Source organism: Streptomyces sp. NPDC055287 (assembly GCF_053646035.1).
Map to the genome: position 1 here is coordinate 1 of NZ_JBSHNE010000004.1, position 56445 is coordinate 56445.

The 56445-nt window shown below is 71.8% G+C and carries 53 protein-coding genes (1 of these 53 only partly in view); 38 read left to right on the forward strand and 15 right to left on the reverse strand.

Annotated features, from left to right (window positions below):
- The 14 genes from ACWIHY_RS08010 to ACWIHY_RS08075 form a co-directional block, all read left to right on the forward strand.
- On the forward strand, positions 1 to 666 hold a 666-nt coding region (locus tag ACWIHY_RS08010; RefSeq protein WP_454374787.1), incomplete at its 5' end, for a glutamine amidotransferase-related protein.
- 82 nt (positions 667 to 748) lie between these two features.
- Complete coding sequence (locus tag ACWIHY_RS08015; RefSeq protein WP_454374788.1) at positions 749 to 1375, forward strand: NUDIX domain-containing protein; 627 nt, start codon at positions 749 to 751, stop codon at positions 1373 to 1375.
- Between the two features lie 141 nt (positions 1376 to 1516).
- Positions 1517 to 3556: a tetratricopeptide repeat protein gene (locus ACWIHY_RS08020; RefSeq protein ID WP_454374789.1), complete on the forward strand. Its 2040-nt coding sequence runs from the start codon at positions 1517 to 1519 to the stop codon at positions 3554 to 3556.
- 146 nt (positions 3557 to 3702) lie between these two features.
- Positions 3703 to 4818, forward strand: a complete 1116-nt coding sequence (gene ald / locus ACWIHY_RS08025) for an alanine dehydrogenase (protein ID WP_454375115.1) — start codon at positions 3703 to 3705, stop codon at positions 4816 to 4818.
- Positions 4819 to 5199: 381 nt separating this feature from the next.
- Positions 5200 to 6321: a ParA family protein gene (locus tag ACWIHY_RS08030; RefSeq protein ID WP_454374790.1), complete on the forward strand. Its 1122-nt coding sequence runs from the start codon at positions 5200 to 5202 to the stop codon at positions 6319 to 6321.
- Positions 6318 to 6938: a hypothetical protein gene (locus ACWIHY_RS08035; RefSeq protein ID WP_454375116.1), complete on the forward strand. Its 621-nt coding sequence runs from the start codon at positions 6318 to 6320 to the stop codon at positions 6936 to 6938. Before ACWIHY_RS08030 ends, ACWIHY_RS08035 begins: the two co-directional genes overlap by 4 nt.
- A gap of 60 nt (positions 6939 to 6998) precedes the next feature.
- Positions 6999 to 8183, forward strand: coding sequence for a segregation and condensation protein A (locus ACWIHY_RS08040; RefSeq protein ID WP_454374791.1), 1185 nt, complete (start codon positions 6999 to 7001; stop codon positions 8181 to 8183).
- A complete protein-coding gene (gene scpB / locus ACWIHY_RS08045; RefSeq protein ID WP_454374792.1) occupies positions 8180 to 8806 on the forward strand; it encodes an SMC-Scp complex subunit ScpB in 627 nt (208 codons plus the stop codon). The genes ACWIHY_RS08040 and scpB overlap by 4 nt, the downstream gene beginning before the upstream one ends.
- Positions 8806 to 10068, forward strand: coding sequence for a pseudouridine synthase (locus tag ACWIHY_RS08050; RefSeq protein ID WP_454374793.1), 1263 nt, complete (start codon positions 8806 to 8808; stop codon positions 10066 to 10068). Before scpB ends, ACWIHY_RS08050 begins: the two co-directional genes overlap by 1 nt.
- A 127-nt stretch (positions 10069 to 10195) precedes the next feature.
- Complete coding sequence (gene pnuC / locus ACWIHY_RS08055; protein WP_454374794.1) at positions 10196 to 10849, forward strand: nicotinamide riboside transporter PnuC; 654 nt, start codon at positions 10196 to 10198, stop codon at positions 10847 to 10849.
- On the forward strand, positions 10846 to 11925 hold the full coding sequence (locus ACWIHY_RS08060; protein ID WP_454374795.1) for an AAA family ATPase: 1080 nt from the start codon (positions 10846 to 10848) through the stop codon (positions 11923 to 11925). The genes pnuC and ACWIHY_RS08060 overlap by 4 nt, the downstream gene beginning before the upstream one ends.
- Positions 11922 to 12725 carry an NUDIX hydrolase gene (locus ACWIHY_RS08065; RefSeq protein ID WP_454374796.1) on the forward strand — a complete coding sequence of 268 codons (804 nt, stop codon included), beginning with the start codon at positions 11922 to 11924 and terminating at the stop codon, positions 12723 to 12725. The genes ACWIHY_RS08060 and ACWIHY_RS08065 overlap by 4 nt, the downstream gene beginning before the upstream one ends.
- On the forward strand, positions 12722 to 13723 hold the full coding sequence (locus ACWIHY_RS08070; protein ID WP_454374797.1) for an ADP-ribosylglycohydrolase family protein: 1002 nt from the start codon (positions 12722 to 12724) through the stop codon (positions 13721 to 13723). Before ACWIHY_RS08065 ends, ACWIHY_RS08070 begins: the two co-directional genes overlap by 4 nt.
- Before the next feature lie 3 nt (positions 13724 to 13726).
- Entirely contained in the window at positions 13727 to 14539 is an 813-nt protein-coding gene (locus tag ACWIHY_RS08075) for a nucleotidyltransferase domain-containing protein (RefSeq protein WP_454374798.1), read from the forward strand.
- A 99-nt stretch (positions 14540 to 14638) separates the two neighbouring features.
- Here ACWIHY_RS08075 and ACWIHY_RS08080 read toward each other — a convergent pair whose 3' ends face one another.
- Genes ACWIHY_RS08080 through ACWIHY_RS08090 form a run of 3 tightly spaced genes read right to left on the reverse strand, consistent with a single transcriptional unit; the run spans position 14639 to position 16040 of the window.
- Positions 14639 to 15382, reverse strand: a complete 744-nt coding sequence (locus ACWIHY_RS08080; protein ID WP_454374799.1) for a nucleotidyltransferase domain-containing protein — start codon at positions 15380 to 15382, stop codon at positions 14639 to 14641.
- Positions 15383 to 15401: 19 nt separating this feature from the next.
- Positions 15402 to 15911, reverse strand: coding sequence for a Rieske (2Fe-2S) protein (locus ACWIHY_RS08085; RefSeq protein ID WP_454374800.1), 510 nt, complete (start codon positions 15909 to 15911; stop codon positions 15402 to 15404).
- A 6-nt stretch (positions 15912 to 15917) separates the two neighbouring features.
- Complete coding sequence (locus ACWIHY_RS08090; protein WP_454374801.1) at positions 15918 to 16040, reverse strand: hypothetical protein; 123 nt, start codon at positions 16038 to 16040, stop codon at positions 15918 to 15920.
- 190 nt (positions 16041 to 16230) lie between these two features.
- Here ACWIHY_RS08090 and aroH point away from each other — a divergent pair, with 190 nt between their 5' ends.
- The 5 genes from aroH to der all read left to right on the forward strand — a co-directional run bounded on the left by aroH (position 16231) and on the right by der (position 20685).
- Positions 16231 to 16593 (forward strand): chorismate mutase, encoded by a 363-nt coding sequence (gene aroH / locus ACWIHY_RS08095; RefSeq protein WP_454374802.1) that lies wholly within the window; start codon positions 16231 to 16233, stop codon positions 16591 to 16593.
- Positions 16590 to 17675, forward strand: a complete 1086-nt coding sequence (locus ACWIHY_RS08100) for a prephenate dehydrogenase (protein ID WP_454374803.1) — start codon at positions 16590 to 16592, stop codon at positions 17673 to 17675. Before aroH ends, ACWIHY_RS08100 begins: the two co-directional genes overlap by 4 nt.
- 131 nt (positions 17676 to 17806) lie before the next feature.
- Complete coding sequence (cmk, locus tag ACWIHY_RS08105; protein ID WP_454374804.1) at positions 17807 to 18514, forward strand: (d)CMP kinase; 708 nt, start codon at positions 17807 to 17809, stop codon at positions 18512 to 18514.
- 53 nt (positions 18515 to 18567) lie between these two features.
- Positions 18568 to 19155 carry a lysophospholipid acyltransferase family protein gene (locus tag ACWIHY_RS08110; RefSeq protein WP_454375117.1) on the forward strand — a complete coding sequence of 196 codons (588 nt, stop codon included), beginning with the start codon at positions 18568 to 18570 and terminating at the stop codon, positions 19153 to 19155.
- A 69-nt stretch (positions 19156 to 19224) separates the two neighbouring features.
- A complete protein-coding gene (der, locus tag ACWIHY_RS08115; RefSeq protein ID WP_454374805.1) occupies positions 19225 to 20685 on the forward strand; it encodes a ribosome biogenesis GTPase Der in 1461 nt (486 codons plus the stop codon).
- Positions 20686 to 20707: 22 nt separating this feature from the next.
- On the opposite strand, the gene ACWIHY_RS08120 is transcribed toward der, so the two are convergent.
- Both ACWIHY_RS08120 and ACWIHY_RS08125 read right to left on the reverse strand, forming a co-directional pair.
- On the reverse strand, positions 20708 to 21040 hold the full coding sequence (locus tag ACWIHY_RS08120) for a hypothetical protein (protein ID WP_454374806.1): 333 nt from the start codon (positions 21038 to 21040) through the stop codon (positions 20708 to 20710).
- A 161-nt stretch (positions 21041 to 21201) separates the two neighbouring features.
- Entirely contained in the window at positions 21202 to 21993 is a 792-nt protein-coding gene (locus ACWIHY_RS08125) for a hypothetical protein (RefSeq protein ID WP_454375118.1), read from the reverse strand.
- Between the two features lie 218 nt (positions 21994 to 22211).
- Between ACWIHY_RS08125 and ACWIHY_RS08130 the strand changes: the two genes are divergently transcribed.
- Positions 22212 to 22823: a transglycosylase family protein gene (locus tag ACWIHY_RS08130; protein ID WP_454374807.1), complete on the forward strand. Its 612-nt coding sequence runs from the start codon at positions 22212 to 22214 to the stop codon at positions 22821 to 22823.
- Here ACWIHY_RS08130 and ACWIHY_RS08135 read toward each other — a convergent pair.
- Genes ACWIHY_RS08135 through ACWIHY_RS08145 form a run of 3 tightly spaced genes read right to left on the reverse strand, consistent with a single transcriptional unit; the run spans position 22747 to position 26559 of the window.
- Complete coding sequence (locus ACWIHY_RS08135) at positions 22747 to 23460, reverse strand: ABC transporter ATP-binding protein (protein WP_454374808.1); 714 nt, start codon at positions 23458 to 23460, stop codon at positions 22747 to 22749. The two genes, ACWIHY_RS08130 and ACWIHY_RS08135, sit on opposite strands and share 77 nt — an antisense overlap.
- The gene (locus ACWIHY_RS08140; protein ID WP_454374809.1) at positions 23457 to 26102 is read right to left on the reverse strand and encodes an ABC transporter permease subunit; all 2646 of its coding nucleotides are present in this window, start codon (positions 26100 to 26102) and stop codon (positions 23457 to 23459) included. Before ACWIHY_RS08140 ends, ACWIHY_RS08135 begins: the two co-directional genes overlap by 4 nt.
- 4 nt (positions 26103 to 26106) lie before the next feature.
- On the reverse strand, positions 26107 to 26559 hold the full coding sequence (locus ACWIHY_RS08145) for a hypothetical protein (protein WP_454374810.1): 453 nt from the start codon (positions 26557 to 26559) through the stop codon (positions 26107 to 26109).
- Positions 26560 to 26695: 136 nt separating this feature from the next.
- Between ACWIHY_RS08145 and ACWIHY_RS08150 the strand changes: the two genes are divergently transcribed.
- The 5 genes from ACWIHY_RS08150 to ACWIHY_RS08170 all read left to right on the forward strand — a co-directional run bounded on the left by ACWIHY_RS08150 (position 26696) and on the right by ACWIHY_RS08170 (position 31819).
- Positions 26696 to 27217: a hypothetical protein gene (locus ACWIHY_RS08150; protein ID WP_454374811.1), complete on the forward strand. Its 522-nt coding sequence runs from the start codon at positions 26696 to 26698 to the stop codon at positions 27215 to 27217.
- Entirely contained in the window at positions 27195 to 28493 is a 1299-nt protein-coding gene (locus ACWIHY_RS08155; protein ID WP_454374812.1) for an ABC transporter substrate-binding protein, read from the forward strand. The genes ACWIHY_RS08150 and ACWIHY_RS08155 overlap by 23 nt, the downstream gene beginning before the upstream one ends.
- A 164-nt stretch (positions 28494 to 28657) precedes the next feature.
- Positions 28658 to 29941: a glycosyltransferase family 4 protein gene (locus ACWIHY_RS08160; RefSeq protein WP_454374813.1), complete on the forward strand. Its 1284-nt coding sequence runs from the start codon at positions 28658 to 28660 to the stop codon at positions 29939 to 29941.
- The gene (locus ACWIHY_RS08165) at positions 29938 to 30783 is read left to right on the forward strand and encodes a hypothetical protein (protein ID WP_454374814.1); all 846 of its coding nucleotides are present in this window, start codon (positions 29938 to 29940) and stop codon (positions 30781 to 30783) included. The genes ACWIHY_RS08160 and ACWIHY_RS08165 overlap by 4 nt, the downstream gene beginning before the upstream one ends.
- Before the next feature lie 61 nt (positions 30784 to 30844).
- A complete protein-coding gene (locus tag ACWIHY_RS08170) occupies positions 30845 to 31819 on the forward strand; it encodes a helix-turn-helix transcriptional regulator (RefSeq protein WP_454374815.1) in 975 nt (324 codons plus the stop codon).
- On the opposite strand, the gene ctaD is transcribed toward ACWIHY_RS08170, so the two are convergent.
- Positions 31752 to 33482, reverse strand: coding sequence for an aa3-type cytochrome oxidase subunit I (ctaD, locus tag ACWIHY_RS08175; RefSeq protein ID WP_454374816.1), 1731 nt, complete (start codon positions 33480 to 33482; stop codon positions 31752 to 31754). The genes ACWIHY_RS08170 and ctaD overlap by 68 nt on opposite strands.
- A gap of 442 nt (positions 33483 to 33924) precedes the next feature.
- Between ctaD and ACWIHY_RS08180 the strand changes: the two genes are divergently transcribed.
- Positions 33925 to 34140 carry an I78 family peptidase inhibitor gene (locus ACWIHY_RS08180; protein ID WP_454374817.1) on the forward strand — a complete coding sequence of 72 codons (216 nt, stop codon included), beginning with the start codon at positions 33925 to 33927 and terminating at the stop codon, positions 34138 to 34140.
- A gap of 115 nt (positions 34141 to 34255) precedes the next feature.
- Here ACWIHY_RS08180 and ACWIHY_RS08185 read toward each other — a convergent pair whose 3' ends face one another.
- The gene (locus ACWIHY_RS08185) at positions 34256 to 35287 is read right to left on the reverse strand and encodes a phosphatase PAP2 family protein (RefSeq protein ID WP_454374818.1); all 1032 of its coding nucleotides are present in this window, start codon (positions 35285 to 35287) and stop codon (positions 34256 to 34258) included.
- A gap of 456 nt (positions 35288 to 35743) precedes the next feature.
- On the opposite strand from ACWIHY_RS08185, the gene ACWIHY_RS08190 reads away from it, so the two are divergent.
- Together ACWIHY_RS08190 and ACWIHY_RS08195 are read left to right on the forward strand one after the other, a co-directional pair.
- On the forward strand, positions 35744 to 37432 hold the full coding sequence (locus ACWIHY_RS08190; protein ID WP_454374819.1) for an MFS transporter: 1689 nt from the start codon (positions 35744 to 35746) through the stop codon (positions 37430 to 37432).
- Between the two features lie 83 nt (positions 37433 to 37515).
- Positions 37516 to 38724: an acyl-CoA dehydrogenase family protein gene (locus ACWIHY_RS08195; protein WP_454374820.1), complete on the forward strand. Its 1209-nt coding sequence runs from the start codon at positions 37516 to 37518 to the stop codon at positions 38722 to 38724.
- Positions 38725 to 38737: 13 nt separating this feature from the next.
- Here the strand turns inward: ACWIHY_RS08195 and ACWIHY_RS08200 are convergent, their stop codons facing one another.
- On the reverse strand, positions 38738 to 39178 hold the full coding sequence (locus ACWIHY_RS08200; RefSeq protein ID WP_454374821.1) for a cell division protein SepF: 441 nt from the start codon (positions 39176 to 39178) through the stop codon (positions 38738 to 38740).
- A 291-nt stretch (positions 39179 to 39469) separates the two neighbouring features.
- Between ACWIHY_RS08200 and ACWIHY_RS08205 the strand changes: the two genes are divergently transcribed.
- The 4 genes from ACWIHY_RS08205 (at position 39470) to ACWIHY_RS08220 (ending at position 43593) form a co-directional block, all read left to right on the forward strand.
- Positions 39470 to 40729 carry a DUF5685 family protein gene (locus tag ACWIHY_RS08205; protein ID WP_454374822.1) on the forward strand — a complete coding sequence of 420 codons (1260 nt, stop codon included), beginning with the start codon at positions 39470 to 39472 and terminating at the stop codon, positions 40727 to 40729.
- Positions 40730 to 40787: 58 nt separating this feature from the next.
- A complete protein-coding gene (locus tag ACWIHY_RS08210) occupies positions 40788 to 41588 on the forward strand; it encodes a DUF1684 domain-containing protein (protein WP_454374823.1) in 801 nt (266 codons plus the stop codon).
- 224 nt (positions 41589 to 41812) lie between these two features.
- Positions 41813 to 42715, forward strand: a complete 903-nt coding sequence (locus ACWIHY_RS08215) for a S1 family peptidase (protein ID WP_454374824.1) — start codon at positions 41813 to 41815, stop codon at positions 42713 to 42715.
- A gap of 95 nt (positions 42716 to 42810) precedes the next feature.
- Positions 42811 to 43593 carry a hypothetical protein gene (locus tag ACWIHY_RS08220; protein ID WP_454374825.1) on the forward strand — a complete coding sequence of 261 codons (783 nt, stop codon included), beginning with the start codon at positions 42811 to 42813 and terminating at the stop codon, positions 43591 to 43593.
- 61 nt (positions 43594 to 43654) lie between these two features.
- Here ACWIHY_RS08220 and ACWIHY_RS08225 read toward each other — a convergent pair whose 3' ends face one another.
- Positions 43655 to 44512 carry an alpha/beta fold hydrolase gene (locus ACWIHY_RS08225; protein ID WP_454374826.1) on the reverse strand — a complete coding sequence of 286 codons (858 nt, stop codon included), beginning with the start codon at positions 44510 to 44512 and terminating at the stop codon, positions 43655 to 43657.
- 329 nt (positions 44513 to 44841) lie between these two features.
- On the opposite strand from ACWIHY_RS08225, the gene ACWIHY_RS08230 reads away from it, so the two are divergent.
- Positions 44842 to 45924, forward strand: coding sequence for a S1 family peptidase (locus ACWIHY_RS08230; protein WP_454374827.1), 1083 nt, complete (start codon positions 44842 to 44844; stop codon positions 45922 to 45924).
- A gap of 127 nt (positions 45925 to 46051) precedes the next feature.
- Here ACWIHY_RS08230 and ACWIHY_RS08235 read toward each other — a convergent pair whose 3' ends face one another.
- A complete protein-coding gene (locus ACWIHY_RS08235; RefSeq protein WP_454374828.1) occupies positions 46052 to 47098 on the reverse strand; it encodes a DUF3533 domain-containing protein in 1047 nt (348 codons plus the stop codon).
- A gap of 151 nt (positions 47099 to 47249) precedes the next feature.
- Here ACWIHY_RS08235 and ACWIHY_RS08240 point away from each other — a divergent pair, with 151 nt between their 5' ends.
- The 3 genes from ACWIHY_RS08240 (at position 47250) to ACWIHY_RS08250 (ending at position 52755) form a co-directional block, all read left to right on the forward strand.
- Complete coding sequence (locus tag ACWIHY_RS08240) at positions 47250 to 50732, forward strand: DNA polymerase III subunit alpha (protein ID WP_454374829.1); 3483 nt, start codon at positions 47250 to 47252, stop codon at positions 50730 to 50732.
- Positions 50729 to 51706 (forward strand): DNA polymerase Y family protein, encoded by a 978-nt coding sequence (locus ACWIHY_RS08245; RefSeq protein WP_454374830.1) that lies wholly within the window; start codon positions 50729 to 50731, stop codon positions 51704 to 51706. The genes ACWIHY_RS08240 and ACWIHY_RS08245 overlap by 4 nt, the downstream gene beginning before the upstream one ends.
- A 188-nt stretch (positions 51707 to 51894) precedes the next feature.
- Positions 51895 to 52755 carry an esterase/lipase family protein gene (locus ACWIHY_RS08250; RefSeq protein WP_454374831.1) on the forward strand — a complete coding sequence of 287 codons (861 nt, stop codon included), beginning with the start codon at positions 51895 to 51897 and terminating at the stop codon, positions 52753 to 52755.
- Between the two features lie 88 nt (positions 52756 to 52843).
- On the opposite strand, the gene ACWIHY_RS08255 is transcribed toward ACWIHY_RS08250, so the two are convergent.
- Together ACWIHY_RS08255 and ACWIHY_RS08260 are read right to left on the reverse strand one after the other, a co-directional pair.
- Positions 52844 to 53887: a lytic polysaccharide monooxygenase auxiliary activity family 9 protein gene (locus tag ACWIHY_RS08255; protein ID WP_454374832.1), complete on the reverse strand. Its 1044-nt coding sequence runs from the start codon at positions 53885 to 53887 to the stop codon at positions 52844 to 52846.
- Between the two features lie 387 nt (positions 53888 to 54274).
- A complete protein-coding gene (locus tag ACWIHY_RS08260) occupies positions 54275 to 54979 on the reverse strand; it encodes a response regulator (protein WP_454374833.1) in 705 nt (234 codons plus the stop codon).
- Positions 54980 to 55133: 154 nt separating this feature from the next.
- Between ACWIHY_RS08260 and ACWIHY_RS08265 the strand changes: the two genes are divergently transcribed.
- Positions 55134 to 56117 carry a Bug family tripartite tricarboxylate transporter substrate binding protein gene (locus ACWIHY_RS08265; RefSeq protein ID WP_454374834.1) on the forward strand — a complete coding sequence of 328 codons (984 nt, stop codon included), beginning with the start codon at positions 55134 to 55136 and terminating at the stop codon, positions 56115 to 56117.
- Positions 56114 to 56445: the 5' portion of a tripartite tricarboxylate transporter TctB family protein gene (locus ACWIHY_RS08270; protein ID WP_454374835.1), read on the forward strand. 196 nt of this gene lie beyond the right edge of the window; only the first 332 of its 528 coding nucleotides appear in the window; it begins with the start codon at positions 56114 to 56116; its stop codon lies off the right edge, out of view. The genes ACWIHY_RS08265 and ACWIHY_RS08270 overlap by 4 nt, the downstream gene beginning before the upstream one ends.

Below are 56445 nucleotides of genomic sequence, written 5' to 3' on the forward strand. Positions count from 1 at the left end.
GACGACTGCAAGACCCAGACGGGTGCCCAGCAGCAGCTCGGTGACGTCGACGCGATCGTGATCCCGGGCGGATTCGGCGAGCGTGGCGTCAACGGCAAGGTCGGCGCCATCCAGTACGCCCGCGAGAACAAGATCCCGCTGCTCGGCCTGTGCCTGGGCCTGCAGTGCATCGTCGTCGAGGCCGCCCGCAACCTCGCGGGCATCGAGGACGCCAACTCCACCGAGTTCGACGCGGCGACCGCCCACCCGGTGATCTCCACCATGGAGGAGCAGCTCGCCTACGTCGAGGGCGCCGGCGACCTGGGCGGCACCATGCGCCTCGGCCTCTACCCCGCGAAGCTCGCCGAGGGCTCGATCGTCCGTGAGGTCTACGACGACCAGCCCTACGTCGACGAGCGCCACCGCCACCGCTACGAGGTCAACAACGCCTACCGCGCGGAGCTGGAGAAGAAGGCGGGCATCGTCTTCTCCGGCACGTCCCCCGACAACAAGCTCGTCGAGTACGTCGAATACCCGCGCGAGGTCCACCCCTACCTGGTCGCCACCCAGGCACACCCCGAACTCCGCTCCCGCCCGACCCGCCCCCACCCGCTCTTCGCGGGCCTGGTCAAGGCCGCCGTCCAACGGCAGCAGGCCGCGGGCAAGACCGGCTCGGCCGCCAAGTAGTCGCAGGAGATACGGTTGCCGGGGTACGGGCCTTCTGGGCCGGTACCCCGGTTTTCTGCTTTCTGCTTTGGGAGGACGCTTCATGGCCATCAAGGACATCCCCGAGGAGTGGCAGGTCACCGCGACCGCGGTTCCCTTCACCGGCAACAAGACGAGCGTCCGCACCGACGACGTGGTCATGCCCGACGGCGGCGTGGTGCGCCGCGACTACCAGGTGCACCCCGGGTCCGTGGCGGTCCTGGCCCTCGACGAGAACGACCGTGTCCTGGTCATCCGCCAGTACCGGCACCCCGTGCGCCAGCGGCTGTGGGAGATCCCGGCCGGCCTGCTCGACGTACCCGGCGAGAATCCGCTGAGCGCCGCGCAGCGCGAGCTCTACGAAGAGGCACACGTCAAGGCCGAGGAGTGGCACGTCCTGGCCGACGTCTACCCGACGCCGGGAGGCTGCGACGAGGCCGTCCGCATCTTCTTCGCCCGCGATCTCTCCGACGTCGAGGGGGAGCGCTTCGAGGTCGAGGAGGAAGAGGCGGACATGGAACACGCGCGGGTTCCGCTCGGCGAACTCGTGCGCGGCGTGCTCGCCGGGGAGCTGCACAACACGTGCCTGGCCGTGGGCGTCCTGGCGCTGGCCGCCGCCCTTGCGGGAGAAGGGGTCGACGCACTGCGTCCGGCCGACGCCCCCTGGCCGGCGCGGCCCTTCGAGGCATGAGGGTGATCTGAAAATCCGCTGATCCGATTGGGTGATCCGCCCGCCGCGCTCCGCACGGTTCGTAGCAGAGCGTGAACTACGCTCGAAGTTCCCGACCGCAGACGCGGCGGGCTTGTGCGCAGGCGGACGGGAGCGTGGCCCGTGACGGATCAGGCGGTGGACACCAGCGGCGCGGCGGCGGGTTCCCCGGCAGGGCGGACGACGGGCGAGTTCTTCGGCAGAGCACGCGAGTTGAAGGAGCTGCGCGACGACATCGAGCGGGCCGGGCTCGACACCCTCGCCGGCCGCAAGGAGCCCAGGGCCCGCGTGCTGCTGATCGCGGGCCGCCCGGGCTCCGGCCGCACCGCCCTCGCCGCCGAACTCGCCGCGAGCCTCACTGCCGACTACCCCGACGGCACGCTGCGTGCCCGGCTGACCGATCCCGACGGCGTGCCCGTACCCACCGAGCGCACCGCCCGCGCGCTGCTCGACGACCTCGAGGTCGCGGTCCCGCCCGGGGCCGGTGACGACGAGCTGTCCGAGCTCGTCCGTGAGGCACTCGCCGCACGCCGCGTCCTGCTGGTCCTCGACGACGCCGCCGACGCCGAGCAGGTGGACCCGCTGCTGCCCGACAACCCGGACTGCCTGGTCGTGGCCACCGCCCGGGGCCCCCTCACCGGTATCCCCGGAGTCCGGCCCTGCACCATCGGAGGCCTGGACACCGGCTCCGCGGTCGAGCTGCTCGGCCGCTTCACCGGTGCGGTAAGGATCACGGTCGATCCCACGGCGGCCGACTCGCTCGCCGAGGAGTGCGGGGGACAGCCCGCCGCGCTGACCCTGATCGGCGGCTGGCTGGCCGCCAGCCCCAAGGCGTCCGTCGCCGATGTGACGAAGCGGCTGCACGACATGCCCGTCGAGCCCGGGCAGCCCACCGGCGGCCGGCCGCTCGCCCGCACGTTTCGTTTTGTGTACGAGTCGCTGCCGCAGCCCACGGCCCGGATGCTGCGCCTGCTCTCCCTCGCACCCGCCGGTGTCGTGGACGCGCACACCGCCTCCGCCCTGGCGGGCTGCTCGGTCTCCGGGGCCCAGACGGCACTGGACGACTTCGCCGCGCTCGGCCTGCTGCGCCGGGCGGGCGGGCGGCAGTACGAGGTGCCCGGCTGCCTCGCGCCCATGATGAAGGCGCTGATGGAGGACCGGGACCGGCCCGCCGAGGTGCAGCTGGCCCGGGCGAGGATGCTGGAGCGGACGGTGCGGCTGCTCCAGTCCTGCCGGGCGATCACCGAGCCCGACGGCTCCGCGGCCCGCAGGAATTTGGCGGGGCTGCCGCGCGCGCTGCGCTTCCCCAACGTCCCGGCCGCCGCCGAGTGGCTGCGGATCCGGCAGCCCGCGCTCCTCGCCTCGGCGCGGATCGCGGTCGAGGACGGTGAGCTCGACACCCTGGCGAGGCGGCTGGTGGCCGCACTGGTACGGGCGCTGGCGGCGCACCGGGGCACCGAAGCGGCGGCTCCCGAGCTGTACGGGCTGCACCGGCTCGTACTGGACGTGGCCGAGCGGTGCGGTCTGCACCGCGAGAAGGCCGCCGCGCTGCTCAATCTCGCGGATCTGGACGCGCGGACCGGTCGTACGGAGGAGGCGCTGACGCGTTACCGGGCCGCTCTGGACGCCGGCCGGGCAGCGGGTGACCCGTACGCGACAGGCCGTGCGATGGAATCCGTAGGCGGGACGCATCAGGAACTCGGTGACTGGCAGCGCGCCTCCGACTGGTACGGCCGGGCGCTGGAACAGCGGCTCACACGGGGCGAACAGGCGGATGCGGCACGGCTGTACGGGCGGCTCGGGGCCGTACACACCTACGCGGGGCGTTACGGCGAGGCGCTGCGCAACTGGCGCGCCGCGGCGGCGGGTCACCGCAGGACCGGCGATCTGCCGGGCCACGCAAGGGCGTTGAGCGAAGTGGCGAGGGTGCAGGAGTACGCCGGGCGGCCCGAGGAATCGCTGCGCACCTGCCGGGAGGCAGTCGAGTGGGCGCGGCGTGCCGAGGACGTACGGCTGCACGCTGCGCTGGAGTTGCGGCTCGCGGACACACTCGACCGGCTGGGGGACCCGGCGGCGGCGCGGCTGCACAGGAACGCTGCAGACAGTCTGCTGGTAGATGAGGGTTCTGCCTGCGAAATCCGCAGTGGTTCGCCGAGAGATTGATGCTTTGTAAGGCTAGACAGTAGGAAATCCTTCATTAGACTGGCTCTGCCGCGTCATGCTGCGGTGCTGCCCGGGTGTGCCGTGCGTACCTGGGTATGTATGGCAATGACCCATTTATTCCCCCTGAGCCAAGGACCGTGATCGACGTGAAGGTCGGCATCCCCCGCGAGGTCAAGAACAACGAGTTCCGGGTGGCCATCACCCCCGCAGGCGTGCACGAGCTGGTGCGCCACGGCCACCAGGTCTTCGTCGAGCAGAACGCCGGCGTCGGATCTTCGATCACGGACGGTGAGTACGTCGCCGCCGGAGCGCAGATCCTGGCGACCGCCGATGAGGTCTGGGCCACCGCTGACCTGCTGCTGAAGGTCAAGGAGCCCATCGCCGAGGAGTACCACCGCCTCCGCAAGGACCAGACGCTCTTCACCTACCTGCACCTCGCCGCTTCCCGTGAGTGCACGGACGCCCTGCTGGAGTCCGGCACCACCGCGATCGCCTACGAGACGGTGGAGACCGCGAACCGCGCCCTGCCGCTGCTCGCCCCGATGTCCGAGGTCGCGGGCCGGCTGGCCCCGCAGGTCGGCGCCTACCACCTGATGCGCTCGGTCGGTGGCCGCGGTGTGCTGCCGGGCGGTGTCCCGGGTACGGCGGCCGGCGAGGCCGTCGTCATCGGCGGCGGCGTCTCCGGCTGGAGCGCCACGCAGATCGCCGTCGGCATGGGCTTTCACGTGACCCTGCTCGACCGTGACATCAACAAGCTGCGCGAGGCCGACAAGGTCTTCGGCACCAAGGTGAAGACGATCGTCTCCAACGCCTTCGAGCTGGAGAAGGCCGTCGTCGAGGCCGACCTCGTCATCGGCGCGGTCCTGATCCCCGGCGCCAAGGCCCCGAAGCTCGTCACCAACGAGCTCGTCGCCAAGATGAAGCCCGGAAGTGTCCTTGTCGACATTGCGATCGACCAGGGCGGCTGCTTCGAGGACTCGCACGCTACGACGCACGCCGAGCCGACGTTCAACGTCCACAACTCGGTCTTCTACTGCGTCGCGAACATGCCGGGCGCCGTTCCGAACACCTCGACGTACGCACTGACGAACGCCACGCTGCCGTACATCGTGGAGCTCGCCAACCGCGGCTGGGTCGAGGCGCTGCGCCGCGACGCCGCCCTCGCCAAGGGCCTCAACACCCACGACGGCCAGGTTGTTTACCGCGAGGTCGCCGAGGCTCACGCGCTGCCGCACGTCGAACTGGGCACGCTCCTCGGCTGACGCGTCAACGAAAGTCGTCAACCTCACGCAACCGGCCGGACCTTGTCGAGCAAGGTCCGGTCGGACGTGTATCCGAGCACTTGCGCGGACACGTTCAACTCGCCGCGAACGTAACCCTTTAACCGTTTCGCGACCCTGTGAAACGCGCGGTCAGTGCCTCTCTTTTGCGCCCGCGCACCCTTGACACAGGGGTGTTCCGTTGCCGACACATCGGGCCGGGTCCGGCGGATTGTGTTGCTGCGGACCGGTGACACGCCATAGAGTCGCCAACCGTCGGCATGGTGCCACGCTGACCTATCGATAAGTTTCCTGGTCACGTCCAAGGAGGTAAGACGACTTGTGAATGAGTCGACATTTACTCCCGGGGGTGGTCAACCAGGAATGCCTGCACGGGGCCAGGGCCCATCGGGGCTCGAGGCTGTCGGCTCCGTCGCTGTCCGCACCTTCGCCACCCATCAGCACATGACGACAGCCCACCAGAGCATGGACGGCCTACACGTGAACGCCATGGCCGGCGACCAGAGTGGGGACAAGTCCACCACCCGCCTCGCCGACTTCGACGAGGTGCCCGAGGGGCACTTCTACGATCCCGATGCCGAGTACGAGCCCGACCCCGAGTACGCGGCCACCCTCGCCCCCGACGCTGCCCGCCAGCGCCGCGAGCGGATCGGCCCGACCGGACGGCCACTGCCGTACTTCCCGATCCCGGGCCCGCTGACCGATCACGGCCCCGCGAAGATCATCGCCATGTGCAACCAGAAGGGCGGCGTCGGCAAGACGACGTCGACCATCAATCTGGGTGCGGCTCTCGCGGAGTACGGACGACGGGTCCTGCTCGTCGACTTCGACCCGCAGGGAGCCCTGTCGGTCGGTCTCGGCGTGAACCCGATGGAGCTCGACCTGACGGTCTACAACCTGCTCATGGAGCGGGGCATGTCGGCCGACGAGGTCCTCCTGAAGACCGCGGTACCCAACATGGACCTGCTGCCGAGCAATATCGACTTGTCGGCGGCGGAAGTGCAGTTGGTCAGCGAGGTCGCCCGCGAGTCGACACTTCAGCGGGCGCTCAAGCCCCTGATGGCCGACTACGACTACATCGTGATCGACTGTCAGCCTTCGCTCGGTCTGCTCACCGTGAACGCCCTGACGGCGGCTCACAAGGTGATCGTGCCGCTGGAGTGCGAGTTCTTCGCGCTGCGCGGTGTGGCCCTGCTGACCGAGACGATCGAGAAGGTCCAGGAGCGGCTCAACCCCGACCTGGAGCTCGACGGCATCCTCGCGACGATGTACGACTCCCGTACGGTGCACAGCCGTGAGGTGCTGGCGAGGGTCGTCGAGGCCTTCGACGAGCACGTCTACCACACGGTGATCGGACGTACCGTCCGCTTCCCGGAGACCACGGTCGCCGGTGAGCCCATCACGACGTACGCCTCCAACTCGGTCGGTGCGGCCGCTTATCGCCAGCTCGCCAGGGAGGTGCTCGCCCGGTGTCACGCCGAGTGAGTCTGCCGGGGGCCGACGAACTGTTCCGCACGACCGGGGGAATGGCACTGCAGTCGTCGTCCCCGCGGCGCCCGCCCGTCAATGGCGAGGCACGCGTGCCGGGGCCGGCGGGGGAGAGCGACCCCGGGGCGGCGGGCGAGCAGTCCGAGGGCACGTCGGCCGCCGGTTCCGCCGGTGGCCGTGAGGGCACGGAGCACGCCGCCGCCGACGCCGAGGCCGGCGGACATCGCAGCCGGACCGTGGAGGGCGACCAGGCGGCCGCTGCCGCCACGAAGGCCCGGCGGGCACCCGAGGGGCAGCCGGCATCCCAGTCGGGCGCCCAGCAGCGTCCTGCGGCCTCCGGTGGTCCCGCCGCGGGCGGCCAGCCACGGCGCCGGGGCGGGCGCGGGGCGAACCGTCGCCCCAGTGGCCGCGAGCGCCACGACGAGAAGATCACGGTCTACGTCTCGGCCGAGGAACTGATGGACCTCGAGCACGCACGGCTGGTGCTGCGCGGGGAGCACGGGCTCGCTGTCGACCGCGGCCGGATCGTGCGGGAGGCGGTTGCCGTCGTCCTCGCGGATCTGGAGTCGCGGGGCGACGCGAGCATTCTCGTGCGGCGCCTGCGCGGGCGCTGACCGGACGGGCGGTAGCCTGCGCTGCCCCTGCTCTTGTTCCCCGCCCCCTGGACCACAGCCATGCCGCCGCGCCCCGACGATCCCGCTCCCGCCCCCCGCCGTCGCCTGGGGCGCGGGCCGGGGGCGCCGCAGCCGCCCGGCGGTGCCGGTGCGCGGGGTGCCGCAAAGTCGGCGGCGCCGGAAGGTGCGCCCGACGTACGGGCGGGTGAGGATCCCCCCGCTCCGGCCCCTCCCGCAGCCGGGGGTGCGGCGAGCGGCCCCCCGGATCCCGAACACGCGGGGCCGTCCGGAGGGGTATCCGCGAGCGACCCGGGCTCCCGCGACACCGGCCCTGCCGGAGCGGCGCCGGACGCAGCGGCTCCCGTCGAGGCCGTGCCCGTCGAGGCGGCTCCTGCCGAGGGCGTGCCCGTCGAGGCCGCTCCCGCCGAAGCGGCGCCTGCCGAGGCCGCGACGGACGGGCGGTTCACCGTCCGGCTGGTGAACTTCGAGGGGCCGTTCGACCTGCTGCTTCAGCTCATCTCGAAGCACAAGCTCGACGTCACCGAGGTCGCCCTCTCGAAGGTCACCGACGAGTTCATGGCCCACATCCGGGCCATGGGGCCCGACTGGGACCTCGACCAGACCACCGAGTTCCTCGTGGTCGCCGCGACGCTCCTCGACCTCAAGGCCGCCCGGCTGCTGCCCGCCGCCGAGGTGGAGGACGAGGGGGACCTCGCGCTGCTGGAGGCACGGGACCTGCTCTTCGCGCGGCTGCTGCAGTACCGCGCGTACAAGCGGATCGCCGACATCTTCAGCGAGCGGCTGGACGCGGAGGCCCGACGGTATCCGCGTACGGTCGGTCTGGAGCCGCACCACGCGGCGCTGCTGCCCGAGGTCGTCATCAGCATCGGCCCGGACGGCTTCGCCGCGCTCGCCGTGAAGGCCATGCAGCCCCGCGCCGAGCCACAGGTGTACGTCGATCACATCCACGCGCCTCTCGTCTCCGTACGGGAACAGGCGGAGGTGGTCGTCGCGCGGCTGAAGGAGTCGGGGGAGGCGACTTTCCAGTCGCTGACCGAGGACGCCTCCGACACCCTCACTGTCGTCGCCCGCTTTCTCGCGCTGCTGGAGCTCTACCGGGAGAAGGCCGTCGTACTGGACCAGGAGGAGGCACTCGGGGAGCTCATGGTGAGGTGGACCGGCGGAGAGGCGGCGCAGCCCGTCGTCACGGACGAATTCGATCAAGTGGTGGAGGAGACAACGTGAGCGAGCCCGTCGCGGTGGCGGACCTCGGCCTCAAGCCCGCCCTGGAGGCGGTCCTCATGGTCGTCGACGAGCCCGCCACCGAGGAACACCTGGCGAAGGTGCTCGAGCGGCCCCGCAGAGCCGTCGCGGACGCGTTGCGGGAGCTGGCCGACGAGTACGCCGTACAGGGGCGCGGATTCGAGCTCAGGCTGGTCGCCGGGGGGTGGCGCTTCTACACGCGGCCCGAGTACGCGGCGGCGGTCGAGAGCTTCGTGCTGGACGGCCAGCAGGCCCGTCTCACCCAGGCCGCCCTGGAGACGCTGGCGGTCGTCGCGTACCGGCAGCCGGTGAGCCGGTCACGGGTCTCGGCCGTACGGGGCGTGAACTGTGACGGCGTGATGCGGACCCTCCTCCAGCGCGGGCTGGTGGGGGAGGCGGGCACGGAACCCGAAACAGGTGCGATCCTGTACAGGACGACGAACTACTTTCTGGAGCGGATGGGCCTGCGTGGCCTGGACGAGCTCCCGGAGCTCGCGCCATTCCTCCCGGAGGCGGACGCGATCGAGGCTGAGACGCTAGAGGGTGTGCCGTCGTTCGATCCGGACGCCCCGGACACCGACGCAGACGACAAGACGGAATTTTGATGCGAAGCAGCAGCGGCAGGAACAGCGGAAGCGGCAACGACCGGAATCAGCGGGGCGCGGGCAAGGGGCGCGACGACAAGCAGAAGCGCACCGACCGTCCGGACCGTCCCCGTCCGGAGGAGCGCCGTTACGACGTCGGCCGTGACGCCCCCGGCGCCCGCGAGGGCGGCGGCGCGGGTCGCGGTGGCGCACCGGCCGGCCGCGGCGGCAGTGGTGCGGGTGCCGGTCGCGGTGGTGCGAGTGCCGGACGTGGAGGCAGCGGCGCGGGTCGCGGCGGTGCGGGTGCGGGACGTGGTGGCAGTGGCGCCGGAGGCGCCGCAGGTGGCTCGGGCACCGGCAGCCGTGGCGCGGCCGCGCGCGGTGGCGCCAAGGGCGGCCCCAAGGCCCCGCAGGGCGGTTTCCGGACCCCCGGACTGCGCCGTGGCCCGCAGAGCGCCCCGTCCCGGCCGCGCGAGCTCGACGCCAAGCTCGAGGAGCGCGTACGCGAGCGGCACAGCAAGCCCCAGGTGAAGACGCCCAAGACGTTCCCGGGAGCCGAGCAGGAGGGTGAGCGCCTGCAGAAGGTCCTCGCCCGTGCGGGCATGGGTTCGCGGCGCGCCTGCGAGGAGCTGATCGAGCAGGCCCGGGTCGAGGTCAACGGCGAGATCGTGACCGAGCAGGGCCGCCGCGTCGACGTGCACAAGGACGAGGTCAAGGTCGACGGTCTGACGGTCGCCACCCAGTCCCACCTCTTCTTCGCGCTGAACAAGCCGGCCGGAGTCGTCGCCACGATGGGCGACCCCGACGGCCGCCAGAACCTCAACGACTACGTCAACAACCGTGAGACGCGTCTCTTCCACGTCGGCCGACTGGACACCGAGACCGAGGGCATCATCCTGCTCACCAACCACGGCGAGCTGGCCCACCGTCTCACCCACCCGAAGTACGGCGTGAAGAAGACGTACCTCGCCGCCATCCAGGGACCGCTCCCGCGCGACCTCGGCAAGCGGCTCAAGGACGGCATCGCGCTGGAGGACGGGTACGCCCGCGCCGACCACTTCCGCGTCGTCGAGAACACCGGCAAGAACTACCTGGTCGAGGTGACCCTCCACGAGGGCCGCAAGCACATCGTCCGCCGCATGCTGGCCGAGGCCGGCTTCCCCGTCGAGCGGCTCGTGCGGACGTCCTTCGGGCCTATCCCGCTGGGCGACCAGAAGTCCGGCTGGCTGCGCCGCCTCACCAACACCGAGGTCGGCATGCTGATGAAGGAAGTCGGTCTGTAAACCGACGCCCTTTCGCCCCGAGCCCCGGCCGGTTCCTGTACGCACAGGAACCGGCCGGGGCTTTTTTGGCGCTTGTGGAACGGCCTGCCCTCCCTTTATAGTCACCTTGACTATTAAGGAGGCGGGCGTGAGTCTCGCGGACATACTCGAACCCCTGCAGCAGCCACTGGTGACCGTCCTGGACACCCCGGTGAGCTGGACCGAGGTCCTCGGGTTCGGCAGTGGCGCGCTCTGCGTCTGGCTCGTCGCCCGGCAGCACATCGCCAACTGGCCGATCGGCATCGCCAACAACCTCTTCTTCGTCCTCCTGTTCACCCAGGCGGGCCTGTACGCCGACGCCGGCCTGCAGGTCGTCTTCATCACCCTCGCCGCCTACGGCTGGTGGACCTGGACCCACGGGGGTGGACCAGGCTCCTCGTCCCTCCCGGTACGGCGCACGAGCCGCACCGAGTGGACCTGGCTGCTGGCGGCGGGGGCGGTGGGGACACTCGCCCTCACGCTCCTCCTCGACCGCGCCACCGATTCGACCGTTCCCTTCTGGGACGCCCTGACGACCGCGCTGTCCCTCATGGCGACGTACGGGCAGTGCAGGAAGCGTCTCGAGTCGTGGTGGCTGTGGATCGCGGCCGACGTCGTGTACGTCCCGCTGTACGCGTACAAGGAGCTGTATCTGACGTCCCTGCTGTACGTCGGTTTCATGGCCCTGTGCGTTCTCGGGCTGCTCAACTGGCGGCGCAGTCCCGCTTCCCGGGAACAGCCCGTCGCGCAGGCCGCGGTATGACGGCGTACAAGCACGGGCTCGTGCTCGGGAAGTTCTACCCGCCGCACGCGGGACACCATCACCTCGTGCGCACCGCACAGGAACGCTGCGAACGGCTCACCGTTCTCGTGTGCGCCTCGTCCGTCGAGTCCGTACCGCTCGCCGACAGGGTGGCGTGGATGCGGGCCGTGCACCCGGACGCCGACGTCGTGGGCGCCGTGGACGACATCCCCGTGGACATCACCGACCCGGCCGTGTGGGACGCGCACATGGCGGTCTTCCTGGCCGCTGTCCCCGCGCCCGTCGACGCCGTCTTCACCTCGGAGGCGTACGGCGACGAGCTCGGCCGGCGCTTCGGTGCGGACGCGGTGTGCGTCGACCCGGCACGTACGGCATTTCCCGTCTCGGGAACGGCCGTACGAGCCGATCCTGTCCGCCACTGGGACCACCTGGAGGCGCCCGTACGGGCCGCACTGGCGCGGCGCGTGGTCGTCCTGGGGGCCGAGTCGACGGGGACCACGACCATGGCGTGTGCGCTCGCCGAGCACTACCGGGGCCGTGGCGGCGTCTGGGAACGGACACAGTGCGTTCCCGAGTACGGCAGGGAGTACAGCGAGCGGAAGCTGGCCGCACTGCGCGCACAGCGGCCGGACGCCGACTGGGCGGAGGTCGCGTTCAGCACGGAGGAGTTCCCACTGATCGCACAACGGCAGTCCGACAGCGAGGACACAGCGGCCGGGGCTGGCTCGCCCGTGCTCTTCTGCGACACCGACGCCTTCGCCACCACGGTGTGGCACGAGCGCTACCTCGGTGGCCCCAGCCCGGACGTCGCGCGGATCGCCGCCCGCGGCCGGCAGCACCTGTGGCTGCTCACCGACCACACGGGGGTGCCCTTCGAGGACGACGGACTGCGCGACGGCGAGCATGTGCGGCCCTGGATGACCGCACGCTTCCGTGAGGAACTCACCCGTACAGGGCGCGGATTCCGCACGCTCGGCGGAACGCACGAGGAGCGGCTCGCGGCCGCCGTCGCCGCTGTGGACGCGCTGCTCGCCGAAGGGTGGGGCTTCACCGACCCTCTTCCGGAGAATCGATGAACGAAGAAGCGCACGAAGAGACGCCGCAAGGGACGCAACAAGGGAAGCGTCCAGCGACGCACGAAGAAGCGCAGTACGACCCGCACGCCTTCGAGCCGTTCGCCGTCACCGTCGACCTCGCCGTCTTCACCGTGCGCGAGGGCCGGCTGCACGTCCTGCTGATCCGGCGCGGACAGGACCCGTACGCCGGGGCGTGGGCGCTGCCGGGCGGCTTCATACTGCCACGCGAGTGCGCGGAGGACGCCGCCCGGCGCGAACTGGCCGAGGAGACCGGCCTGTCGCAGGAGTCCGCCGCCGGGCTCCACCTGGAACAGCTGCGTACGTACAGCGACCCCGACCGCGATCCGCGGATGCGCGTCGTCTCGGTCGCGTACACCGCGCTCGTGCCCGGCCTGCCGGAGCCGCGCGGCGGCGGCGACGCGGCGCACGCGCAGTGGACGCCCGTCGGCGGCCTGCCGGACCTCGCCTTCGACCACGGGCGGATCATCGCCGACGCCCGGGAGCGCATCCGCGCCAAGCTCGAATACACCTGCCTGGCCACGGCCTTCTGCCCGCCCGAGTTCACCCTGGGCGAGCTCCAGCAGGTGTACGAGACAGTCTGGGGCACGGAGCTCGACCGGCCGAACTTCCGGCGCAAGGTGCTCGCCTCGCCCGGCTTCGTGGAGCCACTGGAAGGGGCTCCACGGCGTACCGGAGGGCGCGGAAAACCCGCCGCCCTCTACCGGGCCGGGACCGCCGCGGCCCTGCATCCGCCACTTCTGCGCCCCGAACGACGATCCGAAGGAGAACGGTCCCAGTGAAGCAGGCAGCAACCGGTGCTCTCATAGGCCTCGCGCTCGGGGACGCCCTGGGCTTCCCGACCGAGTTCAAGGACGTACCTTCGATCCTCGCGAAGTGCGGGCCGTGGCGGGAGATGGAGCTGCCGACGCCCGCGATCGTCACGGACGACACCCAGATGACGCTCGCGCTGGGGCGCGGGATACGGACGGCGATGGAGCGCGGGGTGCTCGGGCCGCCGAGGCTGGCACGGCCCGTACGCGAGGAATTCGTGGACTGGTACCACTCGCCCGAGAACAACCGTGCCCCCGGCAACACCTGTCTCGTCGCCTGCCGACTGCTCGACAGCGACGTGCCCTGGCAGCGGGCCAGCCAGCTCGGCTCCAAGGGCTGCGGGGCCAATATGCGGGTCGCGCCGATCGGGCTCGTACCCGGGCTGGGTGAGGAACAGCGCGCCGGGGCCGCGCAGTTGCAGTCGGCGCTCACGCACGGGCACCCGACCGCGCTGGCGGCGAGCGACCTGACGGCCCACGCCGTGCACCTGCTCGCGCTGGGGACGGAGCCGACCGGACTGGTGGGGCTGCTTCGTTCGTACGCGTACGAGAACCGCACCCGGTACCACGAGCGCTGGCTCGGCGACCTGTGGACGCACTCCCACGACGCTTCGCCGGAGGCGTTCATGGCGCGCGGCTGGGACGAGTGCCTGGCCGTACTGGAATGTCTCGCGGAGGCCCTGCGTACACCGTCCCCCGAAACCGATCCCTGCCTGGCGACGGGCGACGGATGGATCGCGGAGGAGGCGCTCGCGACCGCGCTGCTGTGCTTCCTGCAGTTCCCCGAGGAGCCCGTCACAGCGTTGCGGCGGGCCGCGTGCACGAAGGGCGACTCGGACTCGATCGCCTGTCTGGCGGGGGCGTTCGCGGGAGCGCACCTGGGAGCGGGTGTGTGGCCGGCCGAGTGGGCCGGGCGCATCGAGTACCGGGGTGAGCTGCTGGCCCTCGGCGCGCTCTGGGACGCTTGATCCATGTCTGCGTACGAGAAGCGTCTTCGCGAGGCCGGGCTGCCGGACACCGACCTCGCCCCCATCCTCGCGGAGGAGACCGATCCGCTGCTGTTCGCGACCGTCTCCGGGGCGCACCTGTACGGGTTCCCGTCCCGGGACTCGGACGTCGACCTGCGCGGCACGCACCTGTTGCCCGCGGCCGATCTCGTCGGCCTGGGGGAGCCCGACGAGACGCGCAGCCGCATGTGGGTGCGCGACGGCGTGGAGATGGACCTGGTCACGCACGACCTGCGCAAGTTCGTACGGCTGATGCTGCGGCGCAACGGCTATGTGCTGGAGCAGTTGCTCTCGCCCCTGATCGTGCGTACGAGCGACGCGCACGCGGAGCTGGCCCAGCACGCTGCAGCCGTGCTGACCAGTCATCACGCGCATCACTACCGGGGTTTCGCGGGCACGCAATGGCGGCTCTTCGAGAAGACCGGTGAGCTGAAGCCGCTGCTCTATACCTTCCGGGCGCTGCTGACCGGCATCCACCTGATGCGCAGCGGCGAGGTGCAGGCCCATCTGCCCACCCTGCTGGGGCAGGTCGACGCCCCGGCATACCTGGCGGAGCTGATCGAGGCCAAGGCCGAGGCCGAACACGCCGCCGCCCACGGCCCGGACCGCGAGCGTCTGAGCGCGGACGTCGACGCCCTGCTCGGCGTCCTCGACGCCGCCCAGGCGGCGTCACGGCTCCCGGCCGAGACCGCGGCGTACGAGCGGCTGAACGACTTCGTCGTACGGGCGCGGCTCGGTCGCGACCGGAGCGCGCAGCTCACCGCCCAACCCCGCTGAGTCGCAGGTCACCGCCCAAGCCCGCTGAGTCGCAGGTCAGCGCCCAAGCTGCCGAGTCGCAGGTCACCGCCCAAGCCCGCTGAGTCGCAGCTCACCGCCTCAGCGGGCTGAGGCGCGGCGCGTGCGCAGCAGGAAATCCTCCACCCGGGGGCGGTCCGGCTCCGCCGACAGGGGGCTCTTCGCCTCGGCGGCCTCCGCCTCCGCCGTGAGCACCCTCATCCGCCGCTCGACCTCCGGCCACGCCACCTCCCCGCGCTTGACCGCGAGCAGCCGCTCGCGGTCCTCGCCCACGCCGATCACCAGCTCGCCCGTACGCAGGAGATCGCGGCAGCTGCCGAGCAGCCGCAGCAGGTGCATGGCGTGTTTCCAGCGCGGGGCGCCGTGCTGCCGTACGTCCGCCTCCAGCTTCTTGCGCTGGCCCTCCGCGTACCGGGCGAACGTCTGATGGGCCCGCCGGGAGAGGAACGCGCCGCGCAGGGCGAGCAGCTCGCGGCCGGTGGCGTCGACGTGCTCGACCAGCGGGGAGTGCAGGCACTCCAGAATGTTGGGGTTGGCGCGCAGGGCCAGCTCGCAGAAGCGTTCCAGCTCCCACGAGAACTGCTCGTCCGCCGGCCCCTCCACGTGCGTCGGCGGCTTCTCGAAGCGCCAGAACAGCGGCGTCGGCGCGACGAAGACGCCGCGCCGGTCCGTGTCGCTGGCGTCCGTCGCCAGGCCGAAGGCGCGCGAGCCCATCACGCAGGAGTACACCGTGTGATGCCGTACGAGCTCTTCGGCCGTCGGCGCGGCAGCCGGCGGGGCAGCGGTCGGGGCGGCGGTCGGGGCAGGGGCAGCCGGCGGGATCATGCTCCGGATTGTGCCGCAGTCAGGGCAGCCGGATCGAACCACTTTCCACGGTGATCTGCCGCGGCGGGAGCGGCTTGCGGGCCGGTCCGTTGGCGACCGAGGCGTCCGTGATCCGGAACTTGCTGCCGTGACAGGGGCAGTTGATGGTGCCGTCCTCGACGCTGCCGACCGTGCACCCCTGGTGGGTGCAGATCGCGGAGAAGGCCTTGAAGGTGCCCTCCTCCGGCTGCGTCACCACGACCTTCTCGCTCTTGAAGATCGTGCCGCCGCCCACCGGGATCTCCGAGGTACTGGCGAGCGCCTGGCCGCCGCCAGGCGTTTCCTCCGCGGTCGGCGACTCCGCGGTCGGCGACTCTCCGGTCGGCGCGGTCGGCTCCGGGGGCGCCGGGGACGCCGGCGTTTCCTCGCCGCCACCGTTGTCGCCGTTCCCGCCGCAGCCGGCGGCCATCGCGGTGCCCGCCGCGGCGGCCGCGAGGATCGTCCGGCGGCTCGTGCCCTTGCCCATCAGGTGCTCCTCAAGTCGTCCCATGTCGTCTCACGCCGTCACACCGGAGGCGCGCGAGAACGCGAGCGCCGAGGCCGGCCGCTCGGCGCGAAGCAGCAGCATCTTCGCGCCGAAAGCCCTGGAGAAGAAGCACCGGAGCAGCGAATGCCGCATCCCGCGGCCGCTGTACGTCTGATAGCCCAGTCCGTACGGCCACCCGTGCGGCTGTCTCCGCAACGGTCCGCCGGGCTGTCCGCCCAGCTGTCCGCGCTGCGCGAGGGGCGCAGAGGGCGGGGAGCAGCCCCGCGACCCAACTACGCTGAATCACGCAGGCGCGGATGAGGTACGGAGCGAGGAGCACGACGTGGCAGTACGAGCGGTGCGCGGGGCGGTCCAGCTGGAGCGGGACGAGGCCGGGCACATGGGTGAGCAGGTCAGCGAGCTGCTCACCGCGATCCTGGAGCGCAACGGGCTCACCCCCGACGACCTCATCAGCATCTGGTTCACCGCCACCCCCGACCTCCACAGCGACTTCCCGGCTGCCGCCGCACGGGGGCTCGGCATCGTCGACGTACCGCTGATCTGCGCCCAGGAACTGGACATAGCGGGCGCCATGCCCCGCGTCGTACGGATCCTCGCGCACGTCGAGTCGGAGCTGCCCAAGTCCTCCGTCTCGCACATCTACCTCGGCGCCGCCGCCGCCCTCCGCAAGGACATCGCCCAGTGAGAACCGCACTTGTCATCGGAACCGGCCTCATCGGCACCTCCGCGGCCCTCGCCCTCGCCGGGCGCGGCATCACCGTCCACCTCGCCGACCACGACCCCGCGCAGGCCCACACCGCCGCCGCCCTCGGCGCCGGCACCGACGAGGCGCCCGAAGGCCGTGTCGACCTGGCCGTCGTCGCCGTACCGCCCGCGCACGTGGCCGCGACGCTGGCCGACGCCATGCGGCGTGGGATCGCCCGCGCGTACATCGACGTCGCCAGCGTCAAGGGCGGGCCGCGCCGCGAGCTGGAGGCGCTGGGCTGCGACCTCACGGGGTACATCGGCACGCACCCGATGTCCGGCAAGGAACGTTCGGGCCCCCTCGCCGCGACCGCCGACCTCTTCGAGGGCCGTCCCTGGGTCCTGACCCCCACCCGCGACACCGACACCGAGGTCCTCAACCTCGCGCTGGAACTGGTCGCTCTCTGCCGGGCCGTTCCGGTGGTCATGGACGCGGACGCCCACGACCGCGCGGTCGCACTCGTCTCGCACACCCCGCAGCTGGTCTCCTCGATGGTCGCGGCGCGGCTGGCGGACGCGGACGAGACAGCGGTACGGCTCTGCGGCCAGGGCATCCGGGACGTCACCCGCATCGCCGCCTCCGACCCCCGGATGTGGGTCGAGATCCTCTCCGCCAACCCGGGCCCCGTGGCGGACGTGCTCACCGGCGTCGCGGCCGACCTGGAGGAGACCGTCCAGGCGCTGCGCGCCCTGCAGTCCGCCGACGAGGACAAGCGCCGGGGCGGCGCCCACGGCATCGAGGACGTCCTGCGGCGCGGCAACGCCGGGCGCGAGCGCGTGCCGGGCAAGCACGGAGCCGCTCCCGCGGCGTACGAGATCGTCGCGGTCCTCATCAGCGACCGTCCCGGCGAGCTGGCGCGGATCTTCGCGGACGCCGGGCGGGCGGGCGTGAACATCGAGGACGTACGCATCGAGCACGCGACGGGGCAGCAGGCGGGTCTGGTCCAGCTGATGGTGGAGCCGGCGGCCGCGCCCGGGCTGAGCGCGTCGCTGCGGGAGCGGGGCTGGTCGATCCGCCAGTAGCAGCGACGGCGGTCCGCGGCGATGTCCGCTTTGTGGGGGCTTCGCAGGGGCGTCGAGGGCGGGGCCGGGGACTCGGTAACCTTGTGTGGGGTCCGTCGGGTCCCAACCGCCCAAGCCCGTGTACCAGGAAGGTGTCCTACACCGTGGAAACCGCCGCCCGGACCGCCCCGGCAGCAGTGATTGTCGCCATCGACGGCCCCTCCGGCACGGGCAAGTCCAGCACCTCCAAGGCCGTCGCCGCCAAGCTCGGCCTGAGCTACCTGGACACCGGCGCCCAGTACCGGGCGATCACGTGGTGGATGCTGAACAACGGCATCGACGTCACGGACGCCGTCGCCATCGCGGACGCCGCTGGGAAGCCCGTGATCGTCTCCGGCACCGACCCGTCCGCCCCCACGATCACGGTCGACGGAATCGACGCTTCCGGGCCGATCCGCACCCAGGAGGTCACCTCCAAGGTGAGCGCCGTGAGCGCCGTGCCCGAGGTGCGCACCCTCATCACCGAGCTCCAGCGGTCCATCGCCAAGGGCGCCGCGCTCGGCATCGTCGTCGAGGGCCGCGACATCGGTACGACCGTGCTGCCGGACGCGGACCTCAAGATCTTCCTGACCGCCTCTCCCGAGGCGCGCGCCGCCCGCCGCAGCGGCGAGCTGAAGGGCGCGGACGTGTCCGCGACCCGCGAGGCCCTGCTGAAGCGTGACGCGGCCGACTCCAGCCGCAAGACCTCGCCGCTCGCCAAGGCGGACGACGCCGTCGAGGTCGACACCAGCGACCTCACGCTGGAGCAGGTCATCGAGTGTGTCGTTACCCTGGTCGAGGGGAAGCGGGCCGCGAAGTGACCGCCCCCACACTGCGTGGTGCGGCGGTCGGTCGCGGCATCGGCATCGGCCTCATGTACGGGCTGTGGAAGCCCCGCGTGCTCGGTGCCTGGCGGGTGCCCATGAGCGGCCCGGTGATCCTGGCCGTGAATCACTCGCACATGATCGACGGCCCCATGCTGATGGGGGCGGCCCCCAGGCCGGTGCACTTCCTGATCAAGAAAGAGGCGTTCGTCGGCCCCCTCGACCCGTTCCTGCGCGGAATCGGGCAGCTGAAGGTGGACCGGTCGACCGCCGACCGTACGGCGATCTCGAACGCGCTCGGCGTCCTCGCGGACGGTGGCGTGCTCGGGATCTTCCCCGAGGGGACCCGGGGCGAGGGCGACTTCGCGTCGCTGCGCGCCGGTCTCTCGTACTTCGCCGTACGCGGCGGGGCGCCGATCGTCCCCGTGGCGGTACTCGGCAGCACCGAGCGCCGCGGCCGGCTGATACGGGGGCTGCCGCCGCTGCGCAGCCGGGTGGACATCGTCTTCGGTGACCCCTTCGAGGCCGGCGACGGCAGCGGACGGCGCACACGCAAGGCGCTGGACGAGGCCACCGTTCGTATTCAGGAGAGGCTGACCGCCCACCTGGAAAGTGCCAGGCGCCTTACCGGGCGCTAGGCGAGACTTGAGTAGTGGACCGCGCGAATCGGGTGGTCCATCGATGATGATGAACGAGGAACGGACTTCATGAACGACCAGATTCACTCCGGCGACGAGCACGGAGCACTTGGCGACGCCGAGTACGCGGAGTTCATGGAGCTCGCCGCGCAGGAGGGCTTCGACCCCGAAGAGGTCGAAGGCGCGATCGGCGAAGCCGGTCACGGCCCGCTGCCCGTCCTCGCCGTCGTCGGCCGCCCCAATGTCGGCAAGTCGACCCTGGTGAACCGCATCATCGGCCGCCGCGAGGCCGTCGTCGAGGACAAGCCCGGCGTCACCCGTGACCGTGTCACCTACGAAGCCGAGTGGGCGGGCCGCCGCTTCAAGATCGTCGACACCGGCGGCTGGGAGCAGGACGTCCTCGGCATCGACGCGTCCGTCGCCGCCCAGGCTGAGTACGCGATCGAGGCCGCCGACGCGGTCGTCTTCGTCGTCGACTCCACGGTCGGCGCGACCGACACAGACGAGGCGGTCGTCAGGCTGCTGCGCAAGGCCGGCAAGCCGGTCGTGCTCTGCGCCAACAAGGTCGACGGCCTGAGCGGCGAGGCGGACGCGACCGCCCTGTGGTCGCTCGGCCTCGGCCAGCCCCACCCGGTCTCCTCGCTGCACGGCCGCGGCACCGGCGACATGCTGGACGCCATCCTCGAGGCCCTGCCCGAGGCCCCGGCGCAGACCTTCGGCCTGGCTGCCGGCGGACCGCGCCGTATCGCGCTCATCGGCCGTCCGAACGTCGGCAAGTCGTCGCTCCTCAACCGGGTGGCGAACGAGGACCGCGTCGTCGTCAACGAGATCGCGGGCACCACGCGCGACCCGGTCGACGAGCTGATCGAGCTCGGCGGCATCACCTGGAAGTTCATCGACACGGCCGGCATCCGCCGCCGCGTCCACCTCCAGGAGGGCGCGGACTACTACGCCTCGCTGCGTACCGCTGCCGCCGTCGAGAAGGCCGAGGTCGCGGTCGTACTGATCGATGCCAGCGAGTCCATCAGCGTGCAGGACCAGCGGATCATCACGATGGCCGTCGAAGCGGGCCGCGCGCTGGTCATCGCGTACAACAAGTGGGACACCCTCGACGAGGAGCGCCGGTACTACCTCGAGCGCGAGATCGAGACGGAGCTCGCCCAGATCGCGTGGGCGCCTCGGGTGAACGTCTCGGCGCAGACCGGCCGCCACATGGAGAAGCTGGTCCCGGCGATCGAAACGGCGCTGGCCGGCTGGGAGACACGCATCCCGACCGGCAGGCTCAACGCCTTCCTCGGCGAGATCGTCGCCTCCCACCCGCACCCGGTCCGCGGCGGCAAGCAGCCCCGCATCCTCTTCGGGACGCAGGCGGGAGCGAAGCCGCCGCGGTTCGTGCTCTTCGCCTCCGGCTTCCTGGAGGCCGGCTACCGGCGGTTCATCGAGCGCCGGCTGCGCGAGGAGTTCGGCTTCGAGGGCACGCCGATCCACATCTCGGTGCGGGTGCGCGAGAAGCGCGGCCGCAAGAAGTGACGGCAGGGGCCTGCGGACGGGCCTAGAACCCCCGACGGGGAGCGGGCGGCAGCGCGGCCGGGAAGTGATTCCCGGTGTGCTGTCGCCCGTTGCCGTTGGAGGTGGTGCTGCCGTCGCTGCTCGTGACGCGCCAGAAGCCGGTGTGCCCGCCGCCGTGCGTTCCCTGGCCGGTGTGACTCGTGTGGCCGGGGCCTTCGCTGTGGCGCGGCCCCCCGGCGAAGCCCGTGAACCCCAGTTCCTCCTCGCCGCTGCGGTCGCCGGGCAGCGCCCGGAAGGACCTGCGGTACTCCGAGTACAGCGCGTCGTAGATCGGGGTGTGCGAGGGGTCGGCCCGGCTCTCCCGCGAGGGACGCATCGCGGGGATGTGGGTCTGGTACGGCTGATGGCGTGAGGGGTCGTATGAGTGCACGTATGTGCCAACGACCCCAGCGCCCGTCGGATGCGGGCCGAGCAGGGAATTCCCTGCTCGGCGGGGGTGAGTGGAGCGCATGGACCTGTCGTACGGTCCGGGCCCCGTCAGGTGCCGGCCAGCGGCATGGCGGCGGCGGCCAGCACGCCACGGGCGGCCGCCCGCTCCAGGGCGTTGCGCAGCAGGTCCTCGCGCGGCTGCTGGCCGATCGAACCGGCGGGCACGGTGTAGACGAGGACCGTGCTCGACTTGTTGGCCGCCGTCCGCCAGCCCTCGGTGACCTGGAGGGGCTGGTGCGCCTGCCACCAGGAGACCGGGTTGCCGCCGTTGGTTCCCGGCTGGAGTACGGCGTGCAGCTGGCCCATGGCGAGCAGGACCGACCAGCCGGGCAGCGGGGCGGGCACGTCGGCCATGTCGGTGACCGGCTGGAAGCCCTGCTCGGTGACGAGCGGCAGGAACGCGTCGGTGGTGCTGTCGGAGCCGGGGCGGGCGACCGGGCCGGTCGGCTCGACGACCAGGGCCGGGTGCAGCTGGCCGTCGATCAGCACGAGGCCGCTGGTGATCCCGAGAACCGCCTGGCCGGGCGAGCCGCCGAACTCCTCGGCGCCGGGGAGCTCCGGGCCGCCGCCGGTGATGCTGCGTACGGCGCCCTGGAGCTGGTCCTCGGCCACCTGGACGACCTGCGAGGGGATGCAGGTGGCGTGGGCGAACGCGAGCACGGCGGTTTCCTCGCCGATGAACAGCACGGTGCTCGTGCGCTCCAGTTCGGAGTCGCCCTGGGTGCGGCAGGAGGTGCAGTCGTAACTGCCCGGGGCGTTCTCGCCGGCGAGCAGGCGGTCGGCTTCTTCGTTGCCGATCTCGGCGCGTACGTCGTCGCTGACGTCGAGCATGCGCGGCACGGGGGACTCCTCGGACTCGGTGCGGGTGCCGGGCGGTTCCCGGCTCGTCAAGAAGACAACGGGTGATCTGTCGCCGGGGTCACGCGAAGAGGGGAACGGAATCGAACCAACCAGGCGGGGCGGCCCGCGTCAACGCCGGGTCGGCCGACCGGGTGGGGCTACGGGGCCCGCCGCGCGGCACCTGAGCCGGGACGCGGGCGGCTGCTTAGCGTGGCGCGATGCCGAAGCTGCCGCAGTCCCGCCACGTGCCGGTCGCCCTGTTCGCCGTACTGCTGGCCCTGTGTCCGACGGGCGCTCAGGCCGCGCCGCCGGCGCCCGTACCCGGTCCCGGCACGCCGCCGGTGGGTGACTGCGCGGCCACGCGGTGGCCCTGGAGCTGCCTCGCCGAGTGCGAGAGCGGGGGCGACTGGCACATCAACACCGGGAACGGTTACTACGGCGGACTGCAGTTCTGGCAGCCGACGTGGGTGGAGCACGGCGGACTCGCGTACGCCCCGCGCGCGGACCTCGCCACCCGGGCGGAACAGATCGAGGTGGCGGAGAAGGTGCTCGCCAACCAGGGTTGGAAGGCGTGGCCAGCCTGTTCGAAGCGCTACCACCTCGCCGGCCGGGTCCATGTGGTGAAGGCCGGTGACACGCTCGCCTCGATCGCCCGCCGCTACCGCGTCCGGGGCGGCTGGAAGGCGCTGCACAAGGCCAACGCGAAAGCGGTCGGCCGCAACCCGGACCGGATCCGTACCCGGATGCTGTTGGTCATCCCGGCGGTGAAGGGCCGGCCGGCGGTGAAGGCCGGGCCGGCGCGCACCTCGGTTCTGTCGCCTCTCCGCTGAACACGACCACTCCGCGGCGCAGTTCGTGCACGAAGACGGGGCGCCGCGCCGTCCCGCTCAGCAGCGCCGGCGGCATCCTCTGTTCCGCCGTCACGACCGTCGTGGCCGGGGCGAGCGCGGCGAGCAGCTCGTACGTACGGGCCGCCACCGGCGGGGACATGCCCTGCGTGGGCTCGTCGAGGAGGACGACGCGGGCGCGGGACAGGAACGCGCGGGAGACGGCCAGCATCCGCTGCTCGCCGCCGGAGAGGGTGCCCGCGCGGCGGGGCAGGAGGGCGCGTAGCGCGGGGTAGGCGCTGAGCGCCGGCTCGATGTCCTCCCGCGCGGCCAGCTCCAGGTTCTCCGCGACGGTCAGGGAGGGGTAAACGGCGTGCCTGTCCGGTACGAAGCACAGGCCGCGGCGGGCGCGGTCGTGGGCGCGCAGGCGGGTGACGTCGGCGCCGAGCCACAGGACCCGGCCGGAAGCGAGGGGCACGGTTCCGGCGAGGGCGCGCAGGGCGGTCGTACGGCCTGAGCCGTTGCGGCCGAGAAGGACGGTGGGGGAGCCGCCCGCCGGGACGGGGAGGTCCACTCCGTGAAGGGCCTCCAGGGGGCCGTAGCGGACGTGGGCGCGGCGCAGTTCCATGGCGTTGGTCATGAGGTGATGCGTCCCGCCGTCATGGTGTGCACGGTGTGGGCGATGTCGGCCACCAGGTCGAGGTCGTGCTCCACGACGAGCACGGCCATGCCGTCGGCCGCGAGGGCCGCCATGACGCGGGCAAGCCGTCGCGTCTCGGCCGTGTCGAGCCCGGCGGCGGGCTCGTCGAGCAGGAGCGTGTGCGGGCGGCCCGCGAGCGCCCTGCCGAGTTCCACGCGGCGCAGGGTGCCGGTGGGGAGGGCGGCGGCCCGGTGGTGGCGGACGGGGCCCGCGAGGTCCAGGAGCCGCAGTGCGGCCTCCAGGGCGGTGGGGTCGTCGCGTACGTGCCCTTGCTCGGCGCCGAGCGCGACGTTCTCCTCGACGGTCAGGGACGGGAACACGGCGAGCTCCTGGAAGGTCCTGGCGATGCCGAGGCGGGTGCGGGTGTGCGGGGGTGTGCGCGTGATGTCCACGCCGTTCAGTCCTACGCGGCCGGAGTCGGGGCGGAGGGTGCCGCACAGACAGTGGAAGAGGGTGCTCTTGCCGGCTCCGTTGGCTCCGACCAGGGCGGTTACGCGGCCGGGCTCGACGGTGATGTCGACGCCGTCGAGTGCGGTGTACGCGCCGTAGGTGAGGCGTAGGGCGTGGGCGGTGAGGGGGGCCCGGGGGGTGCGGTCGCGCGGGGGCCGGTCCTGGCCGGCGGGGGCCTGCGCGGCTCCGTCGCGGTGGGCTTTCCCCGGCCCGCCCCTTCCCGGCCCGGGGCTGCGCCCCGGGCCCCGTTCCTCAAACGCCGGAGGGGCTGGAAGGTGCCCGGCGGGGGAGGGTTCGGCGGCGCCGGAAGAGGCTCCACCGGTGGGCCGCCTCCGGATTCGGGTGGGGACGGGGCGGGGGAAGGAAGCCCCGGCCGGCAGGGGGAGGCGGCCCAGGAGTACCGCCAGGACGCCGATCAGCGCCGCCGCCGCGCCGCCCCCCACGCCCGCGTCCAGGCCCACCAGCAGCGCCGCCGCCGCGCACGCGCCCAGGAGGCTGTCGGCGCCCAGGACCACCACGGCGGCGAACCACAGGAGCGCGCGCACCGGGTCGTACGCCGCCGGGTCGAACGCGCGCAGGCCCATGCCCAGCATGCCGCCGCCGAGGGCGGCCAGCGCCGCGCCCGTGACGAAGGTGAGGAGCTTGAGAGCGGGCACCGGGACGCCCGCCGCCGTCGCGCCCGTCTCGTCGTCGCGCATGGCCGCCAGCGCGCGGCCCGTACGGCCGCGGCGCAGCGCGGCCACGGCCAGCAGGGCGCCGGCCAGCAGGGCCAGTTCCAGGGCGTAGTACACCCGGTCGGAATGGAAGCCCGCCGGGCGGCCCAGGCCGAGGCCGGACGTCGCGTACGGCTGCGCGAAGACGAAGCGGCTCACCGCGACCCCGAACGCCAGCGTGGTGAGCGCCAGTGCGAGGCCCCGGCGCCCGATCGCGGGCCAGCCGAGGAGGACGCCGAGCGGGGCCACCAGTGCCACCGCGACGGCCAGCGCGGGGAGTTCCGGCATGGCGGGCAGGCCGGGGAAGCGGCCCGCCGCCAGGAGCGCGGTGAAGAGGGCGCCCAGACCGGCGTACGCCGCCTGGCCCAGCGAGATCTGGCCGCCCCGGCCCGTCACGACCACCAGGGAGAGCAGGACGACCGCCAGCGCCGGGACCTGGACGGACGTGTGGAGGTCGGATCCGGCGAAGCCGAAGGGCAGGAGGAAGAGGACCCCGGCCACCAGCCACGCGACCGGCGGCGGCGCGGGGAGGGGGGACGCGGAGGCGCGCGGGAGCGCGTCGCGGGCTCCTGTCGCCGGCACCGTCAGGGCCGCGACCAGAAGGGCCACCACGAAGAGGTTCGCGCCGATCGCCTGGACGAGCGGCTCGGCCCAGGCGGCCGACGGGTGCACGCGCGTCAGTTGCGCCTGTGCGACCCCGATCGCCAGCGCCGCCCCCACCGCGACCGGCAGGCTCCGCATCCGCGCCAGCACCGCCACCGCGATCACCTCGACGACGAGGAGCGGAAGGCCGTAGGGGTCCAGGCGTACGAAAGGGGCGAGGAGTACGCCCGTGAGCCCCGCCGTGAACGAGCCGAACGCCCAGCCCGCCGCCGCCACCCGGTCCGCGTCCGTCCCGTCCAGCGCGGCCAGTGGACGGTTGTCGACGACCGCCCGCAGCTCGCGCCCGAAACGCGTCCACCGCGTCACCGCGCCCACGAGGGCGGCGAGCACCAGTACCGCCGCCAGCTGCGCCCACGGATCGCCGGAGAGCAGTACGGGCACGTCCGCGCGGGCTCCCGGGCCCCACACCAGCGCCGCGCCCCCGACCAGCAGCACGAATACGCCGATCGACGCGACCAGGGTCCGCGCCGGGTCGCTGCCGAGGACCGCCAGCGGCCGGAACACCGCCCGGTCCAGCAGCAGTCCGATGCCGGGGGCGACCACCAGCAGCGTCACGGCGGCCGCGAGGGGCAGCGGCCAGTCCCATTCCACGGCCAGTTGGCGCAGTACGTACGCGCAGACCATGGCGATCGCCCCGTGCGCCAGATTCAGCACACCGGTCGCGCGGTAGGTGACGATCAGTCCGATGCCGGTGAGCGCCGCCGCGCTGCCGACGGCGAGCCCCGCCAGCGTGAGGTCGTACGTCAGCGACGACACGGCGTCAGGCCTCCGGCGACGGGTCCGGGGGCTCGCAGACCGGGCAGAGGCCCAGCCCGGCCGGGGCGTCCGGTGGCGCGGCCCCCGGTTTGCCGGTGACGAGCGGGCAGTCGGGCCGGTGGAGGAGTGTCCCGCCGGGGACCTGGACGAGCGGGCCTTCGGCGGACGGCGGCGCGGGTACCTCCAACGGCTCCGCGCGGGCGCCCTCGTCCGGGGCCGCCGGCCCCCGGTCGACGCGTGCCAGCAGCACCGCACCTGCGACGATCAGCGCCGCGCCGGGCACCGTGCAGGAGGCGATGTACGGGAGCTGCCGCTCGGCGAAGCGCTCGCCGGACACCCCGTACCAGCCGATCACGCACAGCACCGCCCCGCAGACCAGGGCCGCCGGACCGGCCCACAGCAGGAGGGGACCAAGCGCGGGACGCAGTGGTCTGTCGTGCGGTCGCGTCCTCGGCACCGGGACCCCCTCGAGGCACTTGTCGGGGCTGTACGAGCCTGTCCTTCGCGGCGGATACGTTGCACTATGCCCTGAAGCGACAGACCCTGGAAGCATCGGGCCGGACGGCCCGCTCGGACACCCGGTGGTGAGCCAGATGGTCCTCGTCAGGCACCCTCGTACTGCGGCGTGGGCAGCCGTCGCAGTCCTGATCCTGGTCCCCGCGGCCGCCGGCTGCGGGGACGGCTACGACGGTGGCGGCGGCGCGACGCCGCCGACTCCGTCGGTCAGCACTCCGGCGACTCCGGAGGCGGACGCGCCCGCCGACGAGGCGGCGGCCAGGGCGGAGGTCGAGAAGAACTGGAAGACGTTCTTCGACCCCAAGGCGTCGGCGGACGAGAAGGCGAGGGTGCTGCAGAACGGCGAGCGGTTGCGGCCCCTGCTCACCGCCTTCGCCAACGACTCGAACGCCAGAAGGTCCTCGGCGGACGTCACCGACGTGAAGTTCACCTCCGCCACCGAGGCGGACGTGACGTACGACCTGCTCGTCGGCGGACAGCCCGCGCTGCCCGACAGCAAGGGCACCTCGGTGCTCCAGGACGATGTGTGGAAGGTCTCCGTCAAGACCCTGTGCGCGCTGGTCGAGCTCAGCGGCAATGCGGCTGTTCCGGGCTGCTGAAGTCCTGCTGCTGGCGGCGCTCCTCCTGCTGAGCGCCGCATGCGGGAGCCGCCTGCCCGAGCGTGACTTCGAAGGCGGTCGGAGTTCCCCGCCGCCCGCCCGGGAGGAAGGGCCGGTACGTATCGGCATCATCACCAGCGCAACCAGCCCGGTAGGCGGAGCGGCCTTCGCGGGGCCCAGGGACGGCGCCATGGCCTACTTCGACGCGCTCAACGCCGACGGCGGCATCGACGGCCGGAAGGTCGAGGTGTTCACCTGCGACGACGGCGGCAGCGGGGTCGGCAACAACGACTGCGTGCACCGGCTCCTCGACGAGCGGAAGGTCTTCGCGCTGGTCGCGACGACGGCCCTGGAGTACGCGGGCGCCCCCCGCGTCGCCGCCGCGGGCGTCCCCGACATCGGGGGCCAGCCGATCGGCCCGGCGTACGAGACCTACCCCCACCTGTACGGGATCTACGGCAGCGAGGCGCCCCGCGCCGGCGGAAAGCCGGGCTGGAACGGCACGCTTTACGGCGGCACCGAGGTCTACCGCTATTTCAAGCGCGAGCACGGCGCGCGCACCGCCGCCGTGGTCGCCTACAACCAGGCCGCGTCGGCGGCGTACGCCCGGCTCGTCACCGAGGGCCTGAAGGCCGAAGGCTACCGGGTCGTCACCGAACAGGTGGACTTCGCCCTGCCCAACTTCCGCGCCGTGGCGGCGGACCTCAAGGACCGCGGGGCCGACCTGGTCTTCGACGCCCTGGACACGCACGGCAACGCCCAGCTGTGCGAGGCCATGGACGCGGTCGGCGCGGACGTCACCGCCAAGGTGACGAATGTGCAGAACTGGTCGTCAGCGGTACCGGTGGACTTCAAGGAGGCGCCGCACTGCCGCAACGCCCTGTGGGTCACCGGGGCCAGCCGCAACTACGAGGACGTGGTCCATCCGGCGGTACGGGAGTTCCGTACGGCAATGCGCGGGGAGAGGAAGGACCGGGCGCTCTCCCAGTGGCAGTTGGAGGGCTGGGCGGCCGCGATGTGGTTCGCGGACGCCGCGAAGTCGTGCGGGCAGCGGCTCGCACGGGGGTGTGTCGAGGCGTACCTGAACCGCGAAGAGCCGTACACCGCACGGGGACTGCTGCTTCCCGTGTCGTACGAGCGACGGGCCGAGCCGCCCCGCTCGAAACGCACGTGCCTGTCGGTGGCGCGGTGGCGGGACGGGGCGGGCTGGGTGACGCAGGGCGGCGACATGACGCGCAACTGCTTCACCGTTCCGCAGCTTCCCTACCGACCCTGATGCGTGGAACAGCGGTTTGGTTGCGCGCTTGCGCTATCGATGTCACAACCGTATTAGAACGATTTGATCCGACTCAGATCAATCAGTTTCCGCCCAGTACAGTCCATTTCTGAAAGCAGTCGGACATGACCGGTCCGCTGGAGATCTGGGGGTCGCGTCGGCGTATGCACATCTCTTTTCTGCTCCACAACGCGTACGGCATCGGGGGAACGATACGTACGACGTTCAACCTCGCCCAGACGCTGGCCGAGCGGCACGACGTCGAGATCGTCTCGGTCTTCCGCCACCGCGACGAGCCGGTGATGGGGGCACCCGCCGGTGTGCGGCTGGACTATCTGGTGGACCTGCGGAAGAAGAGCCACGGATACGACGGCGACGACGAGCGGTTCGCGCGCCCCGCGAAGGTCTTCCCGGTGGGCGACGGCCGCCACAAGCAGTACAGCCGCCTCACCGACGCCCGTCTCGCCGCCCATCTGGGCTCCACGGAGGCGGACGTCGTCGTCGGCACCCGCCCCGGACTCAACGTGCACATCACCCGGCAGACCAGGCCCGGCCCCGTGCGCGTCGGCCAGGAGCACCTCACCCTCGCCGGCCACAGCTACCGGCTGCGCCGCGAACTGAGTCACCGTTACGGTCTGCTGGACGCGGTCACCACCGTCACCGAGGCCGACGCCCACGCCTACCGCACGCGCCTGAAGCTGCCGGGCGTACGGATCGAGGCCGTGCCCAACAGCGTGCCCGCGCCGCTCGTCGCGCCGGCCGACTCCAGCGCCAAATGGGTCGTCGCGGCCGGCCGCCTCACCCCGGTCAAGCGGTACGACCTGCTCATCGAGGCATTCGCGAAGGTCGTGGCCGCCCGCCCCGACTGGCGCCTGCGCATCTACGGCAGCGGCGACGCGACCGGCGACGAGAAGGACGCCCTGCACGCGCTCGTGAACGGACTCGGGCTGCACAACCACGTCTTCCTGATGGGACCGGCCAACCCCATCGAACCCGAGTGGGTCAAGGGCTCGATCGCCGCGGTCACCTCCAGCCACGAGTCGTTCGGCATGACCATCGTCGAAGCGATGCGCTCCGGTCTGCCGGTCGTCTCCACCGACTGCCCGCACGGGCCCCGCGAGATCATCACCGACGGCTCCGACGGACGGCTCGTCCCGGTCGGCGACACCGACGCGGTCGCCGGCGCGCTCCTCGGCCTGATCAACGACGACGAGCTGCGGCGCACCATGGGAGCGGCCGCGCGGGAGAGCGCGGCGCGCTTCGACCCGGGGCACATCGCCGAGCGCCACGAGGCGCTGTTCACCGAACTGGTCTCGCGCGGCGCCCACCGCCGTTCGCGCAGCCGGTCCCGTGACGCGCTGCACCGCTCCCGGGGAGCGGTACTCGACGGGGCGTACTCCCTCCGCTACAAGGCCGCCTCCGCGCTCCGGAAAGGGCAGACCGCATGAGCAGCACCCCGACCCGCACGGAGCCGCCGCGCGCCGACTGCATCGCGGACTCGGCCGGCGGTGTCACCTTCGACATCGTGGGCGACGCGTCGCCGGGAGCGGTGCTCGTACTGCGGCGGCGCGGCGGACAGACGGCCGCGGACGTCGTGCGGCTGCCGCTCACGCCCGCCGGGGAGGGCCGGCTGCGCGCCGTCCTGCCCAGCACCGTCGAACTGGCCGAGGGGCGCTGGGACGCCTTCACCTGCCACGGGGACGAGAGCGGGGAGGAGCGCCTCGAGCCCGGCATCAGGGACCTGCGTTCGCTCGTCGACCGGGCCCCCGACCCCGGGCGCACCCAGGTCGCCGTACGCATCCCGTACCCGACCGTCGACGGCAGGCTCGCGGTGCGCAGCTGGCTGCGCGCGCCGCACGCGGAGGCCGGGACCATTGGCTTCGAGCGGGGCACGATGACGCTGGAGGGGCGGCTGTACGGCGCCGGGCTCGACGACGGGGCGGTGGCCGAGGCCAGGCTGCGCGGCGCCAGGAAGGACGTCTACCGGGTGCCGGTGACCGTCCGGGAGGACGGCACGTTCGCCTTCACCCTGCCGTACGAGCCGCTGGCCGAGGGGCGCGGCGACGAACAGCGGCTGTGGGACCTGTGGCTGTGCCCGGCGGGCGCCGAGCCGGGGCAGGCGGCCGGGATACGGGTGGGGCGCATCCTGGACGACGTCTGGGACAAGAAAGGCGTCTTCCGCTACCCGGTGCTGCCGGTCGAGGGCCCCAGGGTGACCCGGCCGACCACGGCCTGCCCGTACTTCACCGTCGACAACGACCTCAGCGTGCGCCTCGACACCGCGAAGTAGCGGAGGAGCGGCCGGGGCTTGAGGACAGTCCCTGTCCGCGAGCCCTGGCAGACTCGCCCCCATGTTGGAGACCTCGGCACGTCTGCTGCGCCTGCTCTCGCTGCTCCAGGCCCACCGCGAGTGGTCGGGCCCCGACCTGGCGGAGCGGCTCGGCGTCACCCCGCGCACCGTGCGCCGCGACGTCGACCGGCTGCGGGAGCTCGGCTACCCCGTCAACGCCAGCCCCGGCACGGGCGGCGGCTACCAGCTCGGCGCGGGCGCCGAACTACCGCCCCTGCTCCTCGACGACGAGGAGGCCGTGGCCGTCGCGGTCGGCCTGCGCACGGCGGCGGGACAGGGCATCGAGGGCATCGGCGAGACATCCGTACGCGCGCTGGCCAAGCTCGAACAGGTGCTGCCGAACCGGCTGCGCCGCCGCGTCGGCGCGCTCAACGCCTTCACCGTCCCCATGCTGCGCGGCCCGGGAACGTCCACCGTCGACGCCTCGGTGCTGACCGAACTGGCCAACGCCTGCCGGGACAGCGAGCGGCTGCGCTTCGAGTACCGCGACCACGGCGGCAGTTCCTCGCGCAGAACCGTCGAGCCGCACCGGCTGGTCTGCACCGAGCGCCGCTGGTACCTCGTCGCCTGGGACCTGGACCGCTCGGACTGGCGCACGTTCCGGGCCGACCGGATCACCCCGACACCGCCGCACGGCCCGCGCTTCGTCCCGCGCGATCCCCCGGCCGAGGACCTCGCGGCGTACGTCTCCGAGGGCGTGTCCACCGGGGTGTACGCCGCGACGGCCGTGGTCAGACTGAGGGTGCCCGTGGAGGAGGCGAGCCAGGCGGTGTCGCCGAGCGCAGGCGTACTGGAGGCCGTCGACGAGCACAGCTGCCTGCTGCGCACCGGGGCGGCGAGCCTCGACGTGCTGGTCATTCACATCATGCTGATGGGCTTCGACTTCGACGTGATCGAGCCGCCGGAGCTCACGGAGCGGATCCGGTCGGCCCGTGATCTCCTCGCGCGCGCTCTGGATCGAGGCGCGCCGGAGTGACCTGGGTGGCCCGCTGGAACGCCGCGTACTCGGGGTGGTGCAGATCGAAGGCGGGCGACTCGGAGCGGATGCGGGGGAGAGTGACGAAGTTGTGGCGGGGCGGCGGACAGGAGGTCGCCCACTCGAGGGAACGGCCGTAGCCCCACGGGTCGTCGACGTCGACCTTCGTCCCGTACCTCGCCGTCTTCCAGAGGTTGTAGAGGAACGGCAGGGTGGACAGGCCGAGCAGGAACGCGCCGACGGAGGAGATGGTGTTGAGAAGTGTGAAGCCGTCCGCCGCCAGATAGTCGGCGTACCGGCGGGGCATGCCCTCGGCCCCCAGCCAGTGCTGGACGAGGAACGTCGTGTGGAAGCCGATGAACAGGGTCCAGAACTGAATCTTGCCGAGCCGCTCGTCGAGCATCTTCCCGGTGAACTTCGGCCACCAGAAGAAGAAGCCGGCGAAGGTCGCGAAGACGACGGTGCCGAAGACGACGTAATGGAAGTGCGCCACCACGAAGTACGAGTCGGTGACGTGGAAGTCGAGTGGCGGTGAGGCCAGGATGACGCCGGTCAGGCCGCCGAAGAGGAAGCTCACCAGGAAGCCGACCGCCCACAGCATGGGGGTCTCGAAGGACAGCGAGCCCTTGAGCATCGTCCCGGTCCAGTTGAAGAACTTCACGCCGGTCGGGATCGCGATGAGGAACGACATGAACGAGAAGAAGGGCAGCAGCACCGCGCCCGTCGCGAACATGTGGTGCGCCCAGACGACCAGCGACAGCCCGGTGATGGCCATGGTCGCGCCCACCAGCATCACGTAACCGAAGATAGGCTTCCGCGAGAAGACCGGGATGATCTCCGTGATGATGCCGAAGAACGGCAGCGCGATGATGTAGACCTCCGGATGTCCGAAGAACCAGAAGAGGTGCTGCCACAGCAGCGCCCCGCCGTTCTCGGCCTCGAAGACCATCGATCCGAAGCGCCGGTCCGCCTCCAGGACCAGCAGCGCCGCCGCCAGGACGGGGAAGGCGACGAGCACCAGGATCGAGGTGAACAGGACGTTCCAGGTGAAGACCGGCATACGGAACATGGTCATTCCGGGGGCGCGCATCCCGATGATCGTCGTCAGGAAGTTGACCGCGCCGAGGATCGTGCCGAAGCCGGACAGCGCCAGGCCCATGATCCACAGGTCGGCGCCGATACCGGGGGACCGCTCCAGGCCGTTGAGCGGGGCGTACGCGAACCAGCCGAAGTTCGCGGGGCCGCTGGGGGCGAGCAGCGAGCCGAGCACGATGAGGCCGCCGAAGAGGAACAGCCAGTACGAGAGCATGTTCAGCCGGGGGAACGCGACGTCCGGCGCGCCGATCTGGAGCGGCATGATCTCGTTGGCGAAGCCGGCGAAGGTCGGGGTGGCGAAGAGCAGGAGCATGATCGTGCCGTGCATCGTGAACGCCTGGTTGAACTCGTTGTTGCTCATCAGCTGGAGGCCCGGCCTGGCCAGCTCGGCGCGCATCATCAGCGCCATCAGCCCGGCCACCAGGAAGAAGACGAACGACGTGATCAGGTAGAGATGCCCGATCTTCTTGTGGTCCGTGGTCGTCAGCCAGTCCACGATCACGCGGCCGGGCTGCCGCTGCGGACCTGGTCCCGCGACCGCCGCGGCGGTGTCCGTCTCCGTCCCCATCGCTGTGCCCCCCATCGGGCTTCAGGTAGCAGGCTGGAGACACATGATGCTCGCCCCGGCCCCCGGTCCGACAGGGTGCGTACGCCGGCGGATACGCCGCCGGGGCCGCAGGTGTTCACCCTGTCCGGTGCGGATTCTGTGGGGGAAGCGTGAATTCACGACGGCCCGTCAGTTTTGTCGGCGAGGGCGCGGCCGGGAAATTGCGGAGGGGCACTCGCGGGACTACCGGGAATGAATTCAGAACCTGCTATTGCGTGATCATTGCAGGGTCGTTCAATTCATGTCCGCGGACGGGCGGATGTCCTTTCGGGTGAAGAGGTTCCCGCCAAACGCTTGTCGTGATCCTGTGACACAAGTGTGACCGCTGAGGGATGTGGGGCGGTGACACACGGCGCGGGCCCCACCCTTCCGTCCTCGCCCCGGGCGGCCTACGGTGATCCTCATGGCACCTCTACCGACCCCTTCCGCACAGCCCGACGACGCCCCCGAGGCGTACGTCGGCCTCGATGCCGCCGAGGCCGAGCGGCTGGCCCGGGAGCGTGGCTGGACCACCGTCAGGGCGCTCCCGCCGGGCTCGATCATCACCATGGAGTACCTGGAGGGCCGCCTCAACTTCGAGGTCAAGGACAGCGTCGTCATCCGCTGCTGGAAGGGCTGACCCCACGACCCGGCCGACCCGGACACGACGAAGGCCCCGGTGGCTCCATGGAGCCACCGGGGCCTTCGCATGCGGGGCGAGGCCTGTGCGTACCGTCCCCGCGGTCTGTGGGCGGTCAGCCCCCGGCCACCGGCCGGGGCGACGTCCCGGGGCGCGCCGCGCCCGCACGGTCGGCGTGCGGCGGGCGCCGGCTGCCCGCCGGGGTGACGGGGGTCCGCTCCGAGCGGACCGCGTGGGGCCGCTGCGTGAGGTGAACGGCGCTCCTGGCGCCGCCCGTGGAGCGGCCGCCGCTGCCCGCGCCCACCGGCTCGCGGGCCGGCTGGTCGGTGTTCCGGGCGGTGGGGTGGCGCTGCGGGAAGAGGCCCGGGGACAGACGGCCGCCGGCCGGTGCGGGCCGCGCGGCGCCGAGCGGGCGGCGTGCACGCCAGGCCTCGCGCACGGCGAAGACCCAGGCCTCGGTGCGGCCGATCAGCGGCTCGAACCAGGGCAGACTCAGCAGGATCAGCAGTCCCGCCGCCCAGCCGAGCAGCACATCGCTCACCCAGTGGGTGCCCAGGTAGACGGTGGTCGCGCCGACTCCCAGGGCGACGACGGCGGAGAGCACCGAGAGCCAGCGTCTGGCCCGCGGGGTGGTGGCCAGGTAGGCCAGGATGCCCCAGGTGACCACGGCGTTGGCGGTGTGACCGGAAGGAAATATATCGCCGCCCGCGAACATCTCGGCCGAGCCGATCTCCGTCGCGTAGTGCGGGCCGAGGCGGCCGAGGCCGAGCTTGACCGCTCCCACGGTCACGTTCAGCAGCAGGAGCGAGGCGCCCAGCGTCAGCAGCGGCCGCAGCGTGTGCTGGCGCCACGAGCGCCAGCCGAGCCAGGCCGCCACCATCACGGCGGTGGGGCCGCGCTGCCCGAGCACCACGAAGTAGTCCAGGAAGGCGTGCAGTTCCGGCCACTGCTCGTACGGCCGGAACAGCATGACCTTCCAGTCGAGGGCCACCAGCCAGGACGTGATCAGCACAGCCCAGACGATGGCGATGTAGAACGCCAGCGTCGAACCGAAGAGGGCCGTACGGGTACGGCTCATCCCGGGGATCTCTATCTTCGGCGGCTCCGGTTCCCGGTCCAGCCGGGCAAAGATTCGGTCGGTACGCACTGAATCGACGTTACAGCGAGTGAGTGACAAGCCCGGCCCATCCGGCATCTTTGTGATGACGATGTGATGTGGGGTGTGTCTCACCGAGAGGGTAATTCCCGGCCGTTCGGGAAATCCAGGAGGCTCGGTGCGCAATTCATTCGGAGGCCCGCTCGTAAGAGTGAATGCGCGCCGACCAATTACGTTCACCGGAACTCAACACGGAATTTCCCGGTCCCTCATGGACCTCTCAAGATCACTTCCGGGTGTCCGGCGGGAGTCCCCGCAGGTCCGCGGCCACGTGGCGTACGCCACACCCGCCTCCCGGTCCGGTGAGAGGTGCGCCACGCGGCACGCGTGTGAACTCGCGTACTCTGACGGCTCACTCGCCCGTCGATGCCGGGCCCGCAGGGACGTTGGACGACGCCGTTCCCGCCGGTCCGCCGAGCGCGAGGGATGTCACTGGGAGGGACGCGCATGTCAGGGACGACCACGGCCGGAACACAGCGGTCTGCGGGCGCCCCCGGGCACCGGCCGGACGCCGGCGACGTGCGGGCGGCGAAGGCCGTGGCGGGCAACCGCTGGGCCGTGCTGGTCGTCCTGTGCGTCAGCCTGCTGCTGGTCGCCCTCGACGCGACGATCCTGCACATCGCGGTCCCGGCCGTCTCCGAGGACCTGCGTCCCGGCGCGATGGAACTGCTCTGGATCGTCGACGCCTATCCACTGGTCTGCGCCTCGTTGCTGATCCTGTTCGGCACGCTCGGCGACCGCGTCGGACGCCGCCGCGTCCTGCTGCTCGGTTACGGACTCTTCGGTGGGGCGTCCGCGCTCGCCGCCTACGCCGACGGCCCGCACGTGCTCATCGCGGCGCGCGCCCTGCTCGGCGTCGGCGGCGCGATGATCATGCCGGCGACGCTGTCGATCCTGCGCCAGGTCTTCCCCGACCGGCGCGAGCGGGCCGTCGCCATCGGCATCTGGACCGCGGTCGCGGCCATAGGCGCCGCCACCGGACCGGTACTCGGCGGTTTCCTCATCCAGCACTTCTGGTGGGGCTCGGTCTTCCTCATCAACATCCCGCTGATGGCACTGATCCTGCCCGTCGGCCGCTGGCTGCTGCCGGAGTCGCGGGGAAGCGGCCAGGGCCCCTGGGACGTGCTCGGCGCGCTGATGGCCGCGGCCGGTGTGCTCGGCGTGGTCCTCGGCGTCAAACGGATCGGCGGCGGCGAGGGCATCGCCGACGCCAGGACGCTGCTGCCGTTGCTCGCCGGCTCCGCGCTGCTCGTCCTGTTCGTACGGCGGCAGAGGGCGCGGACGCATCCGCTCGTCGACGTGACGATGTTCGCCCGGCCCGCCTTCTCCACCTCCGTCGGATGCATCGTCCTCGCCATGCTCGCGCTGGTCGGCCTGGAGCTGATCGCCGTCCAGTACCTCCAGCTGGTGCTCGGACTGGGCCCGCTGGAGACCGGACTGCGGCTGCTGCCGCTGACCTTCGCCGCGATGGCGGCCGGCGCCACCGGCTCGTACACCCTCCAGCGGCTCGGACCGCGCACCATGGTCGTGTCGGGCTTCGCGCTGACCGCCGCGGCCGTGCTCGTGCTGACCCTGATGGGACAGCACGACCGGCCCGCGCTGCTGACCGTCGGCTTCGTCCTGCTCGGCTTCGGGCTCCAGACCACGCTCTTCGGGGCGTACGAGTCGATGCTGAGCGAGGCCCCGGCCGAGCACGCGGGCGGCGCAGCCGCGATCGGCGAGACCTCCTACCAACTCGGCGCCGGCATGGGCATCGCCCTGCTCGGCAGCGTCATGAACGCCGCCTACGCGCCGGGGGTCGCCGCGATCCCCGGGGTCTCCTCGGCGGACAGTGCGGGCGCGGCGAACTCGCTCGGCGAGGCGTACACGGTGGCGGCCCAGATCGGCGGGTCCGCCGGTGACGCGCTGCGCACCACCGCGCGGCAAGCCTTCGTCCACGGCCTCCATGTGACGCTCTTCGTCAGCGCGGGCCTGCTGCTGCTCGGCGCGCTGGCGGCGCTGAGGCTGCCGCGGCTGATGGAATGCGGTGCCCGGGACGGCGAGCCGGAGTACGCGAACGAGCCTGCGCCGCAGGTGAAGGTCCCGGCGTGCCGGGAGCACGCCGAGCGGGCCGGGTCTGGACGGGCCGCGCGATGACCCCGTAACGTCGGCGGCGAGCAGTAACTAACACTGCTAGTTTTACGCGCATCGTGAGCCGAGCAGCCGCCGGAGGGCCAGGAATGACCACACCTTCGAAGCTTTCGAAGCTTCCGCCGTTCGACCCCAGCGACCCGATCGGCATCGACGATCTGCTGGCACCCGAGGACCTCGCGATCCGCGAGACCGTACGCACCTGGGCCGCCGACCGCGTCCTTCCGTACATCGCCGACTGGTACGAGCGCGGCGAACTCCCCGACATCCGTGAGCTGGCCCGCGAGCTCGGCTCGATCGGCGCCCTCGGCATGCCCCTGGAGGGCTACGGCTGCGCGGGCGCCTCCGCCGTCCAGTACGGCCTGGCCTGTCTGGAGCTGGAGGCCGCCGACTCCGGCATCCGCTCGCTGGTCTCCGTGCAGGGTTCGCTCGCCATGTACGCGATCCACCGCTTCGGCTCCGAGGAGCAGAAGCAGCGCTGGCTGCCCGGCATGGCCGCCGGCGAGATCATCGGCTGCTTCGGCCTGACCGAGCCCGACCACGGCTCCGACCCGGCCGGGATGCGGACGTACGCCAAGAGGGACGGCACCGACTGGGTGCTGACCGGGCGCAAGATGTGGATCACGAACGGCTCGGTGGCGGGAGTCGCCGTCGTCTGGGCACAGACCGACGACGGGAGCGGTGCTATTCGCGGATTCGTCGTGCCGACCGACGCCGCCGGCTTCTCGGCGCCCGAGATCAAGCACAAGTGGTCGCTGCGCGCGTCGGTCACCAGCGAGCTGGTCATGGACGAGGTGCGGCTGCCCGCCGACGCCGTACTGCCGGACGTCACGGGCCTCAAGGGGCCGCTGAGCTGCCTGAGTCACGCGCGGTACGGAATTGTGTGGGGCGCGATGGGCGCCGCCCGCGCCAGCTTCGAGGCGGCGGTCGACTACGCGAAGACCCGTGAGCAGTTCGGCAAGCCGATCGGCGGCTTCCAGCTCACCCAGGCCAAGCTCGCCGACATGGCGGTCGAGCTCCACAAGGGCATCCTGCTCGCCCACCACCTCGGGCAGCGCATGGACGCGGGGCGGCTGCGGCCCGAGCAGGTCAGCTTCGGCAAGCTCAACAATGTGCGCGAGGCGATCGAGATCTGCCGTACGAGCAGGACGATTCTCGGCGCGAACGGGATTTCGCTGGAGTACCCGGTGATGCGGCACGCGACGAACCTCGAATCGGTGCTCACCTACGAGGGCACCGTCGAGATGCATCAGCTCGTACTGGGCAAGGCGCTCACCGGCCTGGACGCCTTCCGGTGAGCGGCCTCGCCCATTAGCTCTGGTTGAAGAAGCCGTTCGTGTCGCGGCCCGCGGCCTCACCGCTGACGACCTCGGTGTCGGCGGGACTCAGCAGGAAGACCCGGTTCGCGACGCGCTCGATCGAACCGCGCAGGCCGAAGGTGAGGCCGGCGGCGAAGTCGACGATGCGCTTGGCGTCGGAGGGCTCCATGGACGTGAGGTTCATGATGACCGGGACACCGTCCCGGAAGAGCTCGCCGATGCCACGCGCGTCCCGGAAGCCGTCCGGGGTGACCGTGGCGATCCTGGGGCTCTTGTCGTCGGCGGACTCGGAGACCACCTTGACCCGCGGGTCCGTGACCCAGGGCTCGGCAGTCTCGTTGTTTCCCTCGGCGTACTCGTCGTCGTAGTAGCGGTCGTCGTCGCTGTCCTCGACGAGCCCGAGCCAGGCACTGGCCTTGCGCACCGATCCCATGGGACGCCTCCTTTCACCGCGGTCGGTCTGTGTACCGCTCCCCCTATGGTCGTCCATCATGCGGATTCCGCGCCAAGTGGATAGCCGCCGCGCAGGGGATTCGTGACGGTACTGGTGCAGAAGTTGTGGCGGTTCGTCAAGGTTCCTCCTGTGTCCGGCTGCTGACAGAGTGAAAAATACGACCGTCGGGCCACACGGGTGACGAGGGGGACGGACGGGTGAACACGAAATCGCCGAAACCTGCTCGGTACGATGCGGGCCGCACCGTCTCACGACTCCTGGGGGAGCGCCTTGTTCGGAATCGTCAGGCCTTGCAGCCATCGGCTCTCGGAGGGACTCCGAACCGAGTGGATGGCTCATCTGTGCGGGCTCTGCCTGGCACTTCGCGGTGACCACGGCCAGCTCGCGAGGGTCGTCACCAACTACGACGGGCTGATCGTCTCAGTTCTGACGGAGGCTCAGTCCGAGCGGGTCACGGGGGCGCGGCGCACCGCAGGCCCCTGTCCACTGCGCGCGATGCGCACCGCGCCCGTCGCCCAGGGCGAGGGCGCCAGACTGGCGGCCGCCGTCTCGCTGGTCCTGGCCTCGGCGAAGGTACGGGACCATGTCGCCGACCGGGACGGGATGCTGGCCCGCAGGCCGGTGGCCGCGGCCGCGCGGCGGGTCGCCGCCGGCTGGGACAGGGCCGGCGCGCGTACGGGCGCCTCGTTGGGCTTCGACACCGCACTGCTGGTCGACGCGGTGGACCGGCAGGCCGGGATCGAGGCGCTGGCGGGCCCCGGCACCTCGGTCCTGACGGTCACCGAACCGGCCGAGACGGCGACCGCGGCGGCCTTCGCGCACACCGCCGTACTCGCGGGCCGGCCGCAGAACGCGGCGCCGCTCGCGGAGGCGGGCCGGCTCTTCGGGCGGCTCGCGCATCTGCTGGATGCCGTCGAGGACCTGCAAGCTGACGCTGCGTCGGGTGCGTGGAACCCGCTGACGGCGACCGGCACAGGCCTGGCCGAGGCGCGCCGCCTGTGCGACGACGCGGTGCACGGCGTACGGCTGGCGCTGCGCGACGCGCACTTCACCGACGCCAGGCTGGCGCACGTACTGCTGGCGCACGAACTGAGCCGCTCGGTGGACCGGGCGTTCGGTACGGCGGCCTGCGGCCACCAGGGGCAGGCGCAGGCGTACGGGGCGCCGCCGTCCATGTCCGGGAACAGCGGCAGTGGACCGTACGGCTCGAACAACCCCTACGGGGGTGGCGGGCCGGGGATGCCCGGCGGGGGGCACGGCGGTTACGGCGGTTCTGACGGCCACGGCGGCCCTGGTGGTCCGGGTGTGCCCGGTGGTCCCGGTGGGATGCCGCCCGGGTTCATGGGCGAGCCGCCCAGGCCCGGCAGGCGCGGGTTCTGGGCCGGTTGCGCCGTCGCTGTCGGACTGTGCTGCACGTGCAGGCTCTGCTGTGCCTCGGAGTACGAAGGGCCCTGGTCGCGGAAGAAGCGCGAAGGCCTCTGCCACAAGTGCGACTGCGACTGCTGCGAGTGCTGCGGGTGCGACTGCTGACGCGGGCGGAGTCCCGGGCTCCCTGTGCCCGCGGTGCCCGTGTGGAAAGGTTGCGCGCATGAGCTCAGACCCCCAGCAGGACTGGAAGCACTGGCACGAGCAGCGCACGGAGACGGTCTCGGCGCCGTACGGTCCGCTTTCGCTCACCGGCACGCACTGGCTCTCCGACCACCCGGAGGGCCGTGTCCCGGACGTGCCGGGCCGGTGGACGGCCGAGGGCGACGAGGTGGTCCTGACCGCCGCGCCCGAGGACGGGATCACTGTCGACGGGGAGCCTCTGGCCGGCGCGACCGGGCTGACCGCGGACACCGGGCCCATCCCGGAGTCCCGCGTCGAGGCCGCCGGGCGGCGGCTGGTCGTGCTCCGCCGCGAAGGGCTGTGGGCGGTCCGGGTCTTCGACCCCGAGTCCCCGGCGCGGCGTGCCTTCGCGGGCATGGAGGTGACGCCGTACGACGCGAAGTGGGTGCTGGCGGGCCGGTTCCTCCCGTACGCCGGAGGGCGCACCACGATCCGGATCGCGAACGCGGACGGGCGTGAGCGCGGGCTCGGTCTCGCCGGAGAGATCGCCTTCGGCATCGGCGGCGCCGCGCACACGCTCCAGGTCGCCGTCGAGGACGACGGCTCGCTCTGGGCGGTCTTCGCCGACGCCACGGGCGGAGCCGGCTCGTACCGCTTCCGCTTCCTGCGGCCGGCCGCCCCCGCGGCCGACGGCACGGTGAGCGTCGACTTCAACCGGGCGCTGCTGCCGCCGTGCGCCTTCGCCGACCACTTCATCTGCCCCTTCCCGCCGCCGGGCAACACCCTGCCGGTTCCGGTTCCGGCGGGGGAGCGGCGGCTCTCGCCGACGGGCGGCCGCTGACCCCGGCCGGGGACAGCGCACGTACAGGGCGGCGGTGAACGGCGCCCGGCCCCCCGGAGGCCGAAAGGCGCCCTTGCGCGGGCAGTTGACGCCCCGAATACTCCCGAGGAGCGCTTGTCAGGGGCACAACCTGTCCGGATTCCGGACCGGTTTACTGACTGCGCCTCACGGGCCCGTCTCACCCCACGAACGGGCCCCCTACTTCCCCCCGGGAGGAACGAAAAGTGAGGATCAAGCGCACCACCCCCCGCAGCGGTATAGCGAGACGATCCCGCGTGATCGCCATCACGGCAGGACTCGTCGCCGCGGCCGCGCTCGCCGTACCGAACGCCAGCGCCGACACGGCGCGTACGTACAGCGCCAACCAGCTCACCTCCGCGAGTGACGCGGTCCTCGAGGCGGATGTCCCCGGCACCGCCTGGCACATCGACAAGGCGACAAACGCCCTGGTCGTCACGGCCGACAGCACCGTCTCCGCCGCCGAGATCGCCAAGATCAAGCGGGAAGCCGGGACGAACGCGAGCGCGATCCGGGTCGAGCGCACCCCCGGCAAGTTCTCCAAGCTTCTCGCCGGCGGCGACGCGATCTACGCCACCAGCTGGCGCTGCTCGGCGGGCTTCAACGTCCGCAACAGCGCGGGTACGTACTTCTTCGTGACCGCCGGCCACTGCACCGACGGCAACCCGCCCTGGTACACCAACTCCTCCCGCACGACGAGCATCGGCCCGACGGCCGGGTCCAGCTTCCCGGGCAACGACTACGGCCTCGTGCGGTACGCCAACACCTCGCTCGCGCACCCCGGCACCGTCGGCAGCCAGGACATCACCAGCGCGGCCAACGCGACCGTCGGCATGTCCGTCACCCGTCGCGGCTCCACCACCGGTACCCACAGCGGTTCCGTCACCGGCCTCAACGCCACGGTGAACTACGGCGGCGGCGACGTCGTCTACGGCATGATCCGCACCAACGTCTGCGCCGAGCCCGGCGACAGCGGCGGCCCGCTCTACTCCGGCACCCGCGCCATCGGCCTGACCTCGGGCGGCAGCGGCAACTGCTCCTCCGGCGGTACGACCTTCTTCCAGCCGGTCACCGAAGCGCTGAGCGCGTACGGCGTCAGCGTCTACTAGGCGGGCCCGAGCCCGAAGACCGCAGCCAGCAGCAGGTTGAGTCCCCGTCCGGTCGACCGGACGGGGACTCACCGTCGCACAAAGGAACCCCGCTGTTGCCCGACGCACGCCCCGGCCCCCTCCCTGACCCTCTGCCCGGCCCGCACCAGGACCCGCCGCCCGCCCCGCCCTCCGACCCACGCCCCGACCACGGCCTGAACGCCGCGGACGCCCAGCGGCGGCTCCGCCGCAGTCCGCTGCTGTTCACCGCCCCGCTGGTGCTGGTCCTGGTCTTCGTCGCGATGCTGGTGTGGGAAGTCGTCCGCAGCAACGTCCCGCGCTCGGTGCGGCAGGACTGGCCCCTGAAGCTGGAGCTCCTCGACACGCAGACCCTCGGCAGCCTGATAGCGGTCGGCGCCGGTGTGGTCTTCGCCCGGGCCCAGTACGCCCGTACCGCGCGGCCGCTGCTCGCCTGGCGTGCGCGGTGGGCGACCGGGGAGCTCGGCGAAGGGGTACGTGCCTGGGAAGTCGGGGTGTTCAACGGCGGCCAGCACAACGCGGTGGTCGAAGAGGTGGCCTACCGGGTGGAGTTCCGGGAGCGGGAAGGAGTCCGGCGGCACCCGGCGGAGTGGACGGACTTCACCGGCCTGGTCGATGTGCTGAGCGAGGCGGGACTCGGCTTCGCCAGGGACTACCGCTGCGAGATCCTGGGCGCCGGGTTCCCGATGATCGGGTCCGGCAGTTACGAGACCGCGCGGGCGGGCGCGTTCACGGAGCGGTTCGTCTGTGAGGTGCGGGTGCTGGACCTGAGAATGCGCGTCACGGACTCCGTGGGCGACAGCCACGAGCGGACCATGAACCTTCTCAAGGGAGCCGGTCTGGAGCTGATGGGACGGTGACCTCCGGCCGCCGTGACTCCCGCGACTTCTGTGTCGACTTCTGTCTCCGTGACTCCTGCGACTACGCGCCGTCGAGCAGCCAGGTGAAGATGCCGGGCAGCGCGGGTACGGCGTGGAGGTGCGCGGCGTCCGGCGCGAATACGGCCGTCGCGCCGGGAATGCGGTCCGCCAGCCAGCGGGAGTGACCGACGGGGGAGAAGACGTCACGCTCGCCGTGCCACAGCAGCGCCGGCACGGTGATGTCCGCCGGATCGAACCCCCACGGGCGGGCGGAGGCCATGATGTCGTCGAGCCATCCGTACGACGAACGACGCAGCGCCTCCTGGAAGTTGGCGAGCAGCATGGCCCTGATTCCGGGGTCCGAGCAGATCTCGCGTTCGCCCTCGGAGAGCTCCGCGTCCAGTTCCTCGAGCAGCCGGGCCGGGTCCTCCCTGATGCCTTCGGCGCGTATGGCGATCCGGGCCGCGAGTCCGTCGGGGTCGGTGGTCGCGGCGCCGTAGTCCCGCACGTTGGAGGGCGCCATGCCGGCGAACCAGTCGAGGCCTTCGGCGTCCCGGGGAGCGAGGCTCACCAGGGCCGCGGCGCGGGTGACGCGTTCGGGGAGAAGGGCGGCACAGGCCAGGGCGTGGGAGGCGCCGCCGGAACGGCCGGCCACCGCGAAACGGTCGAAACCCAGTTTGTCGGCGATCGTACGGACATCCTCGGCGGCATCGGCGATGCCGCGGCCGGGGCGGCGGCCGGAGCCTCCGTAGCCGGGGCGGTCGTAGACGATCAGCTGCATCCCGGCTCTGTCCTCCGCCATGCGGCGCGGGGCGGCGCCGAGTCTGCTGCCGGGGGTGCCGTGCAGCAGGAACACAGGAGCGCCGCGCGGGTCGCCGATGCGGTCCACCGCCAGCCGCCGTCCGTCAGGCGTTCGCATCGCTGGACGATACCCCATGCGTGAACGGGCCATGCCGGAACCGCAGTTGTCGAAATTCGCGCGCACGGCGCCGGAATCCGGACCGCAGGGGCGAGTACCGGACAGGACTAGTCCTCACCCGCTGCTGCCCGGGTGGTCGCACGCGGTGTTCGCGAACGTGACCGGTACAGGCGGTGCCCGGCTTGTAAAGACGCGGGGGGCGTGCGGAGGTTGTCGTGTGCGCGTCCTGAAGTCGACCTTGTGTGCTACCGATCGGCCTCGGAATAGTGGGCGTCCTCCGGATCTGCCCCCCACCTTGCGGGTCCGAACCCCCCACAGGAGGTCATTACGTGAAGCACCGACGCATAGCCAAGCGACGTGTGGCAATTGCGGGAGCCGGTATCGCAGCCCTGGTTGCAGCGGGACTCACCTTCCAGACTGCGAACGCCAGCGAGGAAGCACCTCAGTACGCAGTCAAGACGCTGTCGGCGACGGGGGCCGGAAAGCTCGCTTCCGACCTCGACTCGCTCCTGGGCGGCGACGCGGCCGGGGCGTACTACGACAGCAAGTCCAAGGCACTCGTGGTCAACGTCGTGGACGAGGCGGCGGCCCAGGGCGTACGGAAGGCGGGCGGCAAGGCCAGAATCGTCGAGAACAGCCTCGCCGAGCTGAAGGCCGTACGGAGCACCCTGACCGACAAGGCCACCATCCCCGGCACCTCGTGGGCCACCGACCCGGTCACCAACAAGGTCGTCGTGACGGCCGACCGTACGGTCAAGGGCGGCGCGTGGACGAAGCTGGAGAAGGTCGTCGGCGCGCTCGGCGAGAAGGCCGAACTGAAGAAGTCGGCCGGGGAGTTCAAGCCGCTCATCGCGGGCGGCGACGCGATTCTCAGTGGCGGCGGGCGGTGCTCCCTCGGCTTCAACGTCGTCAAGGACGGCGCCCCGCACTTCATCACGGCGGGTCACTGCGGCCAGGCCGGCAGTCAGTGGACCGACTCCACGGGCGGCGCTCTCGGCACGATGGCCGCCTCGACGTTCCCGGGCAACGACTTCGCGCTCGTGAAGTACGACGACGGAGTCGAGCACCCGAGCGAGGTCAACCTCTACAACGGCAGCACGCAGCCGATCACCAAGGCGGGCGAGGCGACCGTCGGCATGAAGGTGACGCGCAGCGGCTCCACCACGCAGGTGCACGACGGTGAGGTCACCGCGCTCGACGCGACCGTCAACTACGGCAACGGTGACATCGTGAACGGGCTCATCCAGACCACGGTCTGCGCGGAGCCCGGTGACAGCGGCGGTTCGCTCTTCGCGGGCGACGCGGCGATCGGGCTCACCTCGGGCGGCAGCGGTGACTGCGCGTCGGGCGGGGAGACGTTCTTCCAGCCGGTTCCGGCCGCGCTGGCCGCGCTGGGTGCGGAGATCGGCTGAGCCCCCGGCCCATGGCACCGGCCGGCTGATGCCGGCCGGTCGCGAGGCCCCGTCCGGTGCGCGTGCGTGCGCGCCGGGCGGGGCCTTTTCGCCGCCGCCGGTGGGGCTCCGCTCCCCGCCGTTGTCCTCACAGGCCGGACGGGCTCGGACTCTCGGGGGCAGCCGGCGCCGCCGGAGGCACCGCGGATGTGCGCAGTGTGGCCGTGATCACGGTGATGACCACGCCCGCGATCGCCCAGATCGAGAGCACCTGGAGCGGCCCCGAGATCGCGTTCCCCTCGAAGTACGCGATCGAGCGCGCCGCCCACGTGCCCGCACCCGGTGGCAGCGCGGGGCCGATCGTCTCCCAGAACGGCGGCAGCATCGGCAGCGGGAACGCGCCGCCCGCGCTCGGGTTGCCCGCGATCACCACGATCAGGACGGCCAGGCCGATGCCCACGATGCCGGTGAGCGCCTGGAGCGCGAGGGTGAGTGCGCCGACGGCGAAGACGACCAGGGCGCCGAGGCCCCACAGCGCGACGACGCTGCCGGGCAGCGCCCCGAGAATCGGGCCGACGATGACCGTGCCGCCGATCCCGCCCGCGATCGAGTACAGCGCCATGACGCCGAGCCTGATGACGGCCCGCTGTCCGTTGGCGGGCCGTGAGCCCGCGCTGATCGCCAGGATCGAGGCGCACAGGTACCCGCCGACGCACCACCCCACGACCAGATAGAAGGCGGAGAGCCCGTCGAAGTCCTGGTCGGACGCCGGGGCCACGTCGACGGTTCTCACCTCCCGCCCCTGGGACGCCTCGACTCTGGTCGCGAGCGCGGTCAGGGCGGAGGACAGCACGGTGCCTCCGCCGGAGGCGACCAGCAGGGTGTCGGTCTTCGAGGCCGGGTCGACGATCAGGGCGCCGTCGATCTCCCGCTCCATGATCTGCCGGCGGGCCGTGGCCTCGTCCGCGACCGTGCGGGGGTCCAGAGGGTCTCCGGGCAGGCCCTCGAGCTGCTGGACGAGCCGGGTGGCCGACTGCTCGGGCGCGACGACGGCGAAGGGGACGTCACTCGGCTTCGGGTTGTGCAGCGCTCCCACGTACGACGCGATGAACAGCAGCTGCAACGCCAGCACGCCGATGACGAGCAGCGCGGCCCGTGGGGTGACGGCGTTCTTCAGCTCGTCGACGAAAGTCATGCCCCCACGCTCGGCGGCCTCCGGTGTTTGCGCAGGTGGGGCGGGGCTGAATGGCGGAGAACACGGTGATCGTACGAATGTTCGAAACTTGGTCTATGGTGGAGACAGGGGGAGGTGAGACCGGACGGATTCAGGGGATTCAGGAGGTGCGATGCCCGCGTTCACGCATCTGCACACCGTTTCCGGGTTCTCCCTGCGCTACGGCGCCTCTCACCCCGAACGGCTGGCCGAGCGCGCCGCCGAGCACGGTATGGACGCCCTCGCTCTCACCGACCGGGACACCGTCGCCGGCACGGTCCGCTTCGCCAAGGCCTGCGCGAAAGCCGGCATACGACCGCTCTTCGGCGCGGAGCTGGCGCTGGGGCCGGGGGAGCGTACCCGGGAAGAGGGGCGTACGCAGCGTCGGCGCACGCCGGTGCGCGGCGGAGCCTTCGTCGACGAGTCCGCGCCCCGCGCCACCTTCCTCGCCCGGGACGGCGCCGCCGGCTGGGCGGACCTCTGCCGGCTGATCTCCGCTGCCCACGAGGCCGGCGGGCGCAACCCCGTCCTGGACTGGGCCCACAATCTCGGCGACGGGCTCACCGTCCTGCTCGGCCCCGGCTCCGACGTCGGCAGAGCGCTGGCCGCCGGCCGGCCCGACCGGGCAGCCACGCTGCTCGCGCCCTGGCGGGAGATCTACGGCGACGCGCTGCGCCTCGAAGTCGTCCACCACGGCCGTACGGGCACCGGCCCCGGCTCGCTGCGGCTGGCCGCCCGCACCCTCGGCCTCGCCGCCACGCAGGGTGTGGCTCCGGTGCTCACCAACGCCGTGCGGTACGCCGACCCGGGCCTCGGTCCGGTCGCCGACGTACTCGACGCGGCCCGCAGGCTCGTCCCCATCGACCCGCGCGGGCCCCTCGACAGCGGCGAGCGCTCGCTCAAGAGCGCGCAGGAGATGGCGCGTACCGCCGAGCTGGTCGCAGAGGCCGCCGGATACCGCCGGGCCGCCGCCCACCGGCTGCTGACCCTGACCGAGGAGACCGCCGCCGCCTGCCGCGTCGACCCCGAGGACGACCTCGGGCTCGGAGTCGTCCACTTCCCCGAGCCGCACCTCGTCGGCGCCGGCCGTCGCACCGCGCAGCGCGTGCTGGCGTCCCGGGCCGCCGCCGGAATGCTGCTGCGCGGCTACGACCGCGGGCCCCGGGCGCGTGAGTACTGGCAGCGGATGCACCACGAGCTGGACATCATCGCCCACCACGGTTTCGCCTCGTACTTCCTCACCGTCGCCGGGGTCGTCGACGACGTGAAGAACATGGGCATCCGGGTCGCCGCGCGCGGCTCCGGCGCCGGATCGCTCGTCAACCACCTCATCGGCATCGCGCACGCCGACCCCGTCGAACACCACCTGCTGATGGAACGCTTCCTGTCCAAACGGCGGTCCGCGCTGCCCGACATCGACATCGACGTCGAGTCCGCCCGCCGCCTGGAGGTCTATCGCGCGATCATCGGCCGCTTCGGCGTCGAGCGGGTCGCGACCGTCGCCATGCCCGAGACGTACCGGGTGCGGCACGCCGTACGGGACGTGGGCGCCGCACTCTCCATGGACCCGGCCGAGGTGGACCGTATCGCCAAGGCGTTCCCGCACATCCGGGCGCGCGACGCCCGCGCCGCGATGGAGGAGCTGCCCGAACTGCGCGAGGTCGCCGCCGAGAAGGACCGGTACGGGCGGATGTGGGAACTCGTCGAGGCGCTCGACGCGCTGCCGCGCGGGATCGCCATGCACCCGTGCGGGGTGCTGCTCTCCGACGCCTCGCTGCTGCGCCGCACGCCCGTCATGCCCACCAGCGGCGAGGGCTTCCCGATGTCCCAGTTCGACAAGGACGACGTCGAGGACCTCGGGCTGCTCAAGCTCGACGTACTGGGTGTACGGATGCAGTCGGCCATGGCGCACGCGGTCGCGGAACTGCGGCGGGCTGCGGACGTGACGCTCGACCTCGACGACCCGGAGCAGGTGCCGCAGGGCGACCCGGCGACGTACGGACTGATCCGCTCGACCGAGACCCTCGGCTGCTTCCAGATCGAGTCGCCGGGCCAGCGCGATCTGGTCGGCAGGCTCCAGCCCGCGACCTTCGGCGATCTGGTCGTCGACATCTCGCTGTTCAGGCCGGGGCCCGTCGCGGCCGACATGGTGCGGCCCTTCATCGAGGCCAGGCACGGCCGCGCGCCCGCCCGATACCCGCATCCGGACCTGGAGGACGCGCTGCGGGAGACGTACGGCGTGGTCGTCTTCCACGAGCAGATCATCGAGATTCTGCGGATCATGACCGGCTGCGACCGGGGCGAGGCGGACCAGATGCGGCGCGGGCTCTCCGACCCGGAGGCGCAGGGGCAGATCCGGGCCTGGTTCGCGGAGCGGACGGAGCAGCGGGGTTACTCGCCCGAAGTGACCGCCCGTACCTGGGAGATCGTCGAGGCGTTCGGGTCGTACGGCTTCTGCAAGGCGCACGCGGTCGCCTTCGCCGTGCCGACGTACCAGTCGGCGTGGCTGAAGGCCCATCACCCGGCGGCTTTCTACGCCGGACTGCTCACGCACGACCCCGGCATGTACCCGAAGCGGCTGCTGCTCGCGGACGCTCGGCGGCGCGGAGTGCCCGTGCTGCCGCTGGATGTGAACAGGTCGGCGGCCGCTCATCGGATCGAACTGGTGTCTGGCGGAAATGGTGCAAAGCGGGAGTCGGGTGCGGTATGGGGGATCCGGCTCGGGCTCGCGGACGTCCACGGCATCAGTGAGGCCGAGACCGCGCGGATCGTGGCGGGCCGGCCCTACTCCTCCCTGCTCGACCTGTGGCAGCGGGCCCACCCGAGCCGGCCCGTCGCCGAACGGCTCGCGCAGGTGGGGGCGCTGGACGCGTTCGGTGCCAACCGCCGCGACCTGCTGCTCCACCTGTCCGAACTGCGCGCCGCGCAGCGCACTTCCGGCGCGAGCGGCGGCCAGCTCTCCCTAGGCGAAGGCCAGAAGGCGGCCCCGGCCGGGCTCCCCGACCTCAACGAGGCGGAGCGCCTGAGCGCCGAACTCGGCGTCCTCGGCATGGACGCCTCCCGTCACCTGATGGGCGACCACTACACCTTCCTCAAGGAGCTGGGCGCGACCTCCGCCAAGCGGCTCCGGATGGCCGAACACGGCCAGACCGTCCTGGTCGCGGGCGCCAAGGCCGCCACCCAGACCCCGCCGGTCCGCTCGGGCCGCCGGGTCATCTTCACGACCCTCGACGACGGTACGGGCCTGGTCGACCTCGCCTTCTTCGACGACAGCCACGCGGCGTGCGCGCACACCGTCTTCCACTCCTGGCTGCTGCTGGTGCGCGGCGTGGTGCAGCGGCGCGGGCCGCGCAGCCTCAGCGTGGTCGGCTCGGCGGCCTGGAACCTGGCGGAGCTCGTGGAGCTGCGGCGTACGGGCGGACTCGACGCGGTCGCGGCGCGGCTGGCGGCTCCCGCCGAGCCGGCGGAAGAGGCACCCGGGCAGGGCGACGACGGCCGGCGCATCCACCTGCCCACCGGCTACGAGATGAACCCCTGGGCGGACCTCCAGCCCGCGGGCGAAGGAGTCCCGACCGGCCGCAAGCTGTGGCATTCGAGCCCCGGGAGCGCGGGATGATCCTTTACGTACGCTTCCACGCCGCCGGGGCCGAGCTGTCCGAGGCCGCGCTCCCCACCCTGCTCGGGCTGATCGAGGACATCACCCCCACCGTCCAGGCGCTCCCGCCCGACGGCGCGCTCGTCGATGTCCGGGGCGCCGAGCGGTACTTCGGGCGCGACGCGGCCGGGCTCGCCGCCCTGCTGCGGGTGCGCGCCCTCGCCCACTGCGGCGCCGACTGCACGATCGGCGTGGGCGCCAACCCGCTGCTCGCCAGGACCGCCGCGCAGGACGCGCCGCCGGGGAAGACGCTGGCAGTACCCGGCGACCTGGAGGCCGCCGCCGCGTACCTCGGCCGCAAGCCGGTCGCCGCACTGCTCGGCGTCGGACCCGCGACCGCCCGCACGCTCTGCTCGTACGGGCTCGACACCGTCGGCAAGGTCGCCGCCGCGCCGCTCGCCACCCTCCAGCGGATCGTCGGCGCGCGGGCGGGGCGCGAACTCCAGGAGAGGGCGAGCGGCATCGACCGTACGCCGGTCGTCCCGAACGCGGCCTCCCGCTCGCTCGCCGCCGAACGGCGCTTCGACCGCGACGAACTGGACCCGGTACGCCACCGCCGCGCCCTGCTCTCCCTCGCGCAGGAGGTGGGTGTCAGGCTCCGCGGCGAGGGGCAGGTCTGCCGCTCGCTGACGCTGACCGTGCGCTACGCCGACCGCTCCACCACCACCCGCACCCGGACCATGGGGGAGCCGACGGCCCACTCGGCGGCGCTCACCACCACGGCGTACGGGCTCTACGAGGCGCTCGGCCTGCAACGGGCCAGGGTGCGCGCCGTCGCACTGCGCGCCGAGGGGCTGGCTCCGGCGGAACAGGCCGCACACCAGCTGACGTTCGACCCGGCGGACGAAAAGGCGCGCCGGATCGAGGCGGTGGCGGACCGGGCGCGGGCGAAGTTCGGGCCGCGGGCGGTGCTTCCGGGGTCGCTGGCCGCCTGACGGCTCGTTGAAACGGCTGCCTCAGCAGCCACCCGTACCGCCTGGTTGACTCTCCGTCAATTTTTACCGGCGCGTCACTTCACTCTTCCACTACTCGCGCGTAATTTAGCGGCAGCACGGCATCTTTGTGATCCGGATCACGGGCGCACCTCGTCGCAACTCCCCTTGAGCCGCAAGGAGATCACCCGATGCTGCCCTGGAAGCGCGCACTCAGACCCGCCGCCGCCCTGCTCCTGGCGCTCGCGGCCACCCTCACCCCCACCGCCACCGCGAGCGCTGCCACCCCGGCCCCCACCAGCGGGTGGAACGACTACTCCTGCAAGCCGACCGCCGCCCATCCCCGCCCGGTCGTCCTCGTCCACGGCACCTTCGGCAACTCCGTCGACAACTGGCTAGGCCTCGCCCCGTACCTGGTCCGGCGCGGCTACTGCGTCTTCTCCCTCGACTACGGACAGCTCCCCGACGTGCCCTTCTTCCACGGCCTGGGCCCGATCGACAAGTCGGCGGCCCAGCTCGACACCTTCGTCGACAACGTGCTCGCCACCACCGGCGCCCCCGAGGCCGACCTGGTGGGCCACTCCCAGGGCGGCATGATGCCGCGTCACTACCTCAAGTTCCTCGGCGGAGCCGACGAGGTGAACGCCCTCATCGGCATCGCGCCCGACAACCGCGGCACGACCCTCCTCGGACTCGCCAAACTCCTGCCCCACTTCCCGGGTGCCGGCGATCTGCTGACCGCCAAGACCCCGGGCCTCGCCGACCAGATCTCCGGATCCGCCTTCCTGACCAGGCTCAACGAGGGCGGCGACACCGTTCCGGGGGTGCGCTACACGGTCATCGCCACGCGGTACGACCAGGTGGTCACCCCGTACCGCTCCCAGTTCCTCGACGGTCCCGGCGTACGGAACGTAACTCTCCAGGACCTGTGCCCCGTCGACCTGTCGGAGCATGTGGCGATCGGCCTGATCGACCGGATCGCGTTCCACGAGGTGGCCAACGCCCTCGATCCCGGCCGGGCCACCCCGACGACCTGCGCGTCGGCACTCTGAGACACGGCTGCCGCCCCCACCCGGGAAACGAGGTGGGGGCGGCAGCGGTCCTGCGCGCCGGTCGGTGCCCGGGCACCGACCGGGCGGGTCAGCGGCGGGCGGCCTTGCGGCGGACCGAGCCGAACATCACCGCGGCACCGACGGCCAGCGCGGCGGCGCCACCGATCGCGATGTACGCAGTGGTGCTGTCGCCACCCGTCTCGGCCAGGTTCTCGCCGGCGTCAGCGGTGACCGGTTGCGCGGCGTCACCCTTCACCTCCGGTGCGTTGGCGGCGGGCTTCTCGGCGGCCGGCCGGTCGGCCGGCTGTACGGCGTCGTCCTGGCCCGCTTCGTCCTGTCCGGCGACCGGGGCCGTTACCTCGGCGCCGGTCTTGTTGTCGCTGTCGCCGTGGCCGTTGTGCTCCACGGACGACTCGTCGGCGCCGTCCGCGATCTCCTGCTCGCTGGGTGCGGACGCGACCGGCGCGGGAGCCGCGCCCGAGCCGCCGGTGTCCGTGCCGAACACCACGTCGGAGCAGGTGTAGAAGGCCTCGGGGCTGTCCGAGCGCTGCCAGACGCTGTAGACGAGGTGACGGCCCGACTTGTTCGGGACCGTGCCGTCGAAGACGTAGTCGCCGTTCTCCATCCTCGGGTCCGTGACGCTGGCGAACGGCTTCGCCTCCAGGTCGGACCACTTCAGCGGCTTCGTCGGGTCGTAACCGTCCTTGGTGAGGTACAGCTCGAACGAGCCCTTGTGCGGGGCTGTGCCCTTGTAGCGGAAGGTGTGCTTGCCGGCGGCGAGCTTCGACGACGGCCAGTCGGCGCGAGGCAGGTCCAGGCCCTTGTACTTGTCGTTGCCCGCGCTGCACAGCTTGCCGTCCGGGATCAGCTGCTTGTGATTCCCGGCGGCGTTCGCGATGTTGACCGCGTTCCAGTCGTAGAACGCCTGCGCACCGCTGGCCGCGACCGCCGCCTTGCACGCCGCGGAGTCTGGGCTCTCCGGACCCTCGGCGTAACAGGCCGACACCCGCGAGACCGGGTCCGTCATCGAACCGTGGGCGGAAGCCGGAGCGGCGGACAGGGCGGTCAGCGCGAGCGGCGCGATGCCGAGGGCGGCGATGGAGGCAGCGGTACGACGGCGACGAGCGGTCATCGGGACGTTTCTCCTAGCGATGGGCGAGCGTGTGGGGGCACGGGGGCGGAGATCGAGTCCGGCGGCGCAGCCCCCCGAAAACCAGCGGCGCCGACGGACTGAACCCCGCCCCGGCGATCAGCACGCTAGCCCCAGGAACCGGCGGAAACCGCTGCTGGCAGCGGTGCGCACGATCTTTATGGTGGCTTTAAGGCGAGACTAAGAAGGGGCTCAGGAAGCCGGGCCGCAGGAGCCCATCCAGCAGCAACGCCCGGGCATGGCGGCGGCCGGAACAAGATGGCCGGGTTGGTGCTTTCTCAGGAAGATGATCACGACCGGTGAGGCAGATGGCGGCGGGCAGCGCGCCCGTCTTGAGACGCAGAGGGACTCTGCGGCCGTCAAGAACGGTCAGCCGACCCACCGGTAACGGCGCTCCGGCCGCCCCGTCCCGCCGTACCGCAGCGTCACCTCGGCGCGGCCCGTATCGGCGAAGTACTCCAGGTAGCGGCGCGCGCTGACGCGCGACAGCGAGCCCGACGCTGCGCACTCGGTCGCGGACAGGCCGCCGGGGTGCTCCCGCAGGGTGCGCTCCACCAGTTCCGCCGTGTGCGCCGCGAGGCCCTTCGGCAGCTCGCGCGAGCCCGGCGGGCGCGTCCCGAAGATCTGGTCGACGTCCGCCTGGCGCGCCTCGCCCTGCTCGGCGAGCTCGTCGAAGCGGGTACGCATCGACGCCACATGCCGCAGCTGCTCCTGGAGCGCGGCCTGGTTGAACGGCTTGATCAGATAGTGCAGGGCGCCCGCCCGCAACGCCGCCCTGATGATCTCCGCATCCCGCGCCGCCGTGATGAACAGGGCGTCAACGGTGTGCTTGTCCTCCTGGTCGGCGGCCCGCTCCTCCGCCGCGCGCAGTTCGCGCAGCACGCTGATCCCGTCCATGTCCGGCAGATACACGTCGAGCAGGACCAGATCGGGACGAAGCCGCTCGGCCGCGCGCAACGCCTCGGCGCCGCTGTGCGCCACCGCGACGACCGTGAATCCGTCCATCGCGGACACGTAGCGGCTGTGCAGCTTGGCGACCATGAAGTCGTCGTCCACCACCAGCACCTTGGTCACCGCGCAAGGCTAGGGCGCGACCACAAGGACCACAACGTCCGTTGATTGCGGAAGGGAGACAGCTTGTTAACGCGCGGGCAACATGTGGGCCACTTCACAAGTTCGCCGGATTTCCCAGCGAATTCCCAGTTCAAACGGACAGGTGGTGGCCCAGGTGCGCATGCGCACTCCCCTCGCCCTGCTCGGGGCGGCACTGCTGGTACTGGTGGGGCCGCCGCTGCTCACGACAGGCAGCGGCGCCGACACCGGCACGCAGATCCCCGGCCTGCGCTTCATGGTTCCCAACACACCCGGCGGCGGATACGACATCACGGCCCGTACGGCCGCGAAGAACGCCGAGGACGCCGGGCTGACCCACAACATCGAGGTGTTCAACCTGCCGGGCGCCGGCGGCACCGTCGGCCTCACCCGGCTCGTCGGCGAACACGGCAACGGCAAGCTCGCCATGTCGATGGGCCTCGGAGTCGTCGGCGCCGTACACACCAACAAATCGCCCAAGACCCTCGGCGACACGACCCCGATAGCCCGGCTCACCGAGGAGCAGGACATCGTCGTCGTCGCCAAGGACTCCCCGTACAAGACCATCGACGACCTCGTCGCCGCCTGGAAGAAGAACCCCGGCAAACTCCCCGTCGGCGGCGGCTCCTCACCCGGCGGGCCCGACCACCTCGCCCCGATGCTGATGGCGAAGGCCGCGGGCATCGAGCCGAAATCGGTCAACTACATCCCGTTCGACGGCGGCGGCGAGCTGCTCGCCTCCATCCTCGGCAACAAGGTCGCCTTCGGCGTATCGGGCGTCGGCGAGTACCTCGACCAGATCAAGTCGGGTGAGCTGCGGCTGCTCGCCGTCACCGGACCCGAGCGCGTCGAGGGCCTCGACGCCCCGACCCTGCGCGAGTCGGGACTCGACACGGACTTCACCAACTGGCGCGGCATCGTGGCGCCGCCAGGCCTCACCGACGCCGAGCGCGACAAGCTCGTCACACTCGTCGAGGAGCTGCACGACTCGCCCGAATGGCAGGCGTCGATGAAGAAGAACGGCTGGGACGACGCGTTCCTGACCGGCGAGAAATTCGGCGACTTCCTGGACGAGCAGGACAAGCGCGTGGACGCGGTGCTGAAGGAGCTGGGGCTGTGACGACCGGAACCGAAACCCCCGCCCGCGCGCCCCGGTCCTGGCTGCGCGAACACTCCGAAATCGGCGTCGGCGCCCTGCTGTTGCTGCTCGGATTCCTCGTCCTCACCGACGCCCTCACCATGGACGTCGACCTCACCCAGCGCGGCCCCGTCGGCCCCAGGACCGTCCCGGTCGTCGTCGGGATCGCCCTGCTGCTCGTCGCCGTACTCCTCACCGTCGACGTCCTGCGCGGCGGCCGCGGCGAGGCCGAGGGCGGCGAGGACATCGATCTGAGCGAGCCGGGCGACTGGCGTACGGTCCTGCTCCTCGCCGGCGTCTTCCTCGGCAA

What these genes read in the sequence shown, in the direction of transcription:
- ACWIHY_RS08040 (WP_454374791.1), top strand. Translation starts at nt 6,999, where the DNA reads ATGCCGCCGCGCCCCGACGATCCCGCTCCCGCCCCCCGCCGTCGCCTG.
- ACWIHY_RS08090 (WP_454374801.1), bottom strand. Translation starts at nt 16,040, where the DNA reads ATGCGGCATTCGCTGCTCCGGTGCTTCTTCTCCAGGGCTTTCGGCGCG.
- ACWIHY_RS08065 (WP_454374796.1), top strand. Translation starts at nt 11,922, where the DNA reads ATGAACGAAGAAGCGCACGAAGAGACGCCGCAAGGGACGCAACAAGGG.
- ACWIHY_RS08250 (WP_454374831.1), top strand. Translation starts at nt 51,895, where the DNA reads ATGCTGCCCTGGAAGCGCGCACTCAGACCCGCCGCCGCCCTGCTCCTG.
- ACWIHY_RS08150 (WP_454374811.1), top strand. Translation starts at nt 26,696, where the DNA reads ATGGTCCTCGTCAGGCACCCTCGTACTGCGGCGTGGGCAGCCGTCGCA.
- ACWIHY_RS08190 (WP_454374819.1), top strand. Translation starts at nt 35,744, where the DNA reads ATGTCAGGGACGACCACGGCCGGAACACAGCGGTCTGCGGGCGCCCCC.
- ACWIHY_RS08240 (WP_454374829.1), top strand. Translation starts at nt 47,250, where the DNA reads ATGCCCGCGTTCACGCATCTGCACACCGTTTCCGGGTTCTCCCTGCGC.
- ACWIHY_RS08235 (WP_454374828.1), bottom strand. Translation starts at nt 47,098, where the DNA reads ATGACTTTCGTCGACGAGCTGAAGAACGCCGTCACCCCACGGGCCGCG.
- ACWIHY_RS08110 (WP_454375117.1), top strand. Translation starts at nt 18,568, where the DNA reads ATGTACGGGCTGTGGAAGCCCCGCGTGCTCGGTGCCTGGCGGGTGCCC.
- ACWIHY_RS08180 (WP_454374817.1), top strand. Translation starts at nt 33,925, where the DNA reads ATGGCACCTCTACCGACCCCTTCCGCACAGCCCGACGACGCCCCCGAG.
- ACWIHY_RS08200 (WP_454374821.1), bottom strand. Translation starts at nt 39,178, where the DNA reads ATGGGATCGGTGCGCAAGGCCAGTGCCTGGCTCGGGCTCGTCGAGGAC.
- ACWIHY_RS08225 (WP_454374826.1), bottom strand. Translation starts at nt 44,512, where the DNA reads ATGCGAACGCCTGACGGACGGCGGCTGGCGGTGGACCGCATCGGCGAC.
- ACWIHY_RS08135 (WP_454374808.1), bottom strand. Translation starts at nt 23,460, where the DNA reads ATGACCAACGCCATGGAACTGCGCCGCGCCCACGTCCGCTACGGCCCC.
- ACWIHY_RS08255 (WP_454374832.1), bottom strand. Translation starts at nt 53,887, where the DNA reads ATGACCGCTCGTCGCCGTCGTACCGCTGCCTCCATCGCCGCCCTCGGC.
- ACWIHY_RS08060 (WP_454374795.1), top strand. Translation starts at nt 10,846, where the DNA reads ATGACGGCGTACAAGCACGGGCTCGTGCTCGGGAAGTTCTACCCGCCG.
- ACWIHY_RS08155 (WP_454374812.1), top strand. Translation starts at nt 27,195, where the DNA reads ATGCGGCTGTTCCGGGCTGCTGAAGTCCTGCTGCTGGCGGCGCTCCTC.
- ACWIHY_RS08245 (WP_454374830.1), top strand. Translation starts at nt 50,729, where the DNA reads ATGATCCTTTACGTACGCTTCCACGCCGCCGGGGCCGAGCTGTCCGAG.
- ACWIHY_RS08050 (WP_454374793.1), top strand. Translation starts at nt 8,806, where the DNA reads ATGCGAAGCAGCAGCGGCAGGAACAGCGGAAGCGGCAACGACCGGAAT.
- ACWIHY_RS08120 (WP_454374806.1), bottom strand. Translation starts at nt 21,040, where the DNA reads ATGCGTCCCTCGCGGGAGAGCCGGGCCGACCCCTCGCACACCCCGATC.
- ACWIHY_RS08160 (WP_454374813.1), top strand. Translation starts at nt 28,658, where the DNA reads ATGCACATCTCTTTTCTGCTCCACAACGCGTACGGCATCGGGGGAACG.
- ACWIHY_RS08130 (WP_454374807.1), top strand. Translation starts at nt 22,212, where the DNA reads ATGCCGAAGCTGCCGCAGTCCCGCCACGTGCCGGTCGCCCTGTTCGCC.
- der (WP_454374805.1), top strand. Translation starts at nt 19,225, where the DNA reads ATGAACGACCAGATTCACTCCGGCGACGAGCACGGAGCACTTGGCGAC.
- ACWIHY_RS08195 (WP_454374820.1), top strand. Translation starts at nt 37,516, where the DNA reads ATGACCACACCTTCGAAGCTTTCGAAGCTTCCGCCGTTCGACCCCAGC.
- ACWIHY_RS08210 (WP_454374823.1), top strand. Translation starts at nt 40,788, where the DNA reads ATGAGCTCAGACCCCCAGCAGGACTGGAAGCACTGGCACGAGCAGCGC.
- ACWIHY_RS08165 (WP_454374814.1), top strand. Translation starts at nt 29,938, where the DNA reads ATGAGCAGCACCCCGACCCGCACGGAGCCGCCGCGCGCCGACTGCATC.
- ACWIHY_RS08015 (WP_454374788.1), top strand. Translation starts at nt 749, where the DNA reads ATGGCCATCAAGGACATCCCCGAGGAGTGGCAGGTCACCGCGACCGCG.
- ctaD (WP_454374816.1), bottom strand. Translation starts at nt 33,482, where the DNA reads ATGGGGACGGAGACGGACACCGCCGCGGCGGTCGCGGGACCAGGTCCG.
- ACWIHY_RS08085 (WP_454374800.1), bottom strand. Translation starts at nt 15,911, where the DNA reads ATGGGACGACTTGAGGAGCACCTGATGGGCAAGGGCACGAGCCGCCGG.
- ACWIHY_RS08075 (WP_454374798.1), top strand. Translation starts at nt 13,727, where the DNA reads ATGTCTGCGTACGAGAAGCGTCTTCGCGAGGCCGGGCTGCCGGACACC.
- ACWIHY_RS08080 (WP_454374799.1), bottom strand. Translation starts at nt 15,382, where the DNA reads ATGATCCCGCCGGCTGCCCCTGCCCCGACCGCCGCCCCGACCGCTGCC.
- ACWIHY_RS08030 (WP_454374790.1), top strand. Translation starts at nt 5,200, where the DNA reads ATGCCTGCACGGGGCCAGGGCCCATCGGGGCTCGAGGCTGTCGGCTCC.
- ACWIHY_RS08170 (WP_454374815.1), top strand. Translation starts at nt 30,845, where the DNA reads ATGTTGGAGACCTCGGCACGTCTGCTGCGCCTGCTCTCGCTGCTCCAG.